This window comes from Nitratidesulfovibrio termitidis HI1, from assembly GCF_000504305.1.
GTDB classification, from domain to species: domain Bacteria; phylum Desulfobacterota; class Desulfovibrionia; order Desulfovibrionales; family Desulfovibrionaceae; genus Cupidesulfovibrio; species Cupidesulfovibrio termitidis.
On the sequence record NZ_KI632512.1, the window covers coordinates 1419921 to 1477591 of the forward strand.

45 protein-coding genes and 1 pseudogene (2 of these 46 cut by a window edge) are annotated in these 57671 nt (G+C 67.6%); 20 read left to right on the top strand and 26 right to left on the bottom strand.

What is annotated here, in order from left to right:
- From DESTE_RS05840 to DESTE_RS05850, 3 genes are all read left to right on the top strand, one after another.
- A protein-coding gene (locus tag DESTE_RS05840) for a response regulator (RefSeq protein WP_035065962.1) crosses the window boundary here: on the top strand, positions 1-1772 show its end. 2815 nt of this gene lie to the left of the window's left edge; the window shows 1772 of its 4587 coding nt (coding positions 2816-4587); the start codon falls outside the window, past its left edge; it ends in the stop codon at positions 1770-1772.
- 110 nt (positions 1773-1882) lie between these two features.
- Positions 1883-3067 carry a response regulator gene (locus DESTE_RS05845; RefSeq protein WP_035065965.1) on the top strand — a complete coding sequence of 395 codons (1185 nt, stop codon included), beginning with the start codon at positions 1883-1885 and terminating at the stop codon, positions 3065-3067.
- A gap of 318 nt (positions 3068-3385) precedes the next feature.
- A complete protein-coding gene (locus DESTE_RS05850; protein WP_245590747.1) occupies positions 3386-4732 on the top strand; it encodes a glycosyltransferase family 4 protein in 1347 nt (448 codons plus the stop codon).
- A 130-nt stretch (positions 4733-4862) separates the two neighbouring features.
- Here the strand turns inward: DESTE_RS05850 and DESTE_RS05855 are convergent, their stop codons facing one another.
- The 7 genes from DESTE_RS05855 to DESTE_RS05885 form a co-directional block, all read right to left on the bottom strand.
- Positions 4863-6422: a DHA2 family efflux MFS transporter permease subunit gene (locus tag DESTE_RS05855; protein ID WP_035065968.1), complete on the bottom strand. Its 1560-nt coding sequence runs from the start codon at positions 6420-6422 to the stop codon at positions 4863-4865.
- A gap of 18 nt (positions 6423-6440) precedes the next feature.
- A complete protein-coding gene (locus DESTE_RS05860) occupies positions 6441-7766 on the bottom strand; it encodes an HlyD family secretion protein (RefSeq protein ID WP_051384339.1) in 1326 nt (441 codons plus the stop codon).
- A gap of 644 nt (positions 7767-8410) precedes the next feature.
- A complete protein-coding gene (locus DESTE_RS05865; RefSeq protein ID WP_245590903.1) occupies positions 8411-9322 on the bottom strand; it encodes a substrate-binding periplasmic protein in 912 nt (303 codons plus the stop codon).
- Between the two features lie 420 nt (positions 9323-9742).
- Positions 9743-12706: a cache domain-containing protein gene (locus tag DESTE_RS05870; protein WP_035065971.1), complete on the bottom strand. Its 2964-nt coding sequence runs from the start codon at positions 12704-12706 to the stop codon at positions 9743-9745.
- 423 nt (positions 12707-13129) lie between these two features.
- Complete coding sequence (locus DESTE_RS05875) at positions 13130-13681, bottom strand: tetratricopeptide repeat protein (RefSeq protein ID WP_084559371.1); 552 nt, start codon at positions 13679-13681, stop codon at positions 13130-13132.
- Positions 13682-13704: 23 nt separating this feature from the next.
- Positions 13705-14229, bottom strand: coding sequence for a C39 family peptidase (locus DESTE_RS05880; protein WP_245590748.1), 525 nt, complete (start codon positions 14227-14229; stop codon positions 13705-13707).
- A gap of 252 nt (positions 14230-14481) precedes the next feature.
- Positions 14482-14880 carry a PA2779 family protein gene (locus tag DESTE_RS05885; RefSeq protein ID WP_198015330.1) on the bottom strand — a complete coding sequence of 133 codons (399 nt, stop codon included), beginning with the start codon at positions 14878-14880 and terminating at the stop codon, positions 14482-14484.
- A gap of 560 nt (positions 14881-15440) precedes the next feature.
- Here DESTE_RS05885 and DESTE_RS17905 point away from each other — a divergent pair.
- Together DESTE_RS17905 and DESTE_RS05895 are read left to right on the top strand one after the other, a co-directional pair.
- On the top strand, positions 15441-17246 hold the full coding sequence (locus tag DESTE_RS17905) for a hypothetical protein (RefSeq protein ID WP_051384582.1): 1806 nt from the start codon (positions 15441-15443) through the stop codon (positions 17244-17246).
- On the top strand, positions 17239-17922 hold the full coding sequence (locus DESTE_RS05895; protein ID WP_245590749.1) for a hypothetical protein: 684 nt from the start codon (positions 17239-17241) through the stop codon (positions 17920-17922). Before DESTE_RS17905 ends, DESTE_RS05895 begins: the two co-directional genes overlap by 8 nt.
- A gap of 227 nt (positions 17923-18149) precedes the next feature.
- Here DESTE_RS05895 and DESTE_RS05900 read toward each other — a convergent pair whose 3' ends face one another.
- Both DESTE_RS05900 and DESTE_RS05905 read right to left on the bottom strand, forming a co-directional pair.
- Positions 18150-18851, bottom strand: coding sequence for a DUF3298 and DUF4163 domain-containing protein (locus tag DESTE_RS05900; protein WP_245590750.1), 702 nt, complete (start codon positions 18849-18851; stop codon positions 18150-18152).
- Positions 18852-19053: 202 nt separating this feature from the next.
- Positions 19054-20280 (bottom strand): sodium:calcium antiporter, encoded by a 1227-nt coding sequence (locus DESTE_RS05905; protein WP_051384341.1) that lies wholly within the window; start codon positions 20278-20280, stop codon positions 19054-19056.
- 358 nt (positions 20281-20638) lie between these two features.
- On the opposite strand from DESTE_RS05905, the gene DESTE_RS05910 reads away from it, so the two are divergent.
- From DESTE_RS05910 to DESTE_RS05920, 3 genes are all read left to right on the top strand, one after another.
- Positions 20639-20947, top strand: coding sequence for a TIGR03905 family TSCPD domain-containing protein (locus tag DESTE_RS05910; RefSeq protein WP_035065980.1), 309 nt, complete (start codon positions 20639-20641; stop codon positions 20945-20947).
- Positions 20948-21218: 271 nt separating this feature from the next.
- A complete protein-coding gene (locus DESTE_RS05915; protein WP_051384342.1) occupies positions 21219-22079 on the top strand; it encodes a hypothetical protein in 861 nt (286 codons plus the stop codon).
- A 65-nt stretch (positions 22080-22144) separates the two neighbouring features.
- On the top strand, positions 22145-22939 hold the full coding sequence (locus DESTE_RS05920; RefSeq protein WP_084559372.1) for a hypothetical protein: 795 nt from the start codon (positions 22145-22147) through the stop codon (positions 22937-22939).
- A gap of 216 nt (positions 22940-23155) precedes the next feature.
- On the opposite strand, the gene DESTE_RS05925 is transcribed toward DESTE_RS05920, so the two are convergent.
- The gene (locus DESTE_RS05925) at positions 23156-23572 is read right to left on the bottom strand and encodes a PaaI family thioesterase (RefSeq protein WP_035065983.1); all 417 of its coding nucleotides are present in this window, start codon (positions 23570-23572) and stop codon (positions 23156-23158) included.
- Between the two features lie 167 nt (positions 23573-23739).
- On the opposite strand from DESTE_RS05925, the gene DESTE_RS05930 reads away from it, so the two are divergent.
- From DESTE_RS05930 to DESTE_RS18665, 4 genes and pseudogenes are all read left to right on the top strand, one after another.
- Positions 23740-24186, top strand: coding sequence for an alanyl-tRNA editing protein (locus tag DESTE_RS05930; protein WP_035065986.1), 447 nt, complete (start codon positions 23740-23742; stop codon positions 24184-24186).
- Between the two features lie 315 nt (positions 24187-24501).
- Positions 24502-26499, top strand: coding sequence for a molecular chaperone HtpG (gene htpG / locus DESTE_RS05935; protein ID WP_035065989.1), 1998 nt, complete (start codon positions 24502-24504; stop codon positions 26497-26499).
- A gap of 1810 nt (positions 26500-28309) precedes the next feature.
- Positions 28310-28390 (top strand): annotated as a pseudogene (locus DESTE_RS18660) (hypothetical protein); the annotation flags it as partial.
- A gap of 297 nt (positions 28391-28687) precedes the next feature.
- Entirely contained in the window at positions 28688-29698 is a 1011-nt protein-coding gene (locus tag DESTE_RS18665) for a methyl-accepting chemotaxis protein (RefSeq protein WP_425411705.1), read from the top strand.
- Between the two features lie 332 nt (positions 29699-30030).
- On the opposite strand, the gene DESTE_RS05945 is transcribed toward DESTE_RS18665, so the two are convergent.
- Together DESTE_RS05945 and DESTE_RS05950 are read right to left on the bottom strand one after the other, a co-directional pair.
- Positions 30031-32178, bottom strand: a complete 2148-nt coding sequence (locus DESTE_RS05945; RefSeq protein ID WP_035065994.1) for a monovalent cation:proton antiporter family protein — start codon at positions 32176-32178, stop codon at positions 30031-30033.
- Positions 32179-32414: 236 nt separating this feature from the next.
- Positions 32415-32966 (bottom strand): hypothetical protein, encoded by a 552-nt coding sequence (locus DESTE_RS05950; RefSeq protein ID WP_035065997.1) that lies wholly within the window; start codon positions 32964-32966, stop codon positions 32415-32417.
- A 746-nt stretch (positions 32967-33712) separates the two neighbouring features.
- Here DESTE_RS05950 and DESTE_RS05955 point away from each other — a divergent pair.
- Positions 33713-34390, top strand: a complete 678-nt coding sequence (locus tag DESTE_RS05955; protein WP_035066000.1) for an IS1595 family transposase — start codon at positions 33713-33715, stop codon at positions 34388-34390.
- Between the two features lie 174 nt (positions 34391-34564).
- Here DESTE_RS05955 and DESTE_RS05960 read toward each other — a convergent pair whose 3' ends face one another.
- Complete coding sequence (locus tag DESTE_RS05960) at positions 34565-35146, bottom strand: hypothetical protein (RefSeq protein WP_035066003.1); 582 nt, start codon at positions 35144-35146, stop codon at positions 34565-34567.
- Between the two features lie 1273 nt (positions 35147-36419).
- Here DESTE_RS05960 and DESTE_RS05965 point away from each other — a divergent pair.
- Positions 36420-37853 carry a D-alanyl-D-alanine carboxypeptidase family protein gene (locus tag DESTE_RS05965; protein ID WP_035066006.1) on the top strand — a complete coding sequence of 478 codons (1434 nt, stop codon included), beginning with the start codon at positions 36420-36422 and terminating at the stop codon, positions 37851-37853.
- 126 nt (positions 37854-37979) lie between these two features.
- Here the strand turns inward: DESTE_RS05965 and queD are convergent, their stop codons facing one another.
- The 3 genes from queD to queC all read right to left on the bottom strand — a co-directional run bounded on the left by queD (position 37980) and on the right by queC (position 39947).
- Positions 37980-38348 (bottom strand): 6-carboxytetrahydropterin synthase QueD, encoded by a 369-nt coding sequence (gene queD, locus DESTE_RS05970; protein WP_035066010.1) that lies wholly within the window; start codon positions 38346-38348, stop codon positions 37980-37982.
- Between the two features lie 193 nt (positions 38349-38541).
- Entirely contained in the window at positions 38542-39228 is a 687-nt protein-coding gene (gene queE / locus DESTE_RS05975; protein ID WP_035066013.1) for a 7-carboxy-7-deazaguanine synthase, read from the bottom strand.
- Positions 39228-39947, bottom strand: coding sequence for a 7-cyano-7-deazaguanine synthase QueC (queC, locus tag DESTE_RS05980; protein ID WP_035066016.1), 720 nt, complete (start codon positions 39945-39947; stop codon positions 39228-39230). The genes queE and queC overlap by 1 nt, the downstream gene beginning before the upstream one ends.
- 710 nt (positions 39948-40657) lie before the next feature.
- Here queC and DESTE_RS05985 point away from each other — a divergent pair.
- The 3 genes from DESTE_RS05985 to DESTE_RS05995 all read left to right on the top strand — a co-directional run bounded on the left by DESTE_RS05985 (position 40658) and on the right by DESTE_RS05995 (position 43424).
- Positions 40658-41836, top strand: coding sequence for an FAD-dependent oxidoreductase (locus DESTE_RS05985; RefSeq protein ID WP_035066018.1), 1179 nt, complete (start codon positions 40658-40660; stop codon positions 41834-41836).
- Between the two features lie 4 nt (positions 41837-41840).
- A complete protein-coding gene (locus DESTE_RS05990; RefSeq protein ID WP_084559373.1) occupies positions 41841-42710 on the top strand; it encodes a succinate dehydrogenase/fumarate reductase iron-sulfur subunit in 870 nt (289 codons plus the stop codon).
- Positions 42711-42908: 198 nt separating this feature from the next.
- Complete coding sequence (locus DESTE_RS05995) at positions 42909-43424, top strand: YbaK/EbsC family protein (RefSeq protein ID WP_035066021.1); 516 nt, start codon at positions 42909-42911, stop codon at positions 43422-43424.
- Positions 43425-43491: 67 nt separating this feature from the next.
- Here the strand turns inward: DESTE_RS05995 and DESTE_RS06000 are convergent, their stop codons facing one another.
- Entirely contained in the window at positions 43492-44187 is a 696-nt protein-coding gene (locus DESTE_RS06000) for a LuxR C-terminal-related transcriptional regulator (protein ID WP_035066024.1), read from the bottom strand.
- A 304-nt stretch (positions 44188-44491) separates the two neighbouring features.
- On the opposite strand from DESTE_RS06000, the gene DESTE_RS06005 reads away from it, so the two are divergent.
- The 3 genes from DESTE_RS06005 to DESTE_RS18335 all read left to right on the top strand — a co-directional run bounded on the left by DESTE_RS06005 (position 44492) and on the right by DESTE_RS18335 (position 47936).
- Complete coding sequence (locus tag DESTE_RS06005; RefSeq protein ID WP_035066027.1) at positions 44492-44758, top strand: phage regulatory CII family protein; 267 nt, start codon at positions 44492-44494, stop codon at positions 44756-44758.
- Between the two features lie 375 nt (positions 44759-45133).
- On the top strand, positions 45134-46636 hold the full coding sequence (locus tag DESTE_RS06010) for a response regulator (RefSeq protein ID WP_035066029.1): 1503 nt from the start codon (positions 45134-45136) through the stop codon (positions 46634-46636).
- A complete protein-coding gene (locus DESTE_RS18335; RefSeq protein ID WP_035066032.1) occupies positions 46626-47936 on the top strand; it encodes a pseudouridine synthase family protein in 1311 nt (436 codons plus the stop codon). The genes DESTE_RS06010 and DESTE_RS18335 overlap by 11 nt, the downstream gene beginning before the upstream one ends.
- Positions 47937-48144: 208 nt before the next feature.
- Here DESTE_RS18335 and DESTE_RS06020 read toward each other — a convergent pair whose 3' ends face one another.
- The 9 genes from DESTE_RS06020 to DESTE_RS06060 all read right to left on the bottom strand — a co-directional run.
- Positions 48145-48837, bottom strand: a complete 693-nt coding sequence (locus DESTE_RS06020) for a DUF2062 domain-containing protein (protein WP_035066035.1) — start codon at positions 48835-48837, stop codon at positions 48145-48147.
- Positions 48838-48964: 127 nt separating this feature from the next.
- Positions 48965-50680 (bottom strand): single-stranded-DNA-specific exonuclease RecJ, encoded by a 1716-nt coding sequence (gene recJ / locus DESTE_RS06025; RefSeq protein WP_035066038.1) that lies wholly within the window; start codon positions 50678-50680, stop codon positions 48965-48967.
- A 254-nt stretch (positions 50681-50934) separates the two neighbouring features.
- Positions 50935-51921: an HDOD domain-containing protein gene (locus tag DESTE_RS06030; protein WP_084559374.1), complete on the bottom strand. Its 987-nt coding sequence runs from the start codon at positions 51919-51921 to the stop codon at positions 50935-50937.
- Complete coding sequence (locus DESTE_RS06035; RefSeq protein WP_035066041.1) at positions 51918-52814, bottom strand: tetratricopeptide repeat protein; 897 nt, start codon at positions 52812-52814, stop codon at positions 51918-51920. Before DESTE_RS06035 ends, DESTE_RS06030 begins: the two co-directional genes overlap by 4 nt.
- A gap of 268 nt (positions 52815-53082) precedes the next feature.
- A complete protein-coding gene (gene pyrF, locus DESTE_RS06040; RefSeq protein ID WP_035066044.1) occupies positions 53083-53844 on the bottom strand; it encodes an orotidine-5'-phosphate decarboxylase in 762 nt (253 codons plus the stop codon).
- Positions 53845-53849: 5 nt separating this feature from the next.
- Positions 53850-54479: a guanylate kinase gene (gene gmk / locus DESTE_RS06045; RefSeq protein ID WP_035066047.1), complete on the bottom strand. Its 630-nt coding sequence runs from the start codon at positions 54477-54479 to the stop codon at positions 53850-53852.
- Positions 54479-54745 carry a DUF370 domain-containing protein gene (locus DESTE_RS06050; protein ID WP_007523300.1) on the bottom strand — a complete coding sequence of 89 codons (267 nt, stop codon included), beginning with the start codon at positions 54743-54745 and terminating at the stop codon, positions 54479-54481. Before DESTE_RS06050 ends, gmk begins: the two co-directional genes overlap by 1 nt.
- Positions 54746-54829: 84 nt before the next feature.
- Positions 54830-55711, bottom strand: a complete 882-nt coding sequence (locus tag DESTE_RS06055; protein WP_035066049.1) for a YicC/YloC family endoribonuclease — start codon at positions 55709-55711, stop codon at positions 54830-54832.
- A 259-nt stretch (positions 55712-55970) separates the two neighbouring features.
- A protein-coding gene (locus DESTE_RS06060; RefSeq protein ID WP_035066051.1) for a PAS domain-containing protein crosses the window boundary here: on the bottom strand, positions 55971-57671 show its 3' portion. It continues 1458 nt past the right edge of the window; the window shows 1701 of its 3159 coding nt (coding positions 1459-3159); the start codon falls outside the window, past its right edge — the gene reads right to left on this strand; its stop codon occupies positions 55971-55973.

Consider the following 57671-nt stretch of genomic DNA (forward strand, 5'->3'; position numbering starts at 1 on the left):
TTGGCCTTGCCATCGCCAGGAAGCTGGCGGACCTGATGGGCGGCGACGTTGGCGTGGACAGCACCCCCGGCGGGGGCAGCACCTTCTGGTTCACGGCCCGGCTGGGCCTGGGCGCGGGACGGCGGGCGCTGCTGCCGCGCATCGACCTGCGCGGGCTGCGGGTGCTGGTGGTGGACGACAACCCCCAGGCCCGCATGGTGCTGGCCCACATGCTGGAAGGCATGACCTTCCGTCCGGTCATGGCGGACGGCGGCGAGTCCGCGCTGCGCCTGCTGCGCGAGGCCCGGGACTCGGACACCCCCTTCGGCATGGTCTTCCTGGACTGGCAGATGCCCGGCATGGACGGGCTGGAGACGGCCCGCAACATCCATGCCCTGGCCCCGGACCTGCCCGTGGCCATCGTCACCGCCCACGGGCGTGAAGAAATTTTCGCCGCATCCGAAGGGGTGGGGGTGGCCGCCGTGCTGGTGAAGCCGGTGCAGCCATCCCTGCTGTTCGACACGGTCATGCGCCTGCTGGGCGCGGTGCACCCGGCACCGCGCGCCGCCGTGCCGCCGCCGGACACCCGGCCTGCCATGCTCGACGGCGTGCGGGGGGCGCGCGTGCTGCTGGTGGAGGACAACGAACTGAACCGCGAGGTGGCCCTGGGCCTGCTGGCAGAGGCGGGGCTTGCCCCCGATGCGGCGGAGGACGGAGCGCAGGCGGTGCGCATGGTCAGCGAGGGCGCCTACGACCTCGTGCTGATGGACGTGCAGATGCCCGTCATGGACGGCTACGAGGCCACCCGGACCATCCGTCGCACCCTGGGGGCCGACAGTCTGCCCATAGTGGCCATGACCGCCAACGCCATGCAGGGCGACCGCGAGGCGTGCCTTGCGGCGGGCATGAACGACCATGTGGCCAAGCCCATCGACCCGGACGAGTTGTTCGCGGCGCTGATCCGCTGGCTGCCCCGGCGGGGCGGGGCGGAAGCGCGGGGCGAAACGGAGCGGAATGGCACGGCGGACACGCCGCCCATCCCCCACCCGCCCATCCCCCGCCCGCTCGACACGGGCGACGCCCGGAGCGTTCTCGACCCGGAGGCGGGGCTGCGCCGGGTACTGGGCAAGCAGGCCACCTATCACACCCTGTTGCGCCGCTTCGTTTCCCAGCACGCCGACGCGGCAACGCGCATCGCCGCGCTCATCCAATCCGGCGACACGGCGTCGGCCACCCGCGAGGCGCATACCCTGAAAGGCGTGGCAGGCACCCTGGGCGCGCGCACGGTGCAGGCCCAGGCCGCCGACCTGGAAACGGCGTTGCGGCACGAGGCCCCGGCAGCACGCGCGGAGGCGGTGCTGGCGCTGCTGCGCATCTCGCTGGAGGAGGCGGTGCGGGCCATGCATGGCCTGCTGGATGACGTGCGGCCCGGTCCGGGCGACACGGATGCCCCGGAGGTCCCGCACGGTGCGGACGGCAATGCGCCCGCCGGACCGGATGGCGGCCTGGCTGGCGCGGACATGGCGAGCGTTGGTGTGGCGGGCGTTGATGTGGCGGGCGGCGTGCCGCACGCGCTGCCCGACGGGCTCTCCGAGGCGCTTCTTGACCGGCTGGAGACGCTCATCGAGGAAGACGACAGCGAAGCCGTGGACATTTTCAACACCCACGCGGAAACCCTGCGCGTCGCCCTTGGGCAGGCCACGGTGGCCGACATGGGCAAGGCGTTGCGCGGCTTCGAGTTCGAAGCCGCCCTGGAGATGCTGCGCTCGGCCCGGCCTGCGCGCGACGGTTGACCGGGCGCCCCGCCGTTGCACCGGAAACGGAGCCGCCGCAACGGCCCGCCCCCTTCCCGTTCCGCGCTCCCTGCCCCGCATCACTGTCACCCCAGCCACGAGAGGCAGTCATGACCGATACCCCCCTTCCCCCCCTTCACGCTGACGACACGCGGCGCACCGTGCTGGTGGTGGACGACACCGCCGACAACCTGACCCTGCTCAGCGACCTGCTGAAGGACGCCTACCGGGTCAGGGTGGCCAACAGCGGAGAAAAGGCCCTGCGCATCCTGTCCTCCGGCAATCCGCCGGACCTCGTGCTGCTGGACATCATGATGCCCGGCATGGACGGCTACACGGTGCTGCGCAAACTGAAGGAACTGCCCGGCACGGCGGACGTGCCGGTAATCTTCCTCACCGCGCTGTCGGAAGAGGACGACGAGCGCATCGGCCTGGAACTGGGCGCCGTGGACTACATCACCAAGCCCATCAGCCCGTCCATCATGCTGGCCCGCGTGCGCACCCACCTGCAGGCGAAGGCCGCGCGCGACTTCCTGAAGGACAAGAACGAATTCCTCGAGGACGAGGTGGCCCGCCGCATGCGCGAACTGGCCGCCGTACAGGACGTGACCATCATGGCCATGGCCTCGCTGGCCGAAACGCGCGACAACGAAACCGGCAACCACATCCGACGCACCCAGCACTACGTGCGCGTCCTGGCTCAACACCTGGCGAATCATCCACGCTTTTCCGCCGTGCTCACACCGGAAGACATCCCCCTGCTGTTCAAGTCCGCCCCGCTGCACGACATAGGCAAGGTGGGCATTGCAGACCGCATCCTGCTGAAGCCGGGCAAGCTCACGCCCGAGGAATTCGAGGACATGAAGCGCCATCCCGCGCTGGGGCGCGATGCCATCATGGCGGCGGAAAAGCAGCTGGATACGCCGGTATCGTTCCTGCGCCACGCGCGCGAGATCGCCTACTGCCACCATGAAAAGTGGGACGGAAGCGGCTACCCGCAGGGGCTTTCCGGCGACGGGATTCCCGTTTCGGCCCGGCTCATGGCCCTGGCCGACGTGTTCGATGCGCTGATCAGCCGCCGGGTGTACAAGCCGCCGTTCGACATGGAGAAGTCCGTGGAGATCATCCGCCAGGGGCGCGGGTCGCACTTCGACCCGGACGTGGTGGACGCCTTCCTGGACAACCTGCAAACCTTCCGTGACATTGCCGACCGCTACGCCGACTCGGAGGAAACGCTGGAAGAAACCCGCTCGCGCACCGAAAAGGACTACCCGCCCACGGGCGCACGGGGCTGAGGCGGCGCCCCGCGGCCCTGGCCGACCTGCCCCCCCACCGGCGAATAGGCGAAAGGGCCCGGAACGAACGGAAGAGGCGGGACGGCGGACAGAACCCGAAGGATACGGCGGGACAGGCGAAACCGGCGAAACCGGCGGCACAGGCGGACCAAGCGGGCCGGAAGGGCAGCATGAAGCTGGCTGCGCCGGGCCATGGCGAGCGAACCCGCCCGTTCCATGCCAGCCTTGCACCGTGCGTAGCCGTTTGCTAGACCAAACGGGCGTTCGGGCGTTTCGCCCCACTTCCGCGCCCCGGCGCACACCCCCACCCCTCCAGCCATGCCAGACACGCCCACCGCGCCCACGCCCCACGACACCCGATCCGCAACCGCCCGGCAGGATGCCCCCCCGCATGGGGCTTCCCATCCCGCGCCCCCCCATCCCGAATCCGTCCCGCCAGAGGTCGCCCCGCCAGAGGTCGCCCTATTCATCCGCACCTACTCGCGTTACGGCGGCGTGGAACATTTCTGCTACCGCTTCCATGAATACCTGCGCGCCCACGGCGTGCCCGTGCGCGTGCTGTGCGGCGAAATGGCCCCCGACGTGCCCGGGGCCAAGGCCCCTGCCCTGCGCCAGCACGGCGACGGCCCGCAGGCCGATCCCGACGCCGCGCCGCTGGCCGTGGACATCCGGGTGCTGGGGCTGTGGCGTCCGGGCCGGTTCATGAAGAACCTGGGCCTGCACCTTGCCGCCACCCGCGCCCTGCGCGAACTGCCCCCGGCCACCATCAGCGTCAGCTTCGGCAACATGGCGGGCTGCCACATCCACCGCTCGGGCGGGCCGCACCGCGACTTCATGCACAACAGCCTGGCGGCCCAGCGCTCGCCGTGGCGGCGGTTCACCAAGGCGCTCTCGCGCCTGCTGAATCCCAACAACCTGCTGATGACCGTGCTGGACCGCAAGATCTACAACCACCCGGCCACCCGGCGCATCATCGCCATCTCGCAGAATGTCCGGACCGCCGTGGCGCGCCAGTTTCCCCGTTCCCCGGCCACGGTGGTGGTCATCCCCAACGGGGTGGACACCCGGCGCTTCAACGTCCGGCGCTTCACCGACCTGCGCGGCGAATCCCGGCGGATCGTGGGCCTGCGCGAAAAGCACCGGGCCATCGGGTTCTGTTCCAGCAACTTCGAGCTCAAGGGGCTGGACCGGCTCATCGCCGCGCTGGGTCACCTGCCCGAAGAATACGTGCTGGTGGTGGCCGGTGGGCGGCGCAGCCGCAAGTACGCCGACTATGCCAAGGCGCTGGGCGTGGAGAAACGGGTGGTGTTCCTCGGCAAGGTCAAGGCCGCAGACATGCCGCGCTTCTACGCCGGGCTGGACGTGCTCTGCCACCCCTCGTTCTACGACACCTTCGGCAACGTGGTGGCAGAGGCGCAGGCCATGGGCGTGCCCACGGTGACCACCCGCGCCACGGGCGCCTGCGACCTCATCGACGACGGCCGCACGGGCCGGGTGCTGGACCAGCCGGAACCATGGGCGCTGGCCAACGCCATCTTCGACCTGCGCGAGGTGGAGGCCGGTACCGATTTCGGCTGCGTGGAGGACGACGAGCAGGTCTTTGCCCGGTACCTGGACGTCATCGAAGCCGTGCGCGCCGAACTGACCGCCAACACCACGGGCTGATACCGAACACGTATCCACGTTCGGTACGCCACACGTCATGCATGCAGAATGGCCGCCGCTCTCGGAGAGCGGCGGCCATTCCTTCATCGATATCCGGCAACACCGGCGGGCAGAGAACACCGCCTGTCGCCTATTCCACGAAACCCTCATGCTTGCCGCGCGGCGGCCTGCGCATGAACCATACGCAGAAGAACAGCAGCAGGAAGATCATCCCCTGCGAAAAGAAGGCGTCGTTGAAGGCCAGGGCGGATGCCTCGCGCTGAAGCAACTGGTAGATCATCACGCGGGTGCGTTCCGCAAGGTCGGCCACATCCCCAAGCTGCATGGCCAGCCCGTTGCGGATCTGCTCGAAGCTCAGCTGGTAGGCGGGCGAAAGGGGCGTCATGTCCTCGGCCAGCACGCTGTGGTGGTACTGGGTGCGCCGGGCCAGCAGCGTGGTGACGAAGGCCACCCCGAACGAGCCACCCAGGTTGCGCAGCAGGTTGTACAGGGGCGATGCGGTGTTCATGGCCTCACGCGGCACATAGGCGAAGGTGACCACCGACAGCGACACGAAGAAGAACGGCATGGCGATGCCTTGCAGCACCCGGGCGAAGGCCGCCGTACCGAAGTCGATGTACAGGTTGAACCCGGCCATGATGTGCAGCGAATACGCGCACACCAGCATGCCGAAGGCCAGCATCCAGCGGGCGTCGATGCGCTCGGTCAGCTTGCCCGCCACGGGCATGAACACCAGGGCCAGCATGCCCCCCGGCCCCAGCACCAGCCCGGCAAGGTAGGCGGTGTAGCCCATCAGCCCCTGCAGGAACAGCGGCAGCAGCACTATGGACCCGAAAAAGGCAAAAAACCCGAAGAACATCACCCCGTTGCCGATGGCAAAGCTGCGGTTCTTCAGGATACGGAAGTCCAGTACCGGCCGTGGGTGGCGCAGTTCCCAGAATACCAGCCCGACAAGCGACACCGCCGAAACCACGGCCAGGGTGGTGATGAACGGCGAGCTGAACCAGTCGTCCTGCTGGCCCTTGTCCAGCACGATCTGCAACGCGCCGATGCCCGTGGTCAGCAGGGCCAGGCCCAGGTAGTCCACCACCTCGCCGCGCTGGCGGCGCTCCATGTACGGCGGGTCGAACAGGAAGGCCCCGGCCAGGTACAGCGCCAGCAGCCCCACCGGCAGGTTGATGTAGAATATCCATCGCCAGGTGAAGTTGTCCGTCAGGTAGCCGCCCATCAGCGGTCCCAGGATGGGCCCCAGCACCACCCCCACGCCGAAGATGCCCATGGCCATGCCGCGCTGGTGGGGCGGAAAGGTTTCCATCAGGATGGCCTGCGACATGGGTTGCAGCCCGCCGCCGCCAAGCCCCTGAAAAATGCGGAACAGGATGATCTGGGCCAGGGTGGTGGCCGCCCCGCACAACAGCGAACTGGCGGTGAACACGGCAATGGACAGCATCAGGAAGCGCTTGCGCCCCATGAGCCGCGCCAGCCACCCGCTCATGGGAATGACGATGGCGTTGGCCACCAGGTACGAGGTGAGCACCCAGGTCACCTCTTCCTCGCCCGCGGCCAGACTGCCCTGAATATGCTTCAGGGCCACGTTGGCCACGCTGGTGTCCAGGATTTCGATAAGCGTGGGCACCATCACCGCCAGGGTGATGAGCCAGCGATTGACCGATTCGGGTTCTCTCGACATGCGGCCCTGCCGTTCCGGCTACTGCTTGCGGGCCGACGGCGCCGACACGGGGGCCGTGGCATTGGCCGGTCCCGACGCCGGGGCCGTGCCGTTGGCGGCGGGCTTCGCCGCCTGTCCCGCATCCGCGCCGCCGACGCTCCCGGTTCCGTCCGACTTTCCGGCAGGCCCGGCGACGCCATCCGGCCCGGAGGCGCGCTGGGGCACCTCGGAAACGCCCCGGTCGGTAAAGATCACCGGCACCGCGCTCATGCCCACGCGCAGGGGCGGCATGGTGGCGGGATCATAGTCGGTCAGGCGCAGCCGTACGGGAATGCGCTGCACCACCTTGACGAAATTGCCCGAGGCATTCTGGGGCGGAAACAGCGAAAAGGCCGCGCCGGTGCCCGCCATGATCGATTCCACCTGGCCCTTCAGCACCAGGTTGGGATAGGTGTCCACCCGGATTTCGCAGGGCTGGCCGGGCTTCACGTCGGTAAGTTCGGTTTCCTTGTAGTTGGCCGTCACCCACAGGTGGTCGGGCGACATGGGCACCACGGCCATGACCGGCTGCCCGCGCGTGACCATGCGGCCCGGCTCCACGTTCTTCTTGGTCACGTAGCCGTCCACGGGGGCGCGCACGGTGGTCCATTCCAGATTCAGCTCGGCCTGGCGTACCTTGGCCTGCTGGGCCTCCACCTGGCGGGCGCGGATTTCCGCCACCACCTGCCCGGTACCGGCCAGGTCCACCTCGGCGCGCACGCGGCGCATTTCGGCTTCCGCCGCCGCGCGGGCCTTGCTGGAGGCTTCCAGCTTGGAGCGGGACGACTCCAGCCGGGCCTTGGCGGCTTCGTCGGCGGTACGGGCGCGGTCCACCGCCTCGCGCGAGACGGCCCCCTGCCCCACCAGGGCCTCCAGACGGCGGCGGTCCAGGGTGGCCTGGGCCTGCTCGGTGGACAGGCGTTCCATTTCGTAACGGGCGGCGTCCTCTTCGTCGCGGGCCTGGGCGGCGCGGCGTTTGGTGGCCTCTTCGACGGCCTGGGCACCGGTTACCCGGTGCACGGTCTGCGAAAGCTCCAGCGGCACGCCGCGTTGCAACGCGGCAAGCTGGGCGCGCGCCTCGGCCACGGCCACCTGGTACTCGGTGGGGTCCAGCCGGGCCAGCACGTCGCCTTCCTTGACGAACTGGTTATCCTCCACGGGCACGTCGACCACATAGCCCGCCACGCGCGGCGAAACCATAAAGATGCGCCCGTCGACCTGGGCGTCGTCGGTTTCCACCTTGCCGAGGCCATGCCAGTACCAGATGCCCGCCGCCAGAACCATGACGCCAAGCAGTATGCCGAGGATGCGCTTTTTGCTGTTCATGCCGTATCGCCGTGTGGGCACGCGCGGACGCGTGGTGTGCGTGTGGAAAAACCGGCCATGGCGCACGCGCGGAACAGCCGGGATTCGGCCGTTGCACGTACCGGAGCATGCCGGACCGCCGGGGTTCTGTTCGCTCAAGGAACGGAGCCCCCGGAGGTGGCGTCGGAATTGCCGCTTTCGGGACCGGCAATGCATAGCGCATGCCGTGCCGGGGACGCAACCGGGCAATGCCGGTCATGGCGGCGCCCACCCGCAGGGGTGAGGGTGATCGCCTGCGTGAGGCCGCATTCTGCCAGATATGACCCGGCCTGACTTGGCCTACCGGGCCTGACCGGGCATAATTGGGCCTGACCGGGCATAATCGGGCCTACCGGGCCTGACCTGGCCTACCGGGCCTGACCTGGCCTACCGGGCCTGACCCGACCTACCGGGCCTGACCGGACATAATAGGGCATGATCGGGCCTGACCCGGCATGTCCCTGCATGACCTGGCGGCGACCAGACCCGCGCCCGGCGTCCCTCCCCGGCGTGGCGGGGTGAACCCGGCGACCGTGTCAGATCAATGTTTCGATGATCGTTTCCGGCGGACGTAACCACAGCGCGCGCAACCACGGGGTCTTCCCAGCGCGGCGCACCCTGCGTTCCTAGCGGCCCTTGCCGTTCCGCACGTCGGGATAGGTGGATTGCAGGCCGTAGCGGGCAAGGCACCGTTGCAGTTCACCCTCCCGGTGCAGCGCGAGCAACGCGGCCTCGAAGGCTTGCACCACTTCCGGCGCGGTCTGGCGCGAAAAGGCCACGGTATAGTCCACCCGGTTGTGCCAGCCCGCATAGCGCAGGTTGGCGATGCGCAACAGGGCTATGGTGGCAAGGCCATTCTCGCGGTTGGAGAACACCGCGTCGATGCGGCCCTGCGCCAGTTTGAGGAACCCGGCATCGATTTCCGGCGCCACATCCACCGTCATGGGCACCTGCCGCGCCAGCTGTTCCAGGATGTCCGCCGTCAGCGAAGGACCGTACACGCCTACCCGGTACCCCGACACGTCGCGGGGGGTGACGTAGCGCAGGGGATTTTCCATGCGCACGAAAAAACCGTATTCGGCGCGCAGCAACGGCGGGCAGAAATGCAGCCACTGCTGGCGCTCCGGCACGAGCCCGATGGTGAAGATGCCGTCCGCCGTGCCGTTGCGCACCTCTTGCAGGGCGCGCGCCCAGGGCAGCAGGCGGAAGGTGCAGCCCACGCCCATGCGCTCGCAGGCCATGGCGATGATCTCGGCCACGGGCCCGGCCACGCGTTCCGTGCCCTCGTCGCGTTCCAGATAGTTGAACGGCGGATACTGCTGGGTGACGAAGGCCAGCCCGGAGGCAGAGGGGCGCGCCGCCTGCCCTGCCCATACGGAGTCCTGCCGGGCAGTGGCCGCCGGAAGCGGGTCTGCGGGAATCGGAGTCGTCTGGGCGGCCACCGCCGCCATCGGCAGCGACAGGAACAGGCTGGCGACCAGGCAGGCCGCCATGCGCGCCAGACCACGCGCGGCACGCCGGGCAACCTCCCGGGGCACGCGCAAGGCCACACGCCGCCCCGCCTGCCCCGCCTGCCCCGCCTGCCCCGCGCAACCATGCGTCCTGCCAGGGGGCTCGGCTTCGGCAGCCGCCGTCCGCCAGTTCTGCCAATTCCGCCAATTCCGCCAATTCCGCCAGTCTGGGCAGTTTCGGCAGTCAGGCGCGGGCCACGGCCACGCCATGCGGTACCCATCACGCTGCACGCTCCGCTCCTTTTCCCTGCCCCCGGTTTCTGCCAGTTTTGACCGGTCCCGGCCTCGGCGGGCCTCGACCGCCTCAGCTGGCCTGACCTTGCCTGACCTGGCCTACTTGGCACAAGCCTGCCTTCGCCAGCAGCGCCTCTGCCAATCCAGCCACCCAAGCCATCATCAAGACCACCCGCCCCCGCAGCACGGTCTTTCGACGCCCTTCCGTTCGCCCTATGCCGTTTCTACCGGCAGATGCACGATGAACTCCGCCCCCTGACCGGGTTCACTGTCCACCTCGATGCGCCCGCCGTGCTTGTTCACCACCAGATTGCGGGCGATGGCCAGCCCCTGGCCGGTGCCCCGCCCCACCTCCTTGGTGGTGAAGAAGGGGTCGAAGATGCGCGGCAGCACCTCTGGCGCGATGCCCGTGCCGTCGTCGCGCACGCGCACCACCACCTCGCCGTCCGCGAACCGGGTGGTGACGGTAATGTGTCCCCGCGCCCGCTCCGCCGTCTCCGTGCCCACGCCCGCATCCGCGCCCTTTGCGGTGTCGCGGGCCGTGTCGCGGCTTCCGGGTTGCACGTCGGCTCGTGCGGCGCCCTCGGCCCGCAACCGGTCGTCAACGGCATGGGCGGCATTGACCAGAAGATTCATGAACACCTGGTTCAGGTCGCCCGCGTGGCCCATCACGTGGGGCAGGTCGGGCGCAAGGTCCAGGCGCACCTCGGCCACGTACTTCCATTCGTTGCGGCACACGGTGACCGTGTTGGCCAGCCCGGCGTTGACGTCCACCGGCACCTTGCCCCCGGCGTCGGGGTGCGAGAATTCGCGCAGGGCCCGCACGATGCCGGAAACCCTTTCCACCCCGTCCTGCACCTGGCGCACGGCCACGGGCAGTTCGGCCAGCACGAAATCCACGTCGGTTTCCTCGCGCAGGCGCGCCGCCCCGGCCAGCAATCCCCCGCCGCCACCGGAGGCCGCGTCCCCCACCCCGCCGCAGGCCTCCACGGCCTGGCGCAGCAGCGCGTCGTACCCGGCGATGGCCGCAGCCAGCGCGCTGGCCGCCGTTCCCAGAAAACGCGCGTTGTCGCCCACGAACTGGATGGGGGTATTGATCTCGTGCGCGATGCCCGAGGCCAACTGCCCGATGGATTCCAGCTTCTGGGCCTGCAGCAGCTGGGCCTGCAGCAACAGCCGCTCGCTGATGTCCTCGATGGTGCACACGAAATGGGTCACCGTGCCCGCGCCGTCCCGCAAGGGGGCCAGGCGGCATTCCGCCTCGAACGACGCGCCGTCGCCCCGCCGCAGCCGGGCTCGCCCGCTCCACGCCCTGCCCTGGGCGCGGGCCGCCAGCAGCGCGGCAAACCCGGCGTCCCCGTTGCCGCCTGCGCTGCCGCCAGTCGTCTCCACGGCGCCGATATCCGCCAGGCGGCGGTCCACCGCATCGGTGCGCGGCCAGCCGGTAATGGCCGCGAAGGCCGGGTTGGCGTAGCGGATGGAGCCTTCGGCATCCAGAATCAGCAGGGCTCCGGAAAAATTCTCCACAGCCTGTTCCAGCAGGCGTCGCGCCTCCTCGGCCCGGCGGCGCGCCGTAAGGTCGGTGAGCACGCCGATGATGCCGCCCTCGCCCGCCGTGCCCCCGGCGAACACGGTCTTGACCACGCTGAAATGGCGCACCGCCCCATCGGCGCAACGCAGGGTCTGCTCGCCAAAGCGCGTGCCGCCCATGTTGCGCAGTTCGTCGTCGTCACGCAGCACGGCATCGGCCACGTCCGCCGGATACACGTCGGGAAAGTCGCCCGGCGGACGACCGCGCACGTCCTCGCGCGCGCTGCCCAGTACCACCCGCGCGAAGCTGTCGTTGCAGTCCACGAAGCGGCCCGTGAAGTCGCGGTAATAGATGGGGTTGGGAATGGCATTCATCAACGCCTGCAGGAAGGCCAGACGGCTGCGGGCTTCTTCTTCCGTGGCGGCGCGGCGTTCCAGTTCACCCAGATAGTCGGCGTTGAGGCGGGTCAGTTCCGCCGTGCGCGCCTCCACCAGTTGCCCCATGCGCAGGCTATGCCCTTCCAGATTACCCATCAGTCTGTTGAAATAGTTGGCAAGATCACCGATTTCATCGTGGGTTTCCGGCACCACGCGCACCGAAAGGTCGCCCCCCGCGCCCACGCGCACGCGTTCGGTCAGCCGCCGCAACGGCCCGGTGATGCCCGCGCTGGCATACAGGCTGGCCAACGCCACCACCCCGATGGCCGCCAGCAGCCACAGCAGGGCCAGACGGCGCATGTGATCGAGCGGGGCGTAAATCTCGTCGGTATAGCCGGATGCGGCCACGATCCAGTCGTAGTCCGCAAGATAGGCGTAGACCACGACCTTCTCGCGGTAGCGGTCTTCGCCGGGGTTGCGCCAGGAATAGACGATGCGGCCCGACCGTTTTTGCAGCATCTCGCGCACGAAGCGGCGGCCCGTGTCGTCGCGCGCGTCGGCGATGTCGCCGGGCTTCATGACCGGGTGCACCAGCAGTTCGCCCGCCCCGGTCATGATGTAGGCATAGCCGGTTTCGCCCACCCGGTGCGAGAGCACCGCGTCGCGCAGCATGGCGACATCCAGCAGGTTGCGGAATTCTTCGCGGTAGGCCGATGCGGAGATGATCCAGTCCCACGGCTGGAACCAGGTCATGTGCAGCGCCTTGGGCCGGGCATGCGTTTCGCCGGGGTTGCGCCATTCATACTGCAGAAAGCCTTCATGCAGGCGCGACTGGTCCCGTACGAACTCGAACTCCGAAAGGTCGCGCCCCAGCAGGGAGGCCACCGGGTGCACCGCCAGCGTGGCGTTGGAGGTGAGGCAGTAGATGTAGCCCGACCGGCCTATGGTCATGCGCAGCAGGATGGCGGCGGCATTGGTCTTGGCCTGCGCCTCGGTGATGGCGCCGGAGCGGTACCGCTCGTATTCCAGGGCCACCACGTCGCGGGCCTTTTCCGAGGCGGCTCGCAGGTAGTTGCGCACCGCAAGGTCCGCGCCCACGCGCACTGTGCCCAGAATGGACTGGGTGGCCGCGTGCAGCCGTTCCTCCACGGCCTGTTCCACGACATTGCGGGCATGGATGTATGCACCGGCGCCGCCGCACAGCAACAGCACGAGGAACACCAGCATGTAGCTGGCCAGCAGCTTGCCCCGAATGCCCAGACCCGTCATGCAGCCTCCGCAGAGTATCCGATGACGTATCTTGCCAGATGAAACGCGCGCGGAAAAGCCCGCCCCGCCAACCTTGCGAAAAAAACGGCGACGTCGACCGAAACGTGGCGGCAAGATGCCACGGGGGTGACGGGGCAATGGGACGGAGTGCCTACGGGACGGGGATACGGCAAGGCAGAAAAGACGGAGCGGGCAGCAGCCGATGGCAACGGGCGGCAACGGGCGGCAACGGGCCGCCCGAGCCGCGCGGGGGCAGAGGGAACAGGAGAGACAGGCAGACGTGGGGGGCAAGAGGGGCAGGCCGACACGCCGCAGCCGCCAACGCCGTGGCCCGTCGCGGCAATGGGGCTGCGGCGGGCCGTCGTTCGCGTCAACTGTACAGGGAATCCGGGGACACAGGGGCGCAGGGAACTCGAAAGGACGCTACTTGTTCCGTGCGGCCTTCACCTGGTTCAGGGTGTCCTCGAAGCTCTGGCGGTGTGCGTCGTCGGCAAGGCGCACGGCCTCTTCGGCCAGCCGCTCTGCTTCCTCCAGCTTTTCGCCGCGCGTCAGCAGCAGCCAGGCCAGATTGTTGCGCGCCGGGGCGGATTCCGCCTCGGGCAGGGTGCGGATGGCCTTGCGGTAATGGCCTTCCGCTTCCTCCATCTCGCCCTTCTGGAACAGCAGGTTGGCCAGGAACAGATGGGCCTGGGGCACGTCGTCGCGCACGGCCTCGGCGTATTCGCGCCGGGCCAGATCCAGCTCTCCCTTCTGCTCGTAGGCGCGGCCCAGTTCCAGATGTTCCTGGCCGGACAACGGATCCTGATAGATGCCGATGCGCGGCAGGGCGCACCCGGTCAGCAACAGGGCCAGCAACAGGGCCAGCAACAGGCACGGCAACATGGCGCGCGCCATGCCGGTGGCCAGGGCGGACCGAAAGTCGGCGGAAACGGGAGCGGAAGCGGGGATAACGGCAAGGGGCGTGGTGTCCGGCATGGAACCTCCCGTGACGGTTCGGGCTACGGGGCGGGCGCGGGGGCCGGTTCCTGCCGCCGGATTTCCAGCGTCCAGCGGTCGGTGCGGTCCCAGGTGCGCAGGAAAGAAGCCCACGACAGCCGTTGCAGGGGGGTGCGGTCGGAATTCACGATGACCGCGTCGGGCGCGTAGCCCACCACAACCATGAAATGATAGGTGCTTACCAGTCCGTAGCCGTGGTCCACCATGACAATGCGCGGCTGGCCGGAATCCACGGCGGCCATCAGGTCGGCCACGGAACCGTCGTACCAGCGGCTGGCAAGCCCCAGGGTGCGCGGGTACAGGGCAAGGTCCAGAGAAAGCGTCCCGTGCATGCCCGGGCGAAAGATGGCTTCGGCAATGCCGTCCGGCGCGGCCTGGGGGCCGGAAAGCCCCAGATGGCGCAACACCCCGGCCAGCGAGGCGGGGCCGCACTGGTACTGTTCCTGCGCAAAAAACGGCACGCCGGGGATGACCCGCTCGGCAGCGGGGCGGGTGGGGTCCGGCGCGAGGGTGCCGGGGCCGCGCACGCACCCCGTGCAGGCCAGGGCGACGCAAAGCAGCAGCCCCCCCAGCGACCGCGAAAGCCGCGACCAGGTCGGGGACCGGGTCAGGGACCAGGTCAGGGACCGGCCCAAGGACCGGGCGGCACCACGAGGCACGCGGGCCGGGCGACCGGCGCGGAGTAATGGCGAAATGTTCATGGGCATGACGAAATGGCGCCCTCGCCATCCGGGCAGGCGGGGGCCTGTCCGGATGGCGGGGCCAAAGCGGGCGTGTGGCTACTGGACAACCACGCGGCGGTCGGCAAAGTGCAGGATCAGCACCACCAGCAGGATCACGACAAGGATGGCGATGACGAAGCCAAAGCCGTCGCCGCCCTGGGTCAGGTTGTCGATCTTCTTGGCCAGGTCGTGCAGTTCGGCGTCGGACAGCATGGACAGGCGCTGTTCCACTTCGGCCGAAGAGTAGCCAAGAGCCTGCAGGCGCTCGGAAACCATCTTGTTTTCCAGGGCCTTCTGCACGGTGCCGACGTCGCTGGAGCGCTGTTCCCCGGCCATGATGCCGGCATTGGGAACGAAGGCGGCTTCCACGCGGGGCACGAAGCTGAGCAGGCCCATGACGGCCACCATGACCATGGCGATGTGACGCAGGGCGCGCCAGTTCAGAAGCATGTACATGTGTTCCTCCTTCTTGTGGGTCGCCGTCGCCGCCCGGAACCGCACCGTTCCGGGTCCGGCTTGTGCGGCGCGCACACGGCATTCGTGAAATTTTCTAGACTTGCCTAGCAGACTTGCATGGCGATTACAAGACACTCCGCCGCGCCGATGTGGCGGCAGCCATTCCCTGACGTACACGGGCACGGCGCGCACGCGAAACGGACGCGCCACGGGCATGACGCGGGCGCCGTGCGTCTGCGCACACACCGTCATATCCGCGCCGGGTGGCAACCTGCCATCGTCCCTCCGCATCGGCCACGGCGATCATTTCATACTCCTCCCCACCGCCCCGACACAACGACCGGCATGAACGGACGTCATGGCCGCACCCCCTCCGGATGCCCGCGCCACCCTGCTGCGGCCCCCGCGCGGCCATCGTCGCCCGTTTCCCCCCGTGTAGGGTGTGCGCCGCGAACCGCGTTGTTCGCAGCCACACCTGCACCGGAGGATGTTCCAACATGTCCGTTCCCGTCATGCCTGCCCCGCCCATGGTCACCCCCATGGTTCCCCGCACGGCAACCATGCCGCCCCCCACGCGGCGCGACGCCGCCGCGCTGTACGCCGACCTTGCCGCCGACGCCGCCCGGTGCGGCCCCGCCGCCCTGGCCGCAATGCAGGCGGAACTGGGCCGCCGCGACCTGTTCTATCTGCTCACCCGGCTCATGGGCCGGTCCGACATGGACCGCGACTGGCTGTTCGAGCGCTGCCGCGAAGTGCAGGCCGCGCCCGACGGTCACCTGGACCTGTGGGCTCGCGAACACTACAAATCCACCATCATCACCTTTGGCCAGACCGTGCGCGACATCCTGAACGACCCGGAAATCACGGTGGGCATCTTTTCCCACTCGCGCCCCGTGGCCAAGGATTTCCTGGGCCAGATCAAGCACGAGTTCGAGCACAACGACCTGCTCAAGCGCCTGTACCCCGACGTGCTGTGGGCCGCGCCCCGGCGGCAGGCCCCGGTATGGTCGCTGGACAAGGGCATCGTGGTGCGTCGCCGGGGCAACCCCAAGGAGGCAACCGTAGAGGCGTGGGGACTGGTGGACGGACAACCCACGGGCAAGCACTTTCGCCTGCTGGTCTACGACGACGTGGTGACCCGCGAATCGGTGACCACCCCGGAAATGATCGCCAAGGTCACGGAGTGCTGGGCGCTGTCACTTAATCTGGGGGCCAGCGGGGGAGCCTGCGAGATCATCGACACTGTCCCCGACAGTGTCCCTGGCAGTGTCATCGACGGCGCCACAGACCGGAACAGGGGCAGCGAAACGGACGGGGAAACCGGCGCGCAGAACGACGATACCGCCCGCGTGGGCGACAAAGGCCTGCCCGGCGACGCCCTCGCCCCTGCCAGCGCAGGCAACACCCCGTCCGCCAGCGGCGCAGGCCGCCGCCGCTATATCGGCACCCGCTACCACTTCAACGACACCTGGCGCATCATCCTCGAACGGGGGGCGGCAACACCGCGCATCCACCCCGCCACGGCCACCGGCGCGCCCGACGGCCCCCCGGTGCTGCTTTCTCCGGCGGCGCTGGCCGAAAAGCGCCGCCAGATGGGGCCGTACGTGTTCGGCTGCCAGATGCTGCTGAACCCCGCCGCCGACACGGCGCAAGGCTTTCGCGCCGAATGGCTGCGCCGCTATGCATCCGGCGCAGGAAACCAGACCGGCCACGCGGACCGCGCATCTCCCCTGGCCCGCTGGGGCCACTGCAACCGCTACCTGCTGGTGGACCCGGCGGGCGAACGCAAGAAGGGCAGCGACTACACGGTGATGCTGGTGGTGGGGCTGGCCCCGGACGGCAACCGCTACCTGCTGGACGGGGTGCGTGACCGGCTGAACCTTACGGGCCGGGCCGCCGCGCTGTTCCGCCTGCACCGCACGTGGAGGCCGTTGGTCACGGGCTACGAAAAGTACGGCATGCAGGCCGACATCGAGCATGTGCGCACCGAGCAGGAACGCCGCAACTACCGCTTCGACATCACCCCCCTGGGCGGCCCCATGCCCAAGAAGGACCGCATCCGCAGGCTGGTGCCGGAATTCGAGCAGGGCCGCATGCTGCTGCCGCACCGCCTGCCGTTCATGGACGCCGAGGGCAAGCGGCGCGACCTGGCGCGGGAATTCGTGGACGAGGAGTACCTGGCCTTTCCCGTGTCCCGGCACGACGACATGCTGGACTGCCTGGCCCGCATCCTGGACCCGGACCTGGGCGCGGAATTCCCGGACCCGGATTCCGGCGGGTTCGGCCACGCGGGGCACGGCGCAGGCTTCTGCGGCCATGGAAGCGCGGACGACACCGGAAACATGGAGTATCCACTGTATGGATAGCGCCACATCGTCCCTTCCGGCGTCGCAGGTCACACGAATTGCCCGGACCGCGCATCCTTCTCGCTCCGCCGCCGCCAGCCCTGTGGCATCGCCATTGCCCCCGCTGGTGCTGCGCTCGCGCCACCCGTCCCACCCGGCCCCGGTCACCGACGAGGAACTGGATCGGCTGTGGGACATCCTGCACGAAGAAGGGCTGGCATCGGTGGTGTTCCACGACGGCGGCGTGCGCTGCGCCGCGGACCTGCGCGGGCTGCTGGCCCCGCACCGGGCATGGTGCTACCTGGTGCAGGCGGCGCACACCCCGCTGGCCCTGTGCTGGGTGGACGGCTTTTGCGGCCGAGCGGCGCGCATCCACTTTTGCGTGCTGCGGTCCGGGCTGCACCGCGCCGAAGAAATCGGGCATCTGGTGGTGCGGTTTCTGCTGCATGCGCAGGCCCCCGCGCCGGTCCCCGCTCCGGACGGACGCCCCGCACCGCACCTGCTGGATACCCTGGTGGGACTGACCCCCACGCCTTACCGCCACGCCCTTGCCTTCGTCACCCGGCTGGGATTCCGCCGCGCGGCGGTGATTCCCGGTGGGGCGGTGCTGGCCCGCCCGGCGGGCACCCGCATATGCGACGCGGTGCTCACCCTGTGCACCCGATCCGACCTGCCAGACTGCCACGGGCGTGCCTGACGGCTACCGGCTAAGCCCACTGGCCTGCCTGCCAGACTGCCGCTGACCTGCCAGACCGGCGCTGACCTGCCAGACCGGCGCTGACCTGACCGACCGGCGCTGACCTGACCGACCGGCGCAACCCGGCTGCCCCCGGACTCTCCGGCCAACGCAACCGTGCACGATACATGAAAAGGGCCGGAACGCGCACTGCGTTCCGGCCCTTCGGCATCCCTTCTTCGTTCCGACTAGCGGGAAACGCCCCACAACTCCAGCCTTGGCCCGGCGTCGATCAGCACCCCCAGCGGCACGTCCACCATTTGCGGCCCGGCCGACCATGGCGCCACCTGGTACGGCGGAAAATGCACCCGCACCCCTTCCGGCGTCAGCGCGAGGCTGGCGTAGTTGTCCACGTCCGGGCTGGTGCCGCTGCGCAGCATGTCCTCGGCCCGGTCGTCGCCCAGGGATTCCGCCAGCGCGTCGTAACAGTACGAGGCCAGCAGGGCCAGCGCGCCCTCGGCGTCCGCAAAGATGTCCTCCGGTGTCAGCCGCGCGCCCGAGTCCATGTCGTAGCTCAGGGTGATGACGTCCAGATTGCCGTGCGCGCCGCCGGTGTAGGTCCAGATGCTGAAGGTGACCGTGGCCGCCCGGGCCGAGGCGCGGGTTACCTCGTAGGTCACCTTCAGTTCATTGACGAAATGGTGGGCGTTGGCGTCCGCCATGCCGTTCACCGGCTCGGCCCCGGTTTCGGGTTCGGCCAGCCCCTGCCGGAATGCGGCCACGACATGCGCGGCCCAGCGGGCCAGATCGTCGTCCACGGCGGCCTGCCCCATTCGCGGGTAGCGCACGTCGATGTCGAAATCGTCCTCGCGCAGGGTGATGGAAGACTCGTCGTCACGCCCCGCGCCGGGCTCGGCGGCTCGCACGGAATCCGGCAGCCACAGGGGCATGAGGCTCGCGCACAAGGCGGCAAGCCCCATCAGCAAGCCCGCCAACATCCGGCGACGTTGGACACGCAGGCCCGATTCCGCAAAAAACCGTTTACGGTCGTTCATGGCTCGTCTCTAGCACGAGCGGCCCGCCGCGCCAAGGGCGCGACGGGCCGCGAAGGATCAGGTCATGTCGTCCAGCGCGCCGCTGGCGGCGCGCTGGCTACACGCGAAAGCCGTAGCGCAGGTCCAGCAGGGTGCGCGGGCGCAGCAGCAGCATGCCGCCTGCCAGCACCACGTACACCAGGCTGAACCAGATGTGCAGCCGGTCGGGAATGTGCGGCAAGCCCATGGCCTGTTCCACCGGCACCTGGATGAACGGCGAGATGAACTGCACCAGGAACAGGCCGAACAGCACCAGCGCCCCGCGCATGCCGATGCGCATGCGCAGCAGCAGGCAGATGGCGAAGAGCGACTGTGCCGCCGTCAGCAGTATTTCGTGCATCTGGTGAGAATCCATGGGAATGGGCGGGTGCATGGAGCCGGACGAGGCCGCGTACACGCCGGGAATCATGCCCACCAGCAGGGTCCACTGGTTCAGCTTGGACGAAATCAGGCTGCCCAGCGCGATGCTGGCATGCCCGCGCATGGCGAACATCAGCGACACGATGAACTCGGGCGCCTCGGAGGCGATGGGCGCAAGCCACTGCACCAGCAGGAATTCGTTGATGCCCAGCACCTTGCCGGAGGCCACCAGGCTTTCGCTGAACAGTTCCGCATCGGCCAGGATGACCACGGCGGCAAACAGGAACAGCGACAGGGTGGCCATGCGGCGCTTGCCGGTGGGCAGTCCGGCCAGCACCTCCGCCGGGCCTTCGGCCTCGAACTCGGTGCAGGGCCTGCGCGAAACCAGCCAGATGTACCATACATACAGGGACACCAGCGCCACGCCGTCGTACCACGCCAGCGAACCCTTGATGGGAATGACGAAGGCATACGCCGTGGCCATGGCCAGGAACACCAGGTCGGTGCGGCGTTCGCTTTCCACCACCACCGCACTGCGGAAGCGCATCCAGCACACCAGCACGATGGCGCTCCAGCCCACGCCGATGAGCAGGCGGTTGGCCCCGGTCATGTTGGCGATGGCGTAGTGGGCATAGTCGCTTTCGGGGTGCTGCCCGGCCATCCAGGTAAAGTACATGTCCACGGCGTACTCGGGCAGCACGGCGATAAGCGCCACCACCGCCAGGGCCAGCGTCTGGGGAATGTCCAGCTGCGCCACCTCGCAGGCCCACATCAGCATGAACGACGCGGCCAGAATGGCCCCACCGGTCAGCCCGGCCATGACCAGGGGACTGATTTCGGGGTGCAGGGCGCGCATGGCAAGGCCCGGCAGCGTGGCCAGCACGGCCAGCAGGAAAGGGTACCAGTCGCGAAACGCGTGTCTCACAGCCAACCTCTCGATACTGTTTGAGAATTCAACATATCGCCAGAGGCCAAAAAGAAAAGGCGAGACCTCCGGCATTCCTGCCGTGAAGGTCTCGCCAATTGGTCCGGTTTGCGGGTCCGTCCCAACGGCAACGCCAGGCGCGTGCGCCATGCTGTTGACGTTGCCCTTGCTGGCTACTCCCCTTGCTGAGTGAGTAGATAGTCCGCCCCTGCGGGCGCGTCAAGCCGGGGACGCCGTTCCTGTCGCCCCCTTTACAGTGCGGCGCGCCGGGCCTATCTCTGACGCCGACCCCGTTCAGACCGTCAGGCCACACCAGCAATCCGGCGTCCGGACCACCGGCGCGCCACGGAGTATCGCCATGCATGTTCATGTTCCCAGCGGTGTTTGCAGCAAGCAGATCCAGTTCGACGTGCGCGACGGCGTGCTGCGCGACGTGCGCTTTGCCGGGGGTTGCCCCGGCAACCTCGAAGCGCTTGGCCGCCTGCTCGACGGCATGCCGGTGCAGGACGCCATCGACAAGCTGACGGGCATCACCTGCGGCAGCAAGCCGACCTCCTGTCCCGATCAACTGGCCAAGGCCTTGTCCGACCTGCAGGAAGGCCGCCCCCTTGCCGCACCGGCCCAGGCCGTGGGCTTCGGCCTGAAGTCGCTGAACCCCTTCGGCTAGACGCACCCGGCACCACAGTCCACCCGGCGCGCCCCGAGCGCCCCACCGTTCGCCAGTCCCCTGTCCGGACGCCTGCGGACCGACGGGTGGCCGAAGCATGGGCAACCTGCTCGGCATCTCTCCGCAGCCCCGCGTGTCCGCCCCATGGCGGCTCATGCGGGGCGTGCCGTTTGCCCCCCCGCCCGGCCCCGCAAATGTCCGTTGACAGCCGCACGGGGCGGTCATAAGACGCGGGTGCAACCGCTCCATGCGGTCATATCCGGAGGATTCCATGCCCGTCCGCACCACGGCGCGCCCCGCCATCTGCATAGCCATTGCGCGCCGCTTCCGCGCCCTGCCACCGGCGTCGGTTGCTCCGGGCGCAACGGGGCTGCTCTGCCTGCTGACCCTGTCGCTGGCAATGCTGCTGTCCGCCTGCGCGCCGCGCATCACCGACGACGGCGCCCAGCCCTACGCCAGCCCCCAGCCGGAGCGCATCTACCCCGGCCCCGTGCCGGTGCAGGTGCTGGACCGCTTTCTGCTGGCGTCCTTCGCCCAGCGCCACCCCGACGCCGCCCAGCGCGCGGGGCTGGTGGTGCTGCCCGATGGCCGGGCCGAACCTTCCGGCGACATCCTGCCGCAGGACTACCAGCCGGAATCGTGCGGACTTGAACTGGCCCTGCGCCTGAACCTGCGCGCGTTCCCCTCGCTGCTGCTGGGTTTTACCGACGATTCGCGGCGCACCTTCGCCTCGCCCAAACAGTGGACCGTCAGCGCACTGGACCGTACCTCGCTCAACGTCCATTCGACCGACCTCGTGAACACGCTGGTGGTCTTCGCCACCATGGACTGGAACGGCAACGGCGTACGCGACTGGCTGGTGCTGCTCACCCAGAAGACCCCGCACGACGAGGGCTTCTATCTGGGCTACTGGCTGGTGGTGGAAGACCCCGCGCCCAAGGGGCTGTTGCAGGCCCGGCTGCTGTCGCTGGACGAATACCGGGGCATCGGCCAGCCGGTGGTCCGTACCGGCGAAGAGGCACGCGTCTTCCTCGACAAGCTGCTGCGCGAACAGATTCTGCCCGCCTCGCAGGAGGCGGCGCGCAAGGCCGCCGACGAAGCCACCATCAGGGCCATCCTGAAAAAGCCGTAGCCGTCCCCATCCCCCGTGGCGCGCCGCGCCGGACACCCCAAAACGCCCGCCGGGCACCACTTGCCATGCATCGTACCCGCACCCGTACCGCCCAGCGTTCCGCCGCTCCGCGCGGCCTTGCCGTCCTTGTTCCGCTGCTGCTGTTGCTGGCCCTGGCCTCCGGCTGCGCCCTGCAACCGGTGGAGGTGGTGCGCCCCGACATGTTCCGCAACTACGCCGTCTACCTGCGCGACGAGATGGTGCGCCGCAACCTTCTGGATGCCGAGGGCAACTACATGGAGGCGGCCATCCGCGACAACCGCGAATACCGCCCCGCCTCGTACGGCGAAGAACTGTACCGCCGCCTGTCCATGCGCTTTCGCTCGGCAGAGGCGCGCAACGGCCTTGCGGGCGAGACATTCGCGGATTCCGCGGCCCCGGACGACAACGTGCGCATCGGCAAGGTGGGCTTTGCCCTGGGCCAGGGCATGGACGTGATTTCCGTATCGCTCACCGCCATCACCGACTGGAACGGCGACGGCGTGAACGACTGGCTGGTGACCTGCACGGTTACCCCGCTGTTCGGGTCCGGCCCGCGCGAATACTATCTGGTGGTGGAAAACGTGGCCCCCACGGGCGTGCTGAAGCCCACCCTGCTGGCCATCCGCGACTGCGCCAACGGCGAATGCACCCTGGTGGTGGGCAAGGCGCGCAGCAAGGTGCTGGGCTTCGACCCGGACCGCAGCACCGACAAGGCGCCCTCCAACTTCGTGGAATCGCAGCCGGGCCAGCAGATCGTGGTGCCGCCGCACACCCCGGCCCCGGCAGGCGCGCCCGGCGCGGGCGGCCCCCGCGTGCAGGAGCATTCACTGTCGAACTAGGGAGCTGTCCCGAGCTCCCCGGCTGCCCCGCCAAAGCGTCTCCTGCGCAAAAAGCAGCCCAAGGAGTGGCTTCCGCAAGCGCACGACAGGATTTTCGTTCTCCGGCAAGGAAGATGAGCCTTTTTGCGAAGGGAACGTACTCTTATCGTACGTGACCGGAGCAAAAGGCGAAATCTGACGACGCCGGAGGGCGAAAGGACGGAGTGCGCAACTGACTCAGCCCTGCCGGATATTGTACACCCCCCGCCCCTCGGCCACATACCGGTCCGGCCTGTCGGCGGACCAGATGACCACCTGCGCGTTGCCCACCCTGTTGCCCAGCAGCTTCACGGTGGCCTCGGCATACAGGTCGCTGGCGGACGCGGGCCGCAGGTAGTCGATGACCAGGTCGATGGTGGCGATGCGGTCGTCGATACGGCATTTGGTCCACACCGCAAATCCGGCGCACACATCGGCCAACGACGATATCACCCCGCCGTGCAGGGCTGGCCGCCGCGTATCGCCCACCAGTTCCTCGCGATACGGAATGAACAGTTTCACCCGCCCCGCCTCCATCTCTGCCACCCGGATGCCCAGCAGCTTCTGAAACGGCAATCCATTTTCCACCAGATCGGCCAGCGCCTTGAAATCCATGCGGCATCTCCTGTATCTTCGCCCGGCGCGATGGCCGGACCATGTTTCCATACGTCAGAAAAAGCGGGCACTGCCGCCCTCGCAGGCATTCCGCACAGGTACCCCATGCCCGGCACAAGCGCCACCCGCGTGAACGCCCGGCAACCGCAACACCCACGGAGCCCATCATGAGCAAGGACGAAGCCCCCCGCATGCACACCGCCGAACACGTCCTGAACGGCGTGATGGTGGCCCGTTACGGCTGCGGGCGCTGCTTCAGCGCCCACATCAACCCCAAGAAATCCAAGTGCGACTATCGCTTCGGCCACCAGCTCGACGACGCGGAAGCCCGCGCCATTGAAGCCGAGGTGAACCGCGTGCTGTCCGGCAACCTTCCGGTCACCGCCGTGGACATGGACCGCACCGAAGCTGCCAGCCGCTTCGATCTCGGCCGCCTGCCGGACGACGCGGGTGACACCCTGCGCATCGTGCAGGTGGGCGATTTCGACGCCTGTCCGTGCAGCGGCACCCATGTGACCAATACGGCAGAGGTGGGCGCCTTCCGGATCATCTCGCACGACTTCGAGAACGGCGTGCTGCGCGTGCGCTTCAAGCTGGACGCCCTGACAGCGTAGTCTCTCTTCGGCAATGGGAGACAGGCGGGCCGTCGCCGTGCCACTCCGCTCCCATCCCCCCACATCAGTCCCGACCGTTCACGGGCCGTTCGCGCACAGCGGGCGGACCGTGTATCGTAGGGGCCCGGCAGTGCGCGTTTGCACTTCCCTGCCCCATCCGCCTTGACACGCGCCGCTCCGGCACTATCTGCTCAGGGAATTTTCCTGTCGCAACGACACGGAACAATTGTACAACATTCGGGCATGCCCGGCCTTCAAAGGCCTGCCGGGCGCACCCTTGCCGTTCACCAGACCACGCTTTCACAGGAGGAAACGATGACCGCCGCCGCGCACGAGACCCATGAATTCCGCACCGAAGTGCAGAAACTGCTGCATATCATCACCCACTCGCTGTACACCAACCGCGAGATTTTCCTGCGAGAACTGGTCTCCAATGCATCCGACGCCCTGGACAAGCTGCGCTTCTTCCAGAGCCGGGGCGATGCCGTTACCGCGCCCGACCTGCCGCTGGACATCACCATCACCGTGGACAAGGACGCGCGCATCCTGCGCATTGTCGATACGGGGGTGGGCATGACCCGCCAGGAACTCATCGACAACCTGGGCACCATCGCCCGGTCCGGCTCGGAACGGTTCATGGCGGAACACGGGATGGGGCAGGGCCTTAACGGCAGCGCCAAAGCCGACGCCGCCACAGGCGATGCCGACGGAGAGACCGCGCCCTCATCTTCCGCAGCCCCCACGGACGCCGCATCCATCATTGGCCGCTTTGGCGTGGGCTTCTATTCGGTGTTCATGGTGGCGGACACGGTAAAGGTCACCTCGCGCTCGTGCCAGCCCGGCGCGTCCGCCCACATCTGGGAATCGGACGGTTCCGGCTCGTTCAGCGTGACCGAGGTGGAAGCGGCCAACGATGCCGACGCCCCCACGCGCGGTACGGTCATAGAGGCGCACATCAAGGAAGATGCGGCGGAATTTCTGGAACGCCACCGGCTGGAAGCCATCGTGCGCACCCACTCCAACTTCCTGCCCTTCCCCATCATGGTCGAGGGCGAACGGGTAAACACCACCCCGGCCCTGTGGCGCGAACCCAAGTTCTCGGTCACCGCGCAGCAGTACGAGGACTTCTACAAGTACCTCACCTTCGACAGCGGCGCTCCGCTGGAAACCATCCATGTGTCCGTGGACGCGCCGGTGCAGTTCACCGCGCTCATGTTCGTACCGCCGCACGGACAGGAGCTGTTCGGCATGGGCCGCGACCGCTGGGGGCTCGACCTGTACGTGCGCCGGGTGCTCATCCAGCGCGAGAACAAGGACCTGCTGCCGGAATACCTCAGCTTCGTGAAGGGCGTGGTGGACACGGAAGACCTGCCCCTGAACATCTCGCGCGAGACGCTGCAGGAGAACGTGGTCATCCGCAAGATCGGCCAGACGGTGACCAAGCAGGTGCTCGGCCATCTGGAAAAGCTGGCCGCGTCCGACGCGGACAAGTACGCGGAATTCTGGCGCAGCCACGGCAAGGTGTTCAAGCTGGGCCACACCGACTGGACCAACCGCGAAAAGTTCGCGGGCCTGCTGCGCTGCAACTCCTCGCACCATGACGACGCCAAGGGCCTGTCCTCGCTGGACGACTACATCGGGCGCGCGCGTGAAGGCCAGAAGGACATCTGGTACATCTCCGCGCCCAACCGCGAAGCCGCCCGGCTGAACCCGCACCTGGAAATCTTCCGCAAGAAGGGGCTGGAGGTGCTGTTCCTGTACGAGCCCATCGACGAATTCGTCATGGACGCGCTGGGCAGCTACAAGGACTTTGCCCTGAAGGCCGTGGAACACGCCGACGCCGCCACCCTGGACGCCTTCCCCACCGTGGAGGAACGCAAGGAGGCGGAACCGCTGGCCGAATCGGACGCCACCGCGTTCGACGCGCTGCTGGCCCGCATGAAGGACCTGCTGGGCGACAAGGTGACCGAGGTGCGCGTGTCGCACCGCCTGTCCGACAGCCCGGCCTGCCTGGTCAGCCCCGACGGCGCGGTGACCTCGTCCATGGAAAAACTGCTCAAGGTCATGCAGCGCGACGAATCCATCCCCAAAAAGGTGCTGGAAGTGAACCGCGACCACCCCATCCTGCGCAACCTGCTGCGCATCCACAAGGCAGACCCGGCAGACCCCATGGTGGAAAGCGCCACCCTGCAACTGTTCGAGGCCAGCCTGCTGCTGGAAGGCTACCTGGCCGACCCGCACGCGCTGGTGGGCCGCCTGTACGGCCTGCTGGAACAGGCAGGCGGCTGGTACACGGAAGTCAAGAAGCTGTAGGCAACGCGCGGCACCGTGCCGCACTGCTGCATGCGCATGTTCCGGGCGGACGGGCGAAAGCCTGTCCGCCCGTTGCGTTGTCGGCGTGCCCGTTCACCCAACAGCCCGCGGCTCCCACTTTTTTACAACTTTCCACCACTCCGGCGTGCAGCATTTGACAATATTCGCATAGCAGCACCCCTTTCCCGCTTTGACATCACCCCTGAAAATGTGAACGGTGCTCCCGTGGGCGGCACCCCGGACTTCAGGACGAACACACCGCGCCGCCCGCTCCGTACGCCCGCATCGCCGGGCGTACGTGGCGCAAGGGGCCGCAACCCGGCAGCCCCGCGCCAGCCACCGCGCCGGATCAGTGGGGAATCGCGCGCGGTCGCCGGACAAGGGTCACCATGCCCGTGTCCGGGACCTGTTTCACTGTGCAGCGTCAGGTATGACGGTAAGGGATCGAGGTGCGGTCATGACCCTCAAACGGCAATTGCTTCTGGGGTTTCTTTCGGTATTGGCGGCCAGCGGTTTCGGCATCGCGGCCACCCTGTGGTGGGTGGGCGCGGGCGGCATGCACGAGGTGGGACGCACCAGCGCCGCCGCCCTGCAGGAACGGGCCCAGGATCAGCTGGCCACCTTGCGCGGCGTGAAGTCGGCCCAGGTGGCCGACCTGATGGAACTGGTGGCCGACCAGCTTGCCGTGTACGCGGGTGACCGCACGGCCATCGACGCCAGCCTGGCCTTTGCCTACGACGTGGACCTGGTGCGCCACGAATCCGAGACACCCCCGGATGCGCTGGCCGCCCTGCGCCCGGCCCTGGCCGAGGCCATGGCCGGCCCCGCCTTTCTGGGCTGGAACGCCTTTGCCCGCCACGCCGCCGCCGCGCCCGGCTACGCCCCCCGCGCCGCAGCCGACTACGTGCCCACCGATCCCAACGCCCAACTGCTGTGGGAACATTACATCCGCCGCAATCCGGCGGCCCCCGGCGAACGACAGAAGCTGGACGAACCAGCCGACCTCATCTGCGGCTACGTGGACAACCACCTGAAATTTCACCCGGCCTTCCGCGACTTTGCCCAGCGGTTCGGCTATGCCGACGTGCTGCTGCTGGCCCCGGAAACCGGGCGGGTGCTCTATTCGGTGCGCAAGAACCTCGATTTTGCCCAGCGCGTCTCCGATGGCCCCTTCTCCAAATCCGGCCTTGCCGCCGTGTTCCGCACCGCCGACGCCGCAGGCAAGGCGGGCCGCGCGGGCGAGGTGGCCCACAGCGACTTTGCCCCCTACGAGCCTGCGGGCAACGCCCCGCGCGCCTTCGTCGCCACTCCGGTATTCGATGGCGGCAAGGGCGGCAAGTACGTGGCGGTGCTGGCCTTCAGCCTGCCTGCGGCAAAACTGAACAGCCTGATGCTGTCCGGCGGGCGGTTCGAAGCCTTCGGCCTTGGCAAGACCGGCGAAACCTATCTGGTGGGTCCGGACGGGCTGCTGCGCACCTCGCTGCGCACCTCGCCCGACGAACTGGACGTGCTGCGCGACAAGGTGAATACCGACGCCGTACGCGCCGCGCTGGAAGGCAATACCGGCCAGGCCCTGACCACCGACCCGCGCGGGCGCGCCGTGCTGGCTGCATGGCAGCCGGTGCAGGTGCTGGGTACCCGCTGGGCGCTGGTGGCCCAGATGGACTCTGCCGAGGCGCTTGCCGCCAGTGCCGAGGTGGAAAGCATGACCTCGGCCATCGGCTCCCGCATGGCCGGGGCCGCCGTCATCGCGCTGGGGGTGTTCCTGGCCGCCGCCTGCGCCGTGGCCTTCCGCATCGTGGCGCGCATCATGACCCCCATCGACCGCCTTGGAACCTATGCCGAGGCCGTGGCCGGGGGCGACTTCAACGCGGTCATCGACGGCAGCTTTCCTGCGGAACTGGACGCCCTGCGCGGTTCCATCCGCAACATGGTGGCCCGGCTGAAAGACCGCCTGGGCTTTGCACAGGGCATTCTGGACGCCATTTCGCGCACCTTCCCGTGCATGACGCTGGACAACGCGGGCCGCATCACCTTCGTGGGGCAAATCCTGCTGGATCTGGCGGGCAAGCCTGGCAAACCCGCCGACTACCACGGCCAGCGGGTGGGCGAATTCTTCTTTGGCGATGCCAGCCGCCGCACCCGTTCGGACGAGGCGCTGGAAACCCGCACCCGCGTGGAAGGCGAAATGACCGTGGCCGGCGACGGCGGTGAACACATCCTGCAGGTGAACGCCAACCCGGTGTTCGACCTGGACAACAACCAGACCGGGGCCTTCACCCTGTATTTCGACCTGACCACCATCCGGCGGCAGGAGGCGGACATTCGCGCCAAGAACGAGAAGATCGCCGCCGTTGCCGCCCAGGCCGTGGGCATTGCCCGCGAGGTGGCGGCATCTGCCGGGGTGCTGGCCACCCAGGTGGAGGAGGCGGCGGGCGGGGCGCGCATGCAGTCGGCCCGCGCCACCGAAACCGCCGCCGCCATGGACGAGATGAACGCCGCATCCACCGACGTGGCCCGCAACGCGGCGGAAGCAGCCGACAGCGCGTCCGAGGCGCGCACCCGCGCCGCCGAAGGGGCCGGGTCGGTGACGCGGCTGGTGGACGCCATCAGCGCCATCCGGACCCGCACCGAGGAACTGGAATCGTTCATGGGCGACCTTGGCCAGCGCACCGACGCGGTGGGCAGCGTGCTGGGCGTCATCAGCGACATTGCCGACCAGACCAACCTGCTGGCCCTGAACGCGGCCATCGAGGCGGCACGCGCCGGTGACGCCGGGCGCGGCTTTGCCGTGGTGGCCGACGAAGTACGCAAGCTGGCCGAAAAGACCATGCAGGCCACCCACGAGGTGGGCAACGCCATCCGGGCCATTCAGGACGGTGCGGCGCGGTCCATCGACGGCGCCCGGCAGGCGGGCGAGGCGGTGCGCGAATCGGTGGGGCTGGCCCGCGAATCGGGCGACACCCTGGACCGCATCGTGACCATCGTCACCGGCACCGCCGACCAGGTGGGTTCCATCGCCACCGCCGCCGAGCAGCAGTCCGCCGCCAGCGAACAGGTGGGCCGCGCCGTGGGCGAGGTGAATCAGGTGGCCGCCCGCACCGCCGAGGGCATGGAGCGGGCCGAGTCGGCCATTTCCGGCCTTGCCGCGCAGGCCGAGGAGTTGCAGCGGCTCATCTCCGCCCTGCGCGAGGGATAGCCGCCAAAGTGTCTTTTTGCCCGTTGGCGGCGTCAAACGCCACCTGCCATGGCTTTGCTGTCCTTATCCGTAAGACTCGCGCTGCGCGCTCGCCTAACGGCTAAGGCTCGGTCGAATACGAAAGAGCGCGCTGCGGTCCTCATCCGTAAGGCTCGCAGACTCGCCAAACGGCTGAGGCATACTCCCTTATGGCAGGCTCGTTTTCCTTGCCAACGGGCAAAAATCCTACTTTGGCGGACCCTCCTGCGCCTTGGCCTTTCGATAATATTCCGCACACAACAGCCCCCGCGAAGAGCTTCTTCGCGGGGGCTGTCTTTTCAGTACGTCATGAATCAGGCCGTTTCACCGGGCGTTGTCCCGCCCGATGCAGCAGAGCCGCCCGGCGTCTCACCTGCGCCGTCCATTGGTCCGGAACCATCGGCCAGCGTGGCTTCCAGCCCAGGCCCCTGCTCCTCTTCGCCCGTGTCCCAGGCCCGCCGTCGCGCCGCGAACAGTCCGGCCTTGGCCGCAATGTCCGCATGCGGGCCGAACACGTAGGTAACGTCGCCGGCCATCAGGCGCAGGGTGCCGTCCGGGTTGGGCAGCACGTCCTCGCCACGCTTCACCGCCACCAGGGTCAGCCCGTGCAGGCGGCGCAGGTCGGCCTGTTGCAGGGTCATGCCGTCCAGCATGCTGCCGGGCTCCACGGTCATGGCGCTCAGGTCGAAATCGGTGAAGTAGGTGGACAACGCAGCCAGCGGCTCGGTGCGGATGTCCACCTGGCGCAGCATGTCATAGCTTTCGGTGCGCACTTCCTCCACAAACCGTTCTATCTCGGCGCGGGGCACAAGATAGCGGCTCATGACCCGGGTGAAGATTTCCACCGAGGTCTCGAACTCCTCGGGAATCACGTCGTTGGCCCCAAGGTCGCGCAGCGCCGCAATTTCGCTGATGAACCGGGTGCGCACCACGATGTGCAGCGAAGGGTTCAGCTTGCGGGCCGTGTCGGTGATGCTGCGCACGGCTGCCGGGTCGGAAATGACGATGGCCAGCACCCGCGCAGCGCACGCTCCCGCGTGTTCCAGTACCGCGATGTGCGAGGCGTCGCCATAGGCGATGGGTTCACCCTTGGCCGCAAAGGTGCGCACCGTGTCCGGGTTCATCTCCAGGATGGTGTAGTCGATGCCAGCGGCCTTGGCCGCGCGGGCCAGGTGCCGCCCGCCGATGCCGAAGCCCACGATGACCAGGTGGTTGGTCAGGTCCATGCCGCAGTGCGCGCCGCCCGCCTCTTCCGCCGCCGCGTCCTCGCCGCGCCGGGCCAGACGCGCCCCGGCGGGCAGCAGGCGCACGGCTACGTCGGCCATGCGCGGGGCTCCGGCGATGAGGAACGGCGTCAGCGCCATGGTCATGATGCTGGCGGCCAGAAACAGCTGGTACTCGTTACGGTCGAACAACCCGTACGAAACCCCGGCCTTGGCCAGCACGAACGAGAATTCCCCCACCTGGCACAGGGCCAGGCCCACCATCAGCGCGGGGCGCAAGGGGTAGCCCAGCATCAGGGTAGCGCCGCCGCCCAGCAGGCACTTTACCGCCAGCACGGAAAGGGTCACCCCGATGACCAGCGGCAAATGGTCGATGACAAAGCCAAGGTCCAGCAACATGCCCACGGAGATGAAGAACAGGCTGGTGAACACGTCGCGGAAGGGCATGATGCCCTCCAGCGCGCTATGGCTGTACTCCGATTCGGCCATGATCAGCCCCGCCAGGAACGCGCCCAGCGACAGCGAAAGGCCCATGGACGAGGTAAGCAGCGCAATGGCCAGACAGAAGGCCAGGGTGGAAACCAGAAAGACTTCGCGGTTGCGGGTGCGCACGATGCGGTGCAGCAGCGCGGGCACCAGTTTGCGCGACAGCAGGAACACCAGCAAAATGATGCCTGCTCCCTTGGCCATGGTGAACAGCAGAGAAGGCCCGGCCTCGCCGCCCTTGCCCGCCAGAAACGGCACCAGCAGCATCATGGGCACGATGACCAGGTCCTGAAAGATCAGGATGGACAAGGAGATGCGCCCGTGCGGACTGTCCATCTGGGCACGTTCCTGCAACAGCTTGAGCACGATGGCCGTGGACGACAGCGCGGCCAGAAAGCCGATGAACGCCGCCGTGCCGTGCGGCAGGCCCAGCAGTTCCGCCCCGCCCGCAAAGGCCAGGATGGTCAGCGCCACCTGCGCCAGCCCACCCAGGAACACCGGCTTGCGCAACCGCATCAGTTCGCCCAGCGAAAGTTCCAGCCCGATGGTGAACAGCAGCAGCACCACGCCCACCTCGGCCATGATCTCGACCTCGTGCGCGGCCTTTACCAGTCCCAGGCCGTGCGGCCCGGCCACCACGCCGGTCAGCAGAAAGCCGACGATGGCGGGCACCTTCACATAGTGGCACAAATAGATGACAGCCACCGAAAGGCTGAAGATGACCACGAATTCCTTAAGCAGAGGCAGTTCCATCGTACCTTCCATGCAATGCGGGATGTTGCGGCGCAAGTGGGCCTGATGCGTGCCGCTCGGGCGGCGTGTGTGCGGCGGGCGGGGGCCCGTTGGTTGCCCATAGTGGCATGCCCGCGAGGCCCCTTGCAAGTCCGCCCCCGCGCCTGTCCGTTGAACCGGCAACAGAAAAGGGGGAAGCCTGCGGCTCCCCCCTGACGGTCACTGTGCGCCCGAAGGCGTTGGTGGCGTGGCGCCCGTTACGCGGCGCGAGCCACACGGCGAAGCTGGTCGAGGTCCAGCACCACCGGGTCGATGAGGGTAAAGCCGCCAGGGTTGCCCCACGCGAAGTCGTCGGCACACAGTGTGTCGTAGCGCACTTCGTCGATGGCGCGCATGGTGCTGCCCAGCACCGGACCGAAGTCGGTGATGCAGGTCATGAAGCGAGCGGCATCGAAGCTTTCAACGTTGCTCCAGGTCCAGGTGTAGCTGCACACTTCTTCGGCAAAGCCCATAACCGCCAGGTACTTGGCCTTGCTGTCAAGGTACAGGTTGCTCATGCTGGTGGACACGTTGCCAAGCAGTGCGCCCATGTCGAAGGTCTGTTCGGACCCGTCGAGGGAGAGCTGCACCGTGGTGTCGGCCTCGATGCGCATGCCGAAATTGCGGGTGTTGCCGCGCCGCCAGAAGTCCATGTACTTCTCGGCGTAGATCTTGCGCCCCTTGGCACGAATGGCCAGCGCCGTACGCGGCGAAACGGGGTGCAGGGCCAGGTCGCAGCTTCTGCCGGTGATGGTAAGGGTAACGTTCATGATCGGACTCCATTTCGTTGCCGACGCGCCCTCTCGGTTTCCGGCTGCATCCGGTGCGGCTGCCCGGATGCCGTGCGATCCCTCCGTGAGATCGCATGTGGGGTGGGCCCGTCCGCCGTCCCGTGGGACTGCGTGCCGCCTGTGCCCCGCGCCGCTCTTGCGCATCGCGTCGTCACCGTGCCCGAACACCTACCGCCACCCCGCTCCCGCCGGTCTGCCCGCGTCAACGCTGGGCAATTCCGGCCTGCCCGGCACGGCAACCGTGTCTGGGCCGCCACCTTCATCGTGATGAACGGGCAGGTTCCGATGAAGGGGCAAGACTGGGGTCGCTTGTACTGGTTGTTCACACAGCAACGACGAGCCCAAACTGCCTCTTGTCCCGCTGTTTGTCAACTCAACCTATCGGAAAACCCGGTGCTCACATCACCCAAACGAGTGCGCACCGCATCCGCATGAAGCAGGATATCTATGCTATATTAAATAATATTTCTGCGTGCCCCGTGTTCCCTTCAAACACCGGGAGCACCCTGTCGTGCATTGGTCGAACAACCCATTCTTCACGAAACTCCACAGGTTATCGCGGCCTTTTGGCGTGTATTGTGATTTTTTTCATTTATAAAAAAATATAGTGAGCTCTCACGCTTTTTTCAGGCGTGCGTCAGACAAAAGGACTCTGCGCCCCATGCCGGGATACCTGAAAAAAGAAGGCTCTAGACCATCAGGTTAAGCCCTGATAGGCTAGTATCATGTTTAAAAACAGCAAATTAAGCCGATATAAAGCCGGAAAAATTGCTGAATGCTTTTGCATCGATATTGATGCCACCAAAACTGCCTTGCTCCTGAAGCTCAATCGGAAGACCGTGAACAGGTATTTTCTGGCATTCAGGACGCTGATTTACGATCACCAGACATCCCAAAAAGAGAAAATCCTAGGGGTTGTTGAGGTTGACGAAAGCTTTTTCGGTCCCGCCAGGGTCAGAGGACGCCCTGGCCCCAGAAAGCGAGGAAGAGGCACGCTCAAGCAGCCAGTGTTTGGGATCTACGAGCGAAACGGCTCCGTATATACCGAACTGGTGCCGGACTGCTCAGCCAAGTCGCTTCAGGCGATTATCCGGGGGAAGGTCGCCCTTGAAAGCGTCGTCCACTCCGATGGATGGCGAGGATACGAGGGCTTGGTTGACGTCGGGTATGACAAGCACTTTCGCGTCAACAAAGCCAAGCACTTCGTCGAGAATAACGTTCATATTAATGGGATAGAGGCTTTTTGGAGTTTCACCAAGCGCCGCCTCACGAAATTCAATGGGGTGAAAAGGAACTTTGAATTACACCTCAAAGAATGTGAATGGCGCTACAACAAGCCCCTGCCCCAGCTCATTGCCGAACTGAAGCGGCTGGTATCAAAAAACGAAGACCTGATGGTCTAGAGCCAAAAGAAAAGACGGGGCCCGCCGCTTACGGACGGCGGGCCCTGAGGGAGGGGGAGAGCGGAGGGTGTGGGGACCTCCGCTCTCGGGCAGGGAGGGGTAGGGCTACTACGGGTGCGGGTCTTACGATCAGTCGGGCGGGAATCCCAACCGGAAGTATCTGCCTGCGGCGCGTTACGCCGCCTTCTTGCTGTCACCGGCCTGTTCGGCCTCCACCTCGCGGCGCACGTCCGCAAGGTCGATGATCATCGGATCGATAAGGGTGAACCCGCTGGGGTTGCACCACGAATCGTCATCCGCCAGGTGGCCGTCGTAGAACACGTTGTCCACCACGTTATACCCCTGCGTCTTCATCACGCGGTCCCAGTTCAGCACCTGGAAACTGAGCTTGGCGGGGTCGAAATTCTTCACGTCGTGCCATATCCACTTGAAGGCACACCACTCGTCGTCATACCCCAGCACGGCAAGATACTTGGCCTTGCTGTTCAGATACATGCGTCGGCGGATGGTGGTCACGTCGCGGTAGAGCAGGTTTTCGTCCAGTTCGGTCTGGCGGCCATCCACGAACAGGCGGACCAGGCTGTCAGGACCGAGGCGCATGCCGAAGGTGCGGGTGTTCCCCTTGCGCCACCAGTTCATGTACTTTTCGGCGTATATTTCGCGCCCCTTGGAGCGGATGGCCTCGGCCGTCTGCGGCGAGACGGGGTGCAGTGCGAGGTCGCAACTCTGTCCGATGATTTCGAAGGTGATGTTCATGACGGTCCTCTCCGTTGGAGGTTTGCGCTCCGCGTTCACGCTTTCCGTTAAGACATCCATCCGGACCGACTCGGCGGTCTGACACGACGTCCTTGCCCAGCTACAGAGCACAGCCCGTGCCATTGCGTGACCGCGACGAAGGCGTCGCGCCTCAAAACAACACTTAATACACTGAAAATTAAAATAAATATTTTTATCACAAGCGATGGCCCAAAAACGGCCGCTTCGCGCAACCTTGCGCGGACTGACTGCTCAATCTTGCACGATTGCGCGATTAACTGACCAACCCGCGCGATATCCCCACAAGCGGCCAATTCCTTGCGCAATCAATCGCTGCCGCGCTTTATGGCATCATCCTGCTGATATAACATATATTTCACCAGAAAATACCCGTCGCCCGGCAAATGCGCCTGCGGTGCCAGCCATCCCCATGGAGAGCACACGCTCTCCGACCGTGTGCTGTGCCCGGCACTTCCCCACCGCTGCGGGCGCTGTTCATCGCCGCACCCCGCACCTGCGCAAAAAGGACGGTCCATACTGCATGACAGCTGGCTGGGCATGCATCACTACGCACCACCACTGCGGCGTGGCAGATGGATTGCGCCGAGCGGTCAATCGGAGCAGAAACACTGCGCCTGCCCGGCAACCCAATACCAGCGCGGGCTGCCAGCCATTCTCTCGCACACGGCAAACTCTAGAAAATATTCAACATGCCGAAATTCTGCCCACCCTTCGCCCGACAAGCCATACATGCAACACCCCCTTGCTGGCGTGCAACGTCAACTCGCAAGGGTACCGTGTTCACGTTCAGGCAAGGCCTGCAATTCCATTTTCACCACCACGGAACCCGTCCGGATATTCCCGGCGCTGAAAACACGTGCAATTTTCTGCGCATTCGACAGAGAATGCTTGTCATGCCTCGGCCTCTACAGTAATGCTTGTTGCGGAGACAGGAGTGTGGCCAGTCCGACTTGGGTGTGGCCCCCTGTCACGTGCGCCACGAGCGCCACACAGTGAAAGCGGCAGGGCGCCATCGGCATCCGGAAGCAGGGCGGGAAGCGCCCTCATTCCGCCATGCCTTGCCGCGCATTCCTCAAGCCGGATTGGCATCCAGCCACGGCCCGGAGGCCGGTAAAGCTACCGGAGTTCGACGCCGGGCCGATTCATGGCAAGGCCATACCGGCAACGCATCGCAAAGGGGGCGCGCATGGCGCGCTGCCGACACACCGATTTCCCGGCCCGGAGCGGCCGGCTCGGAAAGACGAGACAGCGCATGCGCATGCACCGCACCGTTCCCGGCCATACGGCCCTTCCCCTCCGGTTCATCCCCCCGGCCTGCCCGACTAACTCTACCTGCCCGACAGGCCCGGCCCACCCGTATGGCATTGTCCTTCTGGTGCTGGCGGTTGCCATGCTGCTCGCCGCGCCCATGGCACACGCTTCCACGCACGAATCACTTGATGTGCGTTCCGCCATGCTGCTGGACATGAGCACAGGCCGCATCCTTTACGAACAGAACGCCGACGAGCCCATCCCCCCGGCATCGCTCACCAAGGTGCTGTCCATGTACGTGGCCCTGGACCAGGTGCGCGCGGGCAAGGCGTCCCTCAAGGACACCGTCAAGGTCAGCCGCCGCGCCTTCTCCACGGGCGGGTCGCGCATGTTCCTGAAACAGGGCGAAACCCTGACCCTGGACGACCTGCTGGAAGGCATGGCCGTTTCCTCCGGTAACGACGCCAGCGTTGCCACCGCCGAATACATCGGCGGCAACGTGAACAACTTCGTCCAGATGATGAACGCCAAGACCAAGGCGCTGGGCATGAAGAACAGCGTGTTCCGCAACCCGCACGGCCTGCCCGCCGCCGGGCAGCACACCACCGCGCGCGACATGCTTGCACTCTCCCGCTCCTACCTTGCCCAGTATCCGGAAGCCCTGCGCTACCACTCCACCAAGTTCATCAAGCACAACAAGGTCATCACCACCAACAAGAACCCCCTGCTGGGCAACTGCGAAGGGGCGGACGGCCTCAAGACGGGGTGGGTGTTCGCTTCCGGCTACAACATCATCTCCACGGTCAGGCGCGGCAAGACCCGGCTGCTGGCCGTGGTTCTGGGCGCGGAAACCACCCAGGCCCGCGCCCAGGAAGTGAACCGGCTGGTGGAGGCGGGCTTCCGCTCCGTGGCCGGGGGAGGCAAGAACGTCTCCACGCTGCTGGCGGGCATGAAGCCCGCCGACTACGCCCTGAACCTGCACAAGACCAACAGCGAAGCCTACGCCGAACTGCGCAAGTCATCCAAATCCGCCCGCTCCGCCCAAGCGGCCAAATCCACAAAGTCTGCAAAATCGCGCAAGACATCTGTGGCCGCCGCCAAGACGTCGGAAGACGCCAAGACAGCCCCTGTGCAGAAGAAGTCCAAAAAGAAGAAGGCGACCGCCACGGCGAAAAAGGACGCCCCCGCCAAGACCGCGCAAAAGTCCACCCCCAAGGCCTCCGCGTCCAAATCGGCCAAGGCATCCGGGGCCAAGGCCAGTGCCCAGGCCCAGGCGAAACAGCCCGAGCGCAAGGCCGTGGCCAAGGCGGAAGACCAGGAGCCTGCCCCCAAGGCCGCCAGGAAAAAGTCCTCTTCCACCAAATCCACGGCGGACAAGACGCCTGCCTCCGGCAAAAAGGCCGCCCCGCGCGAGGTGGCCGACAAGCAGGGTTGATGCCCGCCAGCTTCCGCACAATGCCAGACGCAAGAAGGGGCACCCCACGGGGCGCCCCTTCTTGCGTTCATCCTTTTGGTTCAGACAGCTGCCTCCGGCCCGGCAGCTGCCTTCGAGCCGGCGGGGCTACCCGGCCCTGCCATCCCCTTCATACACCGCTCCGGAAGTGGGGCTTTCGCGCACCACCAGACGGCACAATTGCGGCAGGCCAGGCTTCAGTTCGCGCCACAACCAGCGGGCAATGCATTCGCTGGTGGGGTTTTCCAGCCCGGGAATGTCATTGAGATAGGCGTGGTCCAACCGGTCAATGACCGGCTTCGCCAGCCGCTTCAGGTCGCCGAAATCCATCACCCAGCCTGTCTCGCCGCCCACGGGGCCGCGCGCGTGCACTTCCACGGTAAAGGTGTGTCCGTGCAGGTTGCCGCACTTATGCCCCTGCGGCACGCACGGCAGCCGGTGTGCCGCGTCGAAGGTAAGCGTAACGAAGATGTCCATCCGTCCTGCCTGTATGCCGGCCGTGCGGGCACGGCGGCCTGTGTGTCAGCCGTGCGGGCACGGCGTGGTATCTAGATGATGCTGCCCGGCACGTCCGGATCACACCCGGAACAGGTCAGGGGCATGTCAGGATCAGGCCCGGACCGCGCGGAGCGCCGAGTGTCTGGGGCTATCGCACCATGTTGTACGGCGTCTAGCGGATGCCCAGAAACTTGTGCGTCTGCAACCCCAGCCGCCAGCGCGGATGTTCCAGACAATAGCGCACGCAGGCGGCGACATGGTCCGCACCGCTGGCATTGCCGCCTGCCCCACATGTCGCGTCGTCGCGCGGTTGCAGGATGAAGTGGCCGAAGTCCAGCCCCGCGAAATCGGCAGGGTCCACACCGTGCTGCGGCCAGACCAGCTTCAGTTCATCACCCTGCGTCACGGCAAGGCGCGTGCCCGCCTTGGGGCTGACGGTCACCCAGTCCAGCCCGGCGGGCAGGGGCAGGGTGCCGTTGGTCTCCACCCCGCACCGGCAGCCGCGCGCGTGCAGCACGTCCAGCAGTTCCGGCGTCAGTTGCAGGGCCGGCTCGCCACCGGTAAACACCACATAGGGCCGCCAACCGTCCCCGTCCAGTGGGTCCAGCGGGTCCAGTGGGTACGGAAAGGCGGCAAGAATGGCGGCGGCCAGCGCCTGCGCATCCTCGAACGCCCCACCGCCGGGGCCGTCGGTGCCCGTGAAGTCGGTATCGCAGAAGCGGCACGCGGCATCCGGCCTGTCCTGTTCGCGCCCGGTCCACAGGTTGCAGCCGGAAAAACGGCAGAACACGGCGGCGCGCCCGGCGTGCATGCCCTCGCCTTGCAGCGAGTGAAAGATTTCCTTGACCCGATAGCCCATCAGCACCCGCCGCCGGAACAACTGCGCAGGTAGTCTGCCCAACCCTGGCGGCGCAGTTCGCAGGCCGGGCAGTCACCGCAGCCATAGCCCCACGAATGACGGGTGGTGCGCACCCCGTTGTAGCAGGTATGGGTGTGCTCCAGCACCACCTCCACAAAGGCGTCGCCGCCCACCTGCCGGGCCAGATCCCATGTGGCGCCCTTGGTCAGCCACATCAGCGGGGTGTGCAGCACGAAACGTGACTGCATGCCCAGGTTCAGCGCCACCTGCATGGCCTTGATGGTGTCGTCGCGGCAGTCGGGGTAGCCGGAATAGTCGGTCTCGCACACGCCGATGATGATGTGCCGGATGCCCTGCCGATAGGCATGGGCCGCCGCCGCCGTCAGGAACACCAGGTTGCGCCCCGGCACGAAGGTGGTGGGCAGCCCGTTGCGGCCCATCTCTATGGCCACGTCGTGGGTCAGCGCGGTGCTGCCCAGTTCGCGGAACAGGGCCAGTTCCACGGTGGTGTCGTCGGCCAGGCGTTCGTTCCAGCCGGGGGACAGGCGACGCACCTCGTCCATGAGGCGCAGGCGGCAGTCCATTTCCACGGTATGGCGCTGACCGTAATGAAAGCCGATGGTGGACACCCGGCCAAAGCGTTCCAGCGCCCAACCCAGGCACGTTGCGGAATCCTGCCCGCCGGACAGGACCACGAGGGCGGTTTCTTTGCTATGCATGGCGGCTCCTTGCGAAAGACGGGCAACCGGTTGCGCGAATGCGGGCGACGGACGGAGCGTGGGGCGCATGCTGGCCAGACAGCCAGATCGGGCCAGATCGGGCCGGGCCGTATCCCGGCGCCCCGGTCGGCGGCGCCCCCCGGCACCACCGCGCCGCTGCCGGACCGTCGCGTGGGAAGCACTCTGGCTACCTCGCCCGTCCCCGCTTGTAAAGCGCTGCCCGGCCCTGCCCCGTTCAGCCCAACTCTGCCCAGTTCCGAACAGTCCCGAACAGTCCCAACCAGTTCCGCTCATTCCCACCCGGCCTCGCCCAATGCCCGCGCCAGTGCATGGGCCCGTGTACGGTCCACGGGCCATACCTTGCTCCTCCGCCTCTGCCTCCACCTGTCTCCCCGTTCGCGCGCATCATGCCCCCCTGTCGGCACACCTCGCGACCGGGGCGGACCGAACCCGCTCCAGGACTGGGTTTTCGCCCAATCACCAGATTATTTCGCCAATCATGCCCACGCACTGTACCATCGGCCCGTATCCGTGCTAGGGGTATGCATGGTCCGGCGTCCAAGGGACGGCGTCAGAAGCGCGGGCGGGGGGCAAACCAGCACCGCACGCATGCCGGACCGCCGGACGCCCCTTCCGGCTTGCGCCCATTGCGGCGTGATCGGCAGATGTCGGCGTTACCGGCACGGCAGCATACCCACAGCGGAGCACGCATGGAACATATCGCCATCATCGGCGGGGGCGGCACGGCCGCGGCCCTTGCGCACGACCTGATTCTGCGCGGCTTTTCCGTGGCCATCTACGAACGGGGCGAATTTTTCAGCGGGGCCACGGGCCGCCACCACGGGCTGTTGCACAGCGGCGCCCGCTACGCGGTGCACGACCCCGAGGCCGCGCGCGAATGCATCGAGGAAAACATGATCCTGCGCCGTCTGGTCCCGCAGGCCATGGAGCAGAACGACGGGCTGTTCGTGGCGCTGGACGACGAGGACATGGCCTACCGCCAGCGGCTGAAGGATGCCTGCGCCGCCACGGGCATTCCCACGCGCGACTACACGCCCGAACAGGCCCGCAGGCTGGAACCCGGCCTGACCGATACGGTGCTGGCGGCCATGCAGGTGCCGGACGCCACCGTCGATGCGTGGCGACTGGCCCTGCCCTTTCTGGCTACGGCGCGCGCGGGCGGGGCCACGGTCCACAACTTCACCGAGGTCGTCGGCATTGACGTGCAGGGCGGCGCGGTACGCGGGCTGCGCCTGCGCAGCCTGGCCGAGGACGCCCACGGCACGCGGGGCCGCGAATGGTCCGCCCCCGCCGACATGGTGGTCAACGCCGCCGGGGCCTGGGCGGGCAAGGTGGCGGCGCTGGCCGGGGTGCACGTGCCCATCCAGCCGGGGCCGGGGGTGCTGGTGGCCATAGAGGGCCGGGTGACCAACATGGTCATCAACCGCATGCGCAAGGCCAGCGAAGGCGACATCATCGTGCCGCAGCGCCGCCTTTCGGTGCTGGGCACCTCCATGTGGCTCACCGACGACCCCGACCATCTGGACGTCCCGCCGGAGCATGTGCAGCGCATGGTGCGCCTGTGTTCGGAAATGGTGCCCGCCTGCGCTGGCGTCCCCATCCGTTCGGCATGGTCCGCCGCGCGCCCGCTCATCGGCAACGCCGGCGCGGCCCGCCCGCAGGAAATCAGCCGCACCTTCGACTGCTACGACCATGGCACGCGCGACAACGTGTCCGGCCTGCTGTCCATCATCGGCGGCAAGGGCATGACCCTGCGCGCCATGGCCGAAAAGACCGCCGACATCGTCTGCCGCCTCACCGGGCGCGACGCGCCCTGCCGCACGCGCGAAACGCCCCTGCTGCCCGCGCGGGCCTTCTACAGGAGATGACCCCATGAGCGACGCCGAAAAGACCGCGCCCGACGGCTCGTCCGCAGCGCCCGAATCCGGCCTCCAGCCCGCCCCCGCGCCGCAACAGGCGCGCACGCTCACGGTACGGGTGCAGCGCAGCGGCCCCGGCGGGGCCAACGCCCGCTTCGACGATTACCGGCTGTCGGTGCGGCCCGAGGATTCCGTGCTGGACGTGCTGGACCGCATCCGCGTGGAGACGGATCCCACGCTGGTCTACCGTCACTCGTGCCACCACTCCAGTTGCGGCACCTGCGCCATGCGCATCAACGGGCGAGAACGGCTGGCCTGCATCACCGGCATGCTGGCCCTGAACACCGACGTGGTGACCCTGGAACCCTTGCGCTCGCTGCCCGTGCTGGGCGACCTGATGGTGGACATGCGCCCCATGTTCGCCCACATCGAACCGGACTGGGGCTATGTGCGCCCGGTGGAAAAGGCCTCCACCGGGGTGCCGCACGGGGTGGCGCGCTACACCCGCCTGGAAAACTGTATCGAATGCGGGGCGTGCATGTCGGCCTGCCCGGTCAGCAACGGCACCGACGACATGCCCCCCACGGCGGCCCAGGCCACGCCGCACTCCACGCGCCAGTCCGCACATGACACGGGCGGGGCCGACGCGCACGAGCCTTCCCCCGAGTTCCTGTTCATGGGGCCAGCCCCGCTGGCCGCGCTGAACCGCGAACTGGCCCGCCACCCCGAACGGCGCGAGGAGTTGCTGCACATCGGCAAGGGCCCGCACGGCGAACGCCACTGCCGCCGCCATCTTGCGTGCAGCCGGGCCTGCCCCAGCGGAGTTTACCCGGCCAAGGACATCATGGACATCCGCATGATGCACGGGGGCGGCAAGGACTGATGCTGCATCCCGGGGCGGTCCGCAGGTCCGCCCCGGCCGCTTGGTCCTCCTGCCGCTTGCTCCCCGGCCTGTCGCAGCGCCCCTCCGCATGCCGCCGCAACGGAAAATGAGCAGGGCAAGCCCGGTACTCCCGGACTTGCCCTGCCCGTGTCCATGGGCTATCCCCCCATCAGGAAACATCTTCCGCAGGAGGGGTTCATGGACGACGCATTCCTTTCCCCCAGCGCACGCCGCGTGCAGGACTGGCTGGACCAGGCCGTGCGCGAGGCAGACGGCGGATACAGTGCTCCGCGCTTCGTGGTGCGCGAATTGCCCGATTCCACCCGCACCGCCCAGGAGGCGGCGGATGCCGTGGGCTGCACCGTGGCCCAGATCGCCAAGTCGCTGATCTTCAAGGGCAAGCAGAGCGGGCGCGGCTGGCTGATCATCACCAGCGGGGCCAACCGGGTGGACGAAAAGCGCGCCGCCGCGCTGGCGGGTGAACCGCTGGGCCGCGCCGACGCCGACTTCGTGCGCCAGGCCACCGGCTACGCCATCGGCGGCGTGCCCCCGGTGGCCCACGCCACTCCGGTGGGCTGCCTGATCGACGCGGACCTGCTGACCCTGCCGGACATCTGGGCGGCGGCAGGCACGCCGCACGCGGTGTTTCCCCTGACGCCGGGCGATCTGGTGCGCCTGACCGGCGGCACCGTGGGCCATGTGCGCAAGGAATAGCCACGTACCTCGGCCCTGACGGGCCGGGCACGAAAACGCGTGCGCCGCGCCCGGCTCGGCACCCGGCTCAGCCCAACCCCAATCGTTCGCCGCGCGGTCGTGGCCGCAGCGCAAAACCGCGCGCCTCGGCCCAGGCCCTGGCTTCGGCCTGCGAGTGCAGCGAAAGCTTGCGGAACAGGTTGGCACGGTGCTTTTCCACGGTCCTGTCACTGACCACCAGCAGCCCGGCGATTTCGCGGTTGCGGTATCCTTCGGCCACCAGATGCAGCACCTCGCGCTCGCGCGGGGTCAGCAGGGTCAGCGCATCACGCTTCTGTCCCGCAGGTTCCGCCTCGGCGGCGTTGCGCCTGTCGCGCAGCACCTCGCGCGCGGCCCAGGGCGACAGCCAGCCCCCACCCGCCAGCAACGCCCGCACCGCCAGCCGCACCTCGTCGGCACTGGCTTCCGGCAGCAGGTAACCGTCGGCCCCCGCCTCCAGCGCGGGGCGCAGCATGGCCGGGTCATCCCCGCCAATGGCCAGAACCCGTCGCCCCGGGTGGCGGCGCTTGAGCAACCGCATCACGCACACCCCATCCAGCAGGGGCAGCCCGCACTCGATGACGGCCAGATCCGCCCCCAACCGTTCGCATCCTTCCAGCGCGGCACGCCCGTCCGACGCCTCGCCGCACACGCGCACCCCCTCCAGCCCGCGCAGCAGCACCTTCAGCCCTTCGCGCATCAACGGCTGATGCGCGGCAATGAACACGTTGCGCTCACTTTCCATGCTGCCTTCTCGATGCCCCCGGTTCCTGCACCCCCGCTCGCCGCGCCCCACATCCGCGCCGTGCAGTGCTTTGCCGTCAAAAAGACGCCAAACCCCTACCGCATGAAGTGCTACCCTACATCAATTCAGAGGGACACTACCATGAAAATACCGTCACGCTCAACGCCCAAAATACCGTATCAGCAGGTTTACAACCCCGCGGCTTCATGGTTTCTGCGATACCATGGTCCAGTGCCCTCCGCGCGCCGTCAACGAACAGGTGGGGCGCGCCGGTTTCCACCACCGCAGGCAGGAGGTAGCGCCCATGCGCAGAAGCGTGACCAGCATCACCCAGAACGCCGTGCTTGGCGCGCGGCGGTCCAAGTGGGTTGCCCAGCAGATCGGCAAGCCCTATCCCACCATGATGCGCGAACTGAACCCGCACGACCACAGCGCCAAGCTGGGCGCGGATACCCTGCTGGAAATCATGCGGGTGACCCGCGACGTGGCCGCGCTGGAGTACATGGCCCAGGAAATGGGCTATCAACTCACTCCCAGCGCGGATGACGCCGTTGGCGGCAGGCTGCCCTGAGCGTACGGGCGGCCGCCCCCCCATGCGCAATGATGTGCAGCCGCCCGTGCCGTTCACGTCGGCATCCTTCCCCTTCCAGGCCCCGCTGCCGTGGCGGCCTTGGCTGGCCCGGTGGCCTTGACTGGCCTCGTCGGCCCCATGAAAAGGCGCAGCCCCGCATGCGGGCGCGCCCGTGTGCTGGCGTGCCCGGCACATGCCCTGCGTGGCCGCCTGCGCTGCCATCCGCCCAGGCGGATGCACCGCCGGGCCATGGCGTCCCACCCCTGCCGTCAGGGCTCTGCGCGGGTGCTTGCAAATCCGTGTGAAATGACGCACCCTGCCCCTGCCATTCCCTTCCCGGGTGATCGGCAAGCCAGCACGCCCGCACGGAGCACCATGACGCATCCGCTCATCCTCATTGTCGAGGACAGCCGCGCCAGCGCAGACGAACTGCGCGCGCGCATCACCGAACTTCTCGGTTTTTCCGTGCTCACGGCGGGCACGTGCGCCGAGGCCGTCCGCATCATGGACGAGCAGGGCCCCAACCTGTTCCTCGCCATCCTCGACCTTACCCTGCCCGACGCCCCCGACGGCGAGGTGGTGGACCAGGCACGCGCCCGCAAGGTGCCCTCGCTGGTGTTCACATCCCGCCTGGACGACACCACGCGCCGCTACATCCTTTCCAAGGACGTCATCGACTACATCATCAAGGACGAGCACGCCGTGGACAACGTGGTGCGCGCCGTGGACCGGCTGCACCGCAACCGCACGGCCAAGATCCTGGTGGTGGACGATTCGCCCTCCATGCGCACCTTCATGAAGGAAGAGCTGCGCCGCTACATGTTCCAGGTGTACGAGGCCTCGGGCGGCCCCACGGCCCTGCGCGTGCTGGAGCGCAACCCCGACGTGATGCTGGTGATCACCGACTTCATGATGCCCGACATGGACGGACTGGAACTGACCCGCCGCATCCGCGAGCGCTACCCGCGCGAGACGCTGTCCATCATGGGCATTTCCGTCCACGCCGAACGCCCGCTTACCGTGGAATTCATCAAGAACGGCGCTGACGACTTCATCACCAAGCCCTTCCTGCGCGAGGAACTGTACTGCCGCGTGCTGCAGAACGTGGAAACGGTGGAGCGCGCCCGCACCCTGGTGGAGCTGAACGACGTCAAGAACCGCTTCCTGGGCATGGCCGCGCACGACCTGCGCAACCCCATCAACGGCATCCGGGGCTTCAGCCGCCTGCTGCTGGACGGCGTGCTCGGCCCGCTGACCGACGACCAGCGCAGCGTGCTGGGCACCGTGCACCAGGCCAGCAACGAGATGCTCCAACTGGTCAACGACCTGCTGGACGTCACCGTCATCGAAAGCGGCAGACTGGACCTGGTGCTGCACCCCGGCGATCTGGCCGTGCTGGCGGCGGAGCGGCTGTCCTTTGCCTCTCTGGCGGCGGGCGCCAAGAACATCCGCATCGACAAGCAGTTCGAACACGCCCAGTGCATGTTCGACCCGCGCCGCATGGCCCAGGTGTTCGACAACCTGCTGAGCAACGCGGTGAAGTTCACCCCGCCGCAAACGAGCATCCGCGTGGAGGTGCGCGTGGAGGGCACGGAAGCGGTGTTCGAGGTGGCGGACGAAGGCCCCGGCATCCTTCCCGAAGAACGCGAACGCATGTTCCGCTCGTTCGAAAAGCTCAGCGCCCGGCCCACGGCGGGCGAGGCCAGCACCGGCCTCGGGCTGACCATCGTCAAGCGCATCGTCACCGCGCATGGTGGCCGGGTATGGGTGGAAAGCGAACCCGGCAACGGCACCACCTTCCGGGTGGCCGTGCCGTTGCGCGTGGGAGCCATGTCCACGGCGGAACGGGCGCTGGCGGCCCCCTCCGGTGCACGCTGAGGCAAACACCGGGGCGGCACGCATCGCGCCGGAAGACGACGGCGCCCGGCTTGACGCCGCCCTGGCCCGCCTGCTGCCCCAATTGTCGCTCCACTTGTCGCCACAGCCCAACCAGGCCATGAGCGGGGCAGGCCCCACTCCTCCCCTTCTTCCGCCCGGCGCGGGCCTGCGCGCCCGCCGCCGCCTGTGGCTGACCCATGCCGTGCTGCTGGACGGGCGCCCAGCCCAGCCGGGCACGCGGGTGCGGGCCGGACAACGGGTGGACGTGCGCCCGCTGGATGCGGCACGCGGCAAAAAAAACGACGTTTCGGTGAGTACCGGGCCGCAGGTCGAACCGGACATCTTGCGGAGCGCCGCACGGGGTGATGCCCCGGCAGGCGAGAACGATGCGCCCCACGTACTGGCGGAGGTTGACGGGCTGGTGGCCCTGTACAAGCCCGGCGGCCTGCATTCCGCCGCCATAGCGGGCAGTGCCGCACCCAACGTGGAAGCACTGTTGCCCGACCTTCTGGGGAGGCTTATCCCTGCTGACCCGGCGGGTCTGGCCGGTCTGACTGCCCCCGATGCTTCCCGGCCAATGCCCGGCACGGATGCACCCATGGGTTTCCCGCGCCTGCTCAACCGGCTGGACGGCCCCACCTCCGGCATCCTGCTGGCCGCGCGCACCCCGCAGGCCGCCGACCGTTTTCACGCCGCCGAGGATTCCGGCCAGGCAACCAAGACCTATCTCGCGCTGGTGCACGGGGTGCTGGCTCATCCGGCCACCATGCGCCGCGCGCTGGATACGGCCAACAGGGTCACCACCCGCGTCCTGCAGCAGGATACGCCCGACCCGCTGCGCCATACCGAGGTCACCCCCCTGGGCGTCATGCATGTCACGCACATTCCGGATGCCGCGCCCTGCCCGCCTCCTCTCGCGGGCAATGCCGGGCAAGATTCCGCCTTCGCGTCCGCCCGCCCCGCATCTGCGCCTGGCCCCGCCAGTACCCCCGGCGCACCCTGTACATTGGTACGTTGCGTCATCCGCAAGGGCGCGCGGCACCAGATACGCGCCCACCTCGCCGCGCTGGGACACCCCATCGTGGGAGATACGCGCTATGGCGCCCCGGATGACCCCGGTGCCACCGCCCCCATGCCACACCCGCAGGGCGCACGCCCCCTTGCCGCAACCACGCTGTTCCTGCACCACGCCCGCATCGAACTGCCGGGCTTTCACGCTGCCTGCCCGCCGCCGTGGCTGCATCTGCTGCCGCCGGAACTGCAAGAGGCGGCACGCACCGCGTACCGCCTCGATACCTGAGCCCATCCGCCCGATTTCCGATTGGCAGCGCCAGCCTGCCGCCCGTCAGCGAGACGTTGGCGGGACGTTGGCGGGACGTTGGCGAGCACCTGCGACCGCAGTATCTGCCAGGGCCTGCCTTTCTCCTGACAGCACAGCTGATCGCGCACCATTTGGGCGTCGGCTCTGCCTTCATTTCATGCCGCCCAACTGACGCCCAGCCGTCGTGCTACCGGTGTTCGTCGCGCCCGCCATTACGCTTCTCCGCCACCCCGCCGCCACTCCCGGCGCCATCCGGTTCGCAGCCATCGCCGTCTTCGGACGGCGCACAGCCCGGCTGCACGGGCGGAGCGTTTCTGGCCCCGGTGCGCCAGCGCACCCGGCGCTGCTGATAGGCGGCCACCATGCGATAGGCCGCCACGTAGGCCAGTACCCCGGCCACCGCGCCGAACACCACCCCACCCGCGCACAACACCAGATACACGTCCCAGCCCATGGACAACAACGAGGTGAGATTGGCGAGGTCGTCGGGCAGCGCCACATGCATGTTCGGCAACAGGAACGAGCCGATGGCGAAGAACAGCACGTACAGCGGCCCGCAGGTGACCGGATTGGAATACAGCGTGGTGACGATGGCAGCCGTGGGACTGGCCCGCAGCAGCCAGGCCACCGCGCCCGCCAGCACCATCTGCGAAGGAATCAGCGGAATGGACCCGATGAGCATGCCAAGACCCACGCCCAGCGCGATGCGGTGCGGCGTGGAGGGCAGCCGCACCAGCCGCAGCCGATGCAGCCGCACGGCCCGCCACAGGCGCGTCAGTGCGGAACGTCCGTTGCGGTGCTGGCCGGAAGCGCCGTTACCGGCGCTGTCTCCGTCCGATGATGGCGCACCGCCATCCTGTGGGTGCAGGCTCTCGTCCAAGGGTAACTCCGGCGAACAGATACGGCGCGCAAGCAGCCGTGCAGCAAGGGGACGATAGCCGTGCGCAGGGTCGAGAGCAACGCCTGCTGACCATCGCCCGCAGGGCATCAGGCTGGAATCGGCATCCCTACTCCCGCTTCCAGTCCTTGATGCGCAAATCCACCGAGGCCGCGCCGTTGTACCTGTCGATACGCGGGGTATAGGCCAGGCGTACCCGCGTGCCGCGCAGGCTGTCCGGAAACTGGCCGGACTGGCGCCACGCCTTGGCCCGCAGGGTGATGCCGCAGCTCTCGTCGGTCAGTTGCAGTTCCACGTGGTCGCGCGTGGGGCCGAAGCGGCGCAGGTCGCGCACCAGCACCGGCGGCGAGGCAAACACCGGCTCGGCGTTGCCCGTGCCGAACGGCTGGAGCATTTCCAGTTCCTTCAGCAGGGTGAAGTCACCCGCCAGGGCAAAGCCCAGTTCGCCGTCCAGCTTCAGGCGCGGGGTCAGCGGGGTGTCGCCCAGGTCCGCCCGCACCACGGCGTCGAACCGTTCGCGCAGGGTATCCACATGGCTGGCGGCCATGCTCATGCCCGCCGCCTGATGGTGCCCCCCGAACGCGGTGAACAGGTCGGCGCAGCGAGTCAGCCCGGCATGCAGGTCGAATTCCGCCACCGATCGGCCCGACCCCTTCATGGTCTCGCCGTCGCGGCTCAATATCAGCGTGGGCCGGTAGAATTCGTCCACGATGCGCGAGGCCACGATGCCGATGACGCCGGGGTGCCAGTCCTCGCCGTGCAGCACAAGGCCCATGCGGTCCAGTTGCCCCTCGGTCTGCTTTTTCGCGGCGTCCAGGATGCGGTCTTCCTCTGCCCGACGGCGGGCGTTTTCCGCGTCCAGTTCCTGCGCAAGGCCTGCCGCCTCGGCGTGGTCGTCGGTCAGCAGCAGTCGCAGGGCCAGTTCCGCCTTGCCCATGCGCCCCGCCGCGTTGATGCGCGGCGCAAGGCCGAACACCACCTGCCCCGCGCCAATGGCCGCCGACGGGTTGTACCCGCTTACGGTCTTCAGCGCGGCCATGCCGGGACGCCGGGCCTCCGCTATCTTCAGCAGGCCGTTCTTGACCAGGATGCGGTTCTGCCCGTGCAGGTTCACCACGTCGGCCAGGGTGCCCAGCGCCACCAGATCGAGGAACTCGCGCATGTCGGCCTTCTTGCCGGTGCGTTCGGCCAGGGCCGCGTTCACGGCCGCCATGACCAGAAAGCTGACCCCCACCCCGGCCAGGGCCGGGCACGGGCATTCCGCCAGACGCGGGTTGCAGATGGCGTGGGCATCGGGCAGGCCCTCGGGCGGCATGTGGTGGTCGGACACCACCACGGTCATGCCCAGTTCGCGCGCCCGGCGTACCGGCTCCACATCCGAGATGCCGCAGTCCACGGTCAGCAGCAGGCGCACGCCCTGCTCAGCAAGCCGCTCCACCCATGCCACGTTCAGGCCGTAACCTTCCTCGCGCCGGTCCGGGATGTGATGCGCCGCCGCGATGCCGTGGTGGGCCAGCACGCCCTTGACCAGCGCCGTGGAGGTCACCCCGTCCACGTCATAGTCGCCCCATACGGCAAAGGGCAGCCCGGCCAGCAGGCCCTCCGTCAGGGTGCTGGCCGCCTGCTCCAGCCCCGGCCATTCGGCCAGCGGAGCCAGGTGCCGCAGGTTGGGCGACAGGTACAGGGCCATGTCGTCCACGGATCCCACCCCGCGCCGCCACAGCAGGCGCACGATGAGTTCCGATACTTCCAGCCGCTCTGCCCATGCCGTGAACGGCGGCGTTGCCGCCTCCGGCTCCGGGCGGAATATCCAGTTGCGGGTCACGCATGCTCCGGGAAAAAGTCGACAAAACTGGGGGAGAGCAACGGGAAGGGGACCCTTTGCGCGTTGCAATCCTCATCCGTAAGGCTCGCAAGCTCGCCTAACGGCTGAGGCAAAGGGGCTTCCTCCCCGAACCCCTCCCCCCCAGACTTTTCATTTGGGGTTAGGCCATTTCGGGTGGTGAAATCATTCGTCGCAGTCGCAACGCGAAGGGCATCACGGCAAGGGTACCGGGTATGCACCAATCCATCGCCGTATCACGCCAGTTGCGACACAAGCTGCCCAATCCGCTCACCTTCGAGCAGGGTTTCGATTTCCGACAGGAAGGCCGCCACGTCACCCCCCAGCGAACGGGCCGCGTCGTCCAGCCCCTGCGGAATCAGCACATCATCAGGCAAACCATCCGGCAGGCCGCCGGGCAGACCGTCCGCGTCCCGCTCTGCCAACCGTTCGCGCAGGCGCAATGCGGCGTCGGCCACGTGCACCACCAGCGCGGCGCGCTCATGCTCGCCCGCCAGATGCGGGGCATGGTGCCAGTTGATGGGCTCCGTCAGGGCCATGGGCAGGTCCCAGAACGACAGCAGACGCGCCCCCACCACGCCGTGGTCCAGTCCAAGCAACATGTCCTCCGCTTCGGAATCCGTAAGGTGCTCGTCCCTGGCCGACTGACGGATGGCCACCCAGTCGTCCGGACGGTAGGCGGCGATAAGCAGCTTGCCAAGGTCGTGCAGCAACCCGGCGGTGTAGCAGGTTTCCGCATCGCAACCGGGCAGGCGGCGGGCCAGCAGGCGACACCCTGAGGCCACGGAAAGCTGGTGCCCCCAGTATTCGCGCAGGTCGAACGCGGCGGGCAGGCGCGAGCGGTCGATCATGCGCGAAACACCCAGCGCCAGCACCAGCGCGCGGATTTCGGCCATGCCCAGAACGGCGACGGCCCGCTGGACGGAGGTCACCTCCGATTGCAGGCCGTAATAGGCGGAGTTGGCAAGGGACAGCACGCGGGTGGCAAGCCCCTGCGCCTTGTTGACCACCCCGGCCACGGCGGACAGGGGGGCCATGGAATCGTCGCGGGTGGAATCGAACAGCTCGCGCAACAGGCCAGGATCGTAGGGCAGTTCCGGCGGGCGGCGCAGCAGTTCGTCCAGCAGCGCCTGGGCCGCGTCCAGACCGCCAGCACCGCCATATCCGGCAGGTCGGGCAGGGTCGGGGGGTACGCCGCCCCCTGCGCCACCGGCGGGGCTCACGACCCGCCTCCGCCCGTGTCTTCGGCTGCCGGGGCCTGACCGCCATCGGCGATACGGGCCACCATTTCGCGCACGGCGTCCTGCTGTTCGGCGGGCACCAGCTTCTTGGCCAACAACCATTGCAGAAACTTGATGCCTGCGTCGATGGCGGGGTTGATTTCCAGCGCCTTCAACACATGCTCCACCGTGCCGGTGAAGTTCTTCTTCTCCAGCATGGCGCGGGCCATGTTCAGGTGCAGGTTCTCGTCCTTGCGGGTCAGTTCCAGGGCACGCGTGTAATAGGTCACGGCCTGGTCGAACATCTGGTTCTTGCGCAGGTTGATGCCGAATTCGTTGAAAAGGTGCTTGTGCTCCTCGTCAAAGGCGGCCTCCAGCTTCACCAGCCGCTCGAAGATGTCGTCGGCCTTGCCCGTTTCTCCGCGCGAAAGATAGGTCAGCCCCAGCCCGAAGTTGGCGCGCACGTTCTCTTCGTCCACCTGCAGGGCGTTGCCGTACTCGTATTCCGCGCTGAAGGTCTCGCCCTTCTGGCGATGGCGGTCGGCGCGGGCCACGGTCTTGTTCAGCTCGCGCATGCGGGGAAAGACGGTCTGGACGTAGAATTCCGGCTCCGGCGCGAACTTTTCCAGCAGTTCGTCCATGGTGATGCACCGCTTGGGACCGGAGGGGATATAATTGTTGTTGAGGGGTTGTACCTCCACATCGCCCTTCTCGGTCTCTTCGGCGTACCAGAAACCCTTCTGGATGGTCTTGCGGGTGGTGGTGCCGGTGCCCACCTTCTTCACGTCCTGCGTCGAGAACACGCCCTTGATGCGTTCCCTGCCTCGCTGGCTACCCTGTGGGGCATGCGCCGCCGGGGCGGTGGGAATCGGGTCGTCGCGGGTCACGTCGGTCATCTGAAGCCTCCAGCCGGGGGCACATGTCTGGCATCGGCCCGGTTTTCCGGAACAGGTTCATGCCGGGCGCGGCAGGCCGACCGCGCCACGCGCGACCGTACCAGCCATCATTATCCCCCTTTTCTCACATATCGGCAACAACCGCCATGCCTTGAGAGCACGTGTGCCCTGCAACGCCAACCCCCCGTCGGCGCCGTGAAACTTTTCCGTCCAGATCGGATGCGCCCGGCTGCGCGCATTGCGGCCACATGTACCTGCCCCAACGCCCTCAGGCCCCGTGCATCTCCGCCAGGATGCGCCGCGCCGCGTCCGCCGGGCCATTACGGCCAGCCGCGCCGGTCACCGGGCGGCCCACCACCAGGTAGTCGGAACCGGCCCGCACGGCCTCGGCCGGGGTCATTACCCGGCGCTGGTCATCGCCGCCCGAACCGCTTCCCTGGGGGGCGGCAGGCCGGATGCCCGGCGTCAGGCAGATAAAATCATGCCCGCAACGCTGCTTGATGCCTTCTGCCTCGTACCCGGAGCAGACAACGCCGCTCAGGCCCCACTCCCGCCCGCACACGGCCAGGCGGGCTGCCTCGGCTGACGGGTCCGCGCCGCCCGGCAACTCGCCCGGCGCCACGCTGGTCAGCACGGTGACGCCCAGCAGTATCGGAGCCACCCCGTGCCCGCGCGCCGCCGCGCCCTCGGCCAGCCCATCCACTGCCGCGCGGCACATGCGTTCGCCGCCGGAAAGGTGTATGTTGCACATGTCCGCCCCGGTGGCCACGGCGGAACGCACCGCCCCGCGCACCGTGTTGGGGATGTCGTGGAACTTCAGGTCCAGGAACACGGGAAAGCCCATGTCCTTCAGGCGGGCCACCACATCGGGTCCGCTGGCGGTGAACAGTTCCAGCCCCACCTTCATCCACAGGCGGCCCCCGGCGTGGTCCCCCGCATCGGGCACATTGGTCGCGCCGCGCAGCGCGCGGGCGGTGGCCAGAGCGGCGTCCATGGCCGGGTAGTCCAGTGCGATGACCAGTTCGGCCATGCGGCTCACCGTCCTTCCCGCCACCCCTCCATCAGCCCCCCCACAAGGTCGGGGCTGCACGAGGGCGACAGCGTGGCCGCGATGTACGCGGCGCGCAGTTCGTCGTAGGCGGTTTCCAGATCTTCGTTGACGATCCAGGCGTTGAACCAGTGGGCCTGGTCCAGTTCCTTGGCCGCATTGGCCAGGCGGCGCTGGATGGTGGGCTCGTCGTCGGTGCCGCGCGCGCGCAGGCGGCGTTCCAGTTCCGCCCGCGATGGCGGCAGGATGAACACGTAGCACCCCTGGCGCAGGCTGCCGCGCAACTGGCTTGCGCCCTGCACGTCGATGTCGAAGATCACGTCGCGGCCGTCGCGCAGCATGTCCAGGGTGGCTTGCAGCGGCGTTCCGTAGAAGTTGCCGTGCACCTCGGCCCATTCGGCAAAGAAGCCTTCATCGCGCAGGCGGGTGAATTCGGCCACCGTGACGAAATGGTAGTCGCGGCCATTCACCTCGCCCGTGCGCGGTTGGCGGGTGGTGTAGGAAATGGAATAGGCGAAGCGGGGAAATTCCGCGAGCAGGCGTTTGGTCAGGGTGGTCTTGCCGGTGCCCGAGGGGGCGCACAGCACGAGCACGATGCCGGAGCGTTGGCGGGCCATCAGTCGGCGTCCTCCTGCGTGTAGCGTTGGCCCACGGTTTCGGCCTGGATGGCCGAAAGGATGACGTGGTTCGAGTCTGTGATGATGATGGAGCGGGTCTTGCGGCCCTGCGTGGCGTCCACCAGCCTCCCCTCCTGCCGCGCGTCCTCGCGCAGGCGGCGCATGGGCGACGACGAGGGGTTGACGATGGCCACCACGCGCGAGGCCACGACGAAGTTGCCGAAGCCTACGTTGATGAGCTTTTGCGATGACGGTTTCTGCTGCATGGCGTTCCGGCGTGCCCCGTTGCGTCATGCCCGGCGCGTCGCCCCGACAATGCTTGCTGCCGGGCGCGGGCGGGCACGGGCTGGCTATTCGATGTTCTGAACCTGCTCGCGGTACTTTTCCAGTTCGCTCTTGAAGTCCACCACCAGGCGCGAAATCTGCGCGTCCTGGATCTTGTTGCCGCAGGTATTGATCTCGCGGAAGCACTCCTGAAGCGTGAAGTCCAGGCGTTTGCCCGCGTCGCCGCCCTGGTCCATGAGCTCGCGCAGCCGGTCCAGGTGGGCGCGCAGGCGGGTCAGTTCCTCGCTCACGTCCAGTTTGTCGGCCAGCAGGGTGATTTCCTGCAGAAAGCGCCCTTCGTCCAGTTCGCTCCCGGCGCGTTCCAGCAATTCGGACAGGCGGTCGCGCACGCTCTGGAAGCGTTCTTCCTTGATGTCCGGGGCGCGTTCCTCTATGCGGGCCACCCATTCGTCCATGCGGATGATGCGCGAGGTCATGTCCATGGCCAGGGCCTTGGCCTCGCGGGCGCGCGATTCGTTCCAGTCTTCCAGCGCGGCGGCAAGGCCCGCCTCCAGCCCGGCCAGCAGTTCCTCGTCCGGCTCCGCGCCCGCGTCCTCCCACAGAAAGGACAGGCCGAGCATGCGGTTGTAGTCCGGACTGTAGGCATCCCCGCGCCCGGCGGCGAAAGAGGCCAGGGTATCCAGCATGGCCGAGGCCTGGGTTTCGTTGAAGCCCACCACGCCCAGGTCGCCCCGGCGCAGTTGCAGCCCCAGGGTGATGTCCACCCGGCCCCGCGTGGCGAACTTGCGCACCACCTTTTCGAAGCGCGGCTCAAGGTTGCGTACGAAAACGGGAAGCCGCCACTTCATGTCGAGGTGGCGGCCATTGACGCTGCGCACTTCCCAGGTCTGCGTCCAGTCGGCGTCTTCAAGGAAGCTGCGTCCGAAACCGGTCATGCTTCTGAGCATAGAAATCTCCTGCTGTTGCGCCCCGCGCGGCGGGCCGTGGTGTTGGCCGGATGGCGAACGAACGGCGGGCGGACGGGGCGGGGCGGACGGGAAGGCCGGGGCGCGGCGTGCGCCCGGCGTGGCCCCCGAAGTACGCGAAAGCGCGGCTTGGCGCAACCGCGCGCGGCGGGCCGGGAACAGCACCAAAGAAACGGGGGATGGCGGCGGAACGCGCAGCACTCGCGCGGGCCGAAGGGAATTGCCGACGGCAAGGCCGCCGTCAGTTCATCAGCCGTTGCAGCACGCGGCGCAACACGTCGCGCTCCAGGGGCTTGGCGATGTAGTCGTCCATGCCCGACGCCAGAAACCGCTCGCGGTCGCCGCGCAGGGCATGGGCTGTCAGGGCCACGATGGGCGGGCGCGACCGGCCCGTGCTGTGCGCAAGGTCGTTGATGCGCCGGGCGGCCTCGGTGCCGTCCATCTCGGGCATCTGGATGTCCATGAGAATGAGGTCGTACTCCGCCTCGCCCGCCGCGCGCACCGCATCGGCCCCGTTCTCCACGCACACCGCGCGATGGCCTTCGCGTTCCAGCATGCGCTGTACGGTAAGCCGGTTGATCAGATCATCTTCCGCCACCAACACCCGCAGTGCACGCAGCTCTCCCAATTCCCCCAGCTTCAAAGACGCCGCCGCCGTGGCCGCGCGGCATTCCGCACAGGATTCCGGAGAGGCGGGGGCCGCTGAGCCGGCACGGAGAGTGCCGTCATGCACTCCACCGGGCGGTCCGTCGTGCTGCCTGCCGTTCACCCCGTTCACCCTGCCCAGCCCGTTCACGCCGTTGGTTCCGTTGACGGCGTCCACCTTGGGCAACGGCAGGCAGACATGGACGGAAGTGCCCACGCCCTCTTCGCTCTCCATGGTCATGGTACCGCCCATGCGCGCCACCAGGCGGCGCACGATGCCAAGCCCCAGTCCGGCCCCCTGATAGCGCCGGGTGGACGAGCCATCCACCTGGGCAAAGGGTTCGCAGACCACGGCCAGCTTTTCTTCCGGAATGCCGATGCCCGTGTCGCGCACGGTGAACAGCAGCCTGTCGCCGCCCACGGGGCAGGCCAGGATGTCCACCCCGCCCTGATGGGTGAACTTCACCCCGTTGGCCACCAGATTGTACAATATCTGGCGCAGCCGCGCCGCGTCGCCGCGCACCCGCCGGGGCAGCGCATCGACGATCAGGCCCAGCGCCAGTCCGCGCCGCCGGGCGGCAGGGTCCACCATGTCGGCCACCTGGCGCAGCACCCCCGCCGGGTCGAACGGCTCGTCGCGCAGGCCTGATCCGCCCGCGCCCAGCGCGGAAAGGTCCAGCAGGTCGTCGATGATACGCAGGAGGGCATGGCCGGATTCCACCGCCGTGCCCAGGTAGCTGCGCCGCTCCTCGCTCAGGTCTGGACCGTCCAGCAGTTGCAGCATGCCCAGCACCCCGTTGAGCGGGGTGCGCAGTTCGTGGCTCATGTTGGCCAGAAATTCGTCCTTGGACCGGCTGGCCGCCTCGGCCGCCTCCTTGGCCCGCCGCAACGAGACCATGGCCCGCCGCCGCGCGATGTGTTCCCACATGCCGTGCATGAACAGCTCCAGCTGGCGGCGGTCGGCCCGCTCGTAGGGCAGGTCCTTGTTGGCCACGCCCGCCACGGCCACCAGCCGTCCTTCTTCCAGCACGGGCACGGCCAGATGCCGCCACAGTGAAATGCCGCCCACGCGGTGGGCCGGTTCCGTTTCCGCCGTATTCACCGCGCCCATGGTACCGGGTGCGCCAGCCCCGCCTGCCGGGATGCCATTGCGGATTTCCGGCTGGCCGGTGCGCGCCACCTCGGTCCACGGCCCGGCCAGGGCCGCCCTTCCGCCCGTTCTGCCTTCCGTCCTTTCGTCCGGCCCGCCCTGCGGAGACACGCCGGAAACAGCGGCAGGCATCCCCGGCTCCGTCAC

Coding starts and splice junctions, on each gene's coding strand:
- queE (WP_035066013.1), bottom strand. CDS start 39,228: ATGGGCTATCGGGTCAAGGAAATCTTTCACTCGCTGCAAGGCGAGGGC.
- DESTE_RS06000 (WP_035066024.1), bottom strand. CDS start 44,187: ATGGAAAGTGAGCGCAACGTGTTCATTGCCGCGCATCAGCCGTTGATG.
- DESTE_RS05945 (WP_035065994.1), bottom strand. CDS start 32,178: ATGGAACTGCCTCTGCTTAAGGAATTCGTGGTCATCTTCAGCCTTTCG.
- DESTE_RS05850 (WP_245590747.1), top strand. CDS start 3,386: ATGCCAGACACGCCCACCGCGCCCACGCCCCACGACACCCGATCCGCA.
- DESTE_RS18665 (WP_425411705.1), top strand. CDS start 28,688: ATGACCGTGGCCGGCGACGGCGGTGAACACATCCTGCAGGTGAACGCC.
- DESTE_RS05895 (WP_245590749.1), top strand. CDS start 17,239: ATGGATAGCGCCACATCGTCCCTTCCGGCGTCGCAGGTCACACGAATT.
- DESTE_RS05985 (WP_035066018.1), top strand. CDS start 40,658: ATGGAACATATCGCCATCATCGGCGGGGGCGGCACGGCCGCGGCCCTT.
- DESTE_RS05930 (WP_035065986.1), top strand. CDS start 23,740: ATGAGCAAGGACGAAGCCCCCCGCATGCACACCGCCGAACACGTCCTG.
- gmk (WP_035066047.1), bottom strand. CDS start 54,479: ATGGCCCGCCAACGCTCCGGCATCGTGCTCGTGCTGTGCGCCCCCTCG.
- DESTE_RS05900 (WP_245590750.1), bottom strand. CDS start 18,851: ATGCCCCTGTGGCTGCCGGATTCCGTGCGAGCCGCCGAGCCCGGCGCG.
- DESTE_RS05960 (WP_035066003.1), bottom strand. CDS start 35,146: ATGAACATCACCTTCGAAATCATCGGACAGAGTTGCGACCTCGCACTG.
- DESTE_RS06005 (WP_035066027.1), top strand. CDS start 44,492: ATGCGCAGAAGCGTGACCAGCATCACCCAGAACGCCGTGCTTGGCGCG.
- DESTE_RS05995 (WP_035066021.1), top strand. CDS start 42,909: ATGGACGACGCATTCCTTTCCCCCAGCGCACGCCGCGTGCAGGACTGG.
- DESTE_RS06035 (WP_035066041.1), bottom strand. CDS start 52,814: ATGACCGACGTGACCCGCGACGACCCGATTCCCACCGCCCCGGCGGCG.
- DESTE_RS05870 (WP_035065971.1), bottom strand. CDS start 12,706: ATGACGGGTCTGGGCATTCGGGGCAAGCTGCTGGCCAGCTACATGCTG.
- queC (WP_035066016.1), bottom strand. CDS start 39,947: ATGCATAGCAAAGAAACCGCCCTCGTGGTCCTGTCCGGCGGGCAGGAT.
- DESTE_RS05915 (WP_051384342.1), top strand. CDS start 21,219: ATGCCCGTCCGCACCACGGCGCGCCCCGCCATCTGCATAGCCATTGCG.
- DESTE_RS06010 (WP_035066029.1), top strand. CDS start 45,134: ATGACGCATCCGCTCATCCTCATTGTCGAGGACAGCCGCGCCAGCGCA.
- DESTE_RS17905 (WP_051384582.1), top strand. CDS start 15,441: ATGCCGCCCCCCACGCGGCGCGACGCCGCCGCGCTGTACGCCGACCTT.
- pyrF (WP_035066044.1), bottom strand. CDS start 53,844: ATGGCCGAACTGGTCATCGCACTGGACTACCCGGCCATGGACGCCGCT.
- DESTE_RS05965 (WP_035066006.1), top strand. CDS start 36,420: ATGCGCATGCACCGCACCGTTCCCGGCCATACGGCCCTTCCCCTCCGG.
- DESTE_RS05990 (WP_084559373.1), top strand. CDS start 41,841: ATGAGCGACGCCGAAAAGACCGCGCCCGACGGCTCGTCCGCAGCGCCC.
- DESTE_RS05845 (WP_035065965.1), top strand. CDS start 1,883: ATGACCGATACCCCCCTTCCCCCCCTTCACGCTGACGACACGCGGCGC.
- queD (WP_035066010.1), bottom strand. CDS start 38,348: ATGGACATCTTCGTTACGCTTACCTTCGACGCGGCACACCGGCTGCCG.
- htpG (WP_035065989.1), top strand. CDS start 24,502: ATGACCGCCGCCGCGCACGAGACCCATGAATTCCGCACCGAAGTGCAG.
- DESTE_RS06050 (WP_007523300.1), bottom strand. CDS start 54,745: ATGCAGCAGAAACCGTCATCGCAAAAGCTCATCAACGTAGGCTTCGGC.
- DESTE_RS05875 (WP_084559371.1), bottom strand. CDS start 13,681: ATGCCGGACACCACGCCCCTTGCCGTTATCCCCGCTTCCGCTCCCGTT.
- DESTE_RS05910 (WP_035065980.1), top strand. CDS start 20,639: ATGCATGTTCATGTTCCCAGCGGTGTTTGCAGCAAGCAGATCCAGTTC.
- DESTE_RS05855 (WP_035065968.1), bottom strand. CDS start 6,422: ATGTCGAGAGAACCCGAATCGGTCAATCGCTGGCTCATCACCCTGGCG.
- DESTE_RS05920 (WP_084559372.1), top strand. CDS start 22,145: ATGCATCGTACCCGCACCCGTACCGCCCAGCGTTCCGCCGCTCCGCGC.
- DESTE_RS05950 (WP_035065997.1), bottom strand. CDS start 32,966: ATGAACGTTACCCTTACCATCACCGGCAGAAGCTGCGACCTGGCCCTG.
- DESTE_RS05925 (WP_035065983.1), bottom strand. CDS start 23,572: ATGGATTTCAAGGCGCTGGCCGATCTGGTGGAAAATGGATTGCCGTTT.
- DESTE_RS06055 (WP_035066049.1), bottom strand. CDS start 55,711: ATGCTCAGAAGCATGACCGGTTTCGGACGCAGCTTCCTTGAAGACGCC.
- DESTE_RS05860 (WP_051384339.1), bottom strand. CDS start 7,766: ATGAACAGCAAAAAGCGCATCCTCGGCATACTGCTTGGCGTCATGGTT.
- DESTE_RS05885 (WP_198015330.1), bottom strand. CDS start 14,880: ATGTACATGCTTCTGAACTGGCGCGCCCTGCGTCACATCGCCATGGTC.
- DESTE_RS05955 (WP_035066000.1), top strand. CDS start 33,713: ATGTTTAAAAACAGCAAATTAAGCCGATATAAAGCCGGAAAAATTGCT.